The sequence below is a fragment of the Mediterranea massiliensis genome (assembly GCF_900128475.1).
Classification (GTDB): domain Bacteria; phylum Bacteroidota; class Bacteroidia; order Bacteroidales; family Bacteroidaceae; genus Bacteroides; species Bacteroides massiliensis_E.
Window position 1 is genome coordinate 1 of record NZ_LT635835.1, and the last position, 57,671, is coordinate 57,671.

Here is a 57,671-nt window from a genome sequence, read left to right on the forward strand (position 1 = left end):
CGAACCGGGTGCAGGAATGAACTTCACACCCCTTTCTGCCGGAAACAGCAGTCAAAAATTGAAGTTCTATATAAATATGTAATAGTGCATGGTGGGTAAAACTGCCTTGAACAAAGAAATGAAGCACCTAAACGGTGCTTATTTCCGAACCATTAGCAAAAACAGAAAGTCTATGAACAAAGATTACCTTAAAAATGATAGAACGATGATAAAAGAACTTACTTCTTTTCCCAAGCGGGCACGTACCATCGACTGGGAAGACGGCAAACTGATTTTTGATGGCGATAAGGTGATGCTCATGCCCGAGCTATCTGTGGAGGTGATGCAACAGATTGGCGCTTATCCTGCTTTGGTGGGATTTCATGTCAAGCATTACCCTTTAACGGACGAACAGATTCAACCGCTGGTAGGTGCCAAGAAAATGGTCAATGTAGGGATCGAATATGCGAAGCTTACCGACGCATGCTTTGCGGTATTTGCCACCATGCCCACTTTGGAGTATCTGCTCTTGGCAGGAAATCCTACAATTACTGGAAAGGGGTTGTCCATGATGCAGGCAAGTAAGGTGGCTCTGTTGGACTTGAGCGCCACGTCGCTGGACGATGAGGGGTTGCATCGGGCTGCTCAGCTTCCTAAGCTGAATCATTTGCATGTTCGACAAACTCAGATCACTTATGAAGGGATGCTTGGCATTGCTTTCAATAAACGCCTTTCCTTGCGTCCTGGCGACCTCTTTACCCAGGAGCAGATGGAGCTGTTCGCCTCGTTGCAACGAAACCAGGCGAAGAAGAAGCTGGAGGTGGACGCTGATGCGGTTCATCAGGCGGAACAGGTGCTGTATGCTTTCTTTGCCGCCATGACTCAATGGGAGAAATATACCGACCAGACAGATTTTGATGCGCCGGATGTGCGACCGAAGTTGCAGCAGATCTGGCAGCAGTATGTATCCGAGAAGCCACGGATGGGGTATCGGCCGCTCGCTTTGTCGCTTTCTCCAGAGGGGACGTATGCCACCTTCCGCCTGGTTGATGCCGAACAGGTTTCCCGCAACAAACTTTACATCTATGCGCAGGATGAAAGAATCAATCTCGACTATCGTTTCTGTATGAAACGTGTGGGGGAAGCATGGAAAATCGATGCAGTACAGATGCGGACAGACGGGTGGAGGCGTTGTGGATTGTAAAAAGAGGAACTTGAACGAAATTACATTCGGGAATGATATTTTCAATTTCGGATAATAAACGGTATTTTGTTCATAGACCTAACCCAATATTAGAATGGGTATAATATTTTGCTAACAAACCGGGATAACGCTTACAGCGTTCCCCGCTTAGCCATTAGTAGCGAACTGAAAACAAAATAAGAATATGGAAGAAATAATAAAGAAATATGTAGATGAATGTTTGGGCTTTGTGCAAGAGCATAGAGAATACCTTATGTATGTTTCTTCTTATGAAGAACCCATAGAGTCTGAAATGCGGGATTCACTGGATAATGCCATACTTCAAGGAAAATCAGTCAAGATATATGTTACCCAACCGGAACATACAAATTATATGGTGGACATTATTACAGAAAAAGACCATGTATGGAAAGCGATAGATAATCAAATTTCAGACGAGGATATTTCTCAATTAGAGAGTATTTTGAATATTATTCTTCCGCTTTCATATAAGACTTATCTGAAATACAAGCACTTTTATGAAATATTTTGGGATTTAGATGTTTGTCTATATCCAAAGCCTATCCATTCATGGAATAAAATCCTGATTGAAAATAACAAGGAACTGCAAGAGGAAATTCTTGATAAAGGGTATTTTGCGATAGGTCGATATTCTGATTATGGTGTGATAGCTCTTAAATTGACAGACAATGAGAATAAAGAAGGTGAAGTTGTACTCTTTGATTACGAAACACCTGAAAAGGAAGTATTAGCACCTAATTTTGTAGAATTTCTTAATCAGATATTGCAAAATCCCAAACCTGTTCTTCAAGAATTAAAAGGTTGGGAGAAAAAAATGTACAAAATGGAATGACGCTACTAACAAGGAAAGATAACCCCTGAACGGAGTTCCTTTCCAAACCATTAGATATAAAGACATGAGAATATTTGTATTATATAGTTTGCTCCTTTTCCCACTTTGCTGTGTTATAGCGAAAAACGGCTATGTGGAACAAAATCCAGCCAAGTATAGTTCTTTGATTGAACAAGATACCCTTTATATAGAAACAGAAGAAACAGAATTTGAAATTCTATATAGGCTGTGTTTTAATCAACAAGGTAAAAAGCGTGTTGTTTTTGAGTTAGAAGCGGTAGATGATAGCAGTATTGACTTCATGCAAAGCTATACAATCAATGGAGTAAGAAAGTTTGATTGCTTTGCCGTGTATGATAATGTGGCAGACGGAAACCGTTTCTTATTCTTTGACTATGAAAGTCAAATTGCTTACATAACGCCTACATGTTTTTCCGGTTTCTATCCGATATACAGTTCTGTGGACTTTTCAAAATTGGAAGTCTTATTACGAAATGACCCCTCCCATTTGAAACAGCTAAACGACACGTTAAGTATTGATAGTAAAGTGGCTTATGTACCATTTAACTGTAATAATCGAATTATAAAGGCGACTTTTGTTCCATGTTCCCAAACGGGAAAGGGCAATAAATATCTAACAACGAAAGATAGCATCTAACGATGCTCCTTTCTAACCATTAGATATAAAGACATGAGAATATTTGTATTATATAGTTTGCTCCTTTTCCCACTTTGCTGTGTTATAGCGAAAAACGGCTATGTGGAACAAAATCCAGCCAAGTATAGTTCTTTGATTGAACAAGATACCCTTTATATAGAAACAGAAGAAACAGAATTTGAAATTCTATATAGGCTGTGTTTTAATCAACAAGGTAAAAAGCGTGTTGTTTTTGAGTTAGAAGCGGTAGATGATAGCAGTATTGACTTCATGCAAAGCTATACAATCAATGGAGTAAGAAAGTTTGATTGCTTTGCCGTGTATGATAATGTGGCAGACGGAAACCGTTTCTTATTCTTTGACTATGAAAGTCAAATTGCTTACATAACGCCTACATGTTTTTCCGGTTTCTATCCGATATACAGTTCTGTGGACTTTTCAAAATTGGAAGTCTTATTACGAAATGACCCCTCCCATTTGAAACAGCTAAACGACACGTTAAGTATTGATAGTAAAGTGGCTTATGTACCATTTAACTGTAATAATCGAATTATAAAGGCGACTTTTGTTCCATGTTCCCAAACGGGAAAGGGCAATAAATATCTAACAACGAAAGATAGCATCTAACGATGCTCCTTTCTAACCATTCAAGGCAAATTAAAACAACTAATATACAGCAACTTACAAACAAATAAACAAATGTAAAAAAATAACGGTAGTGAATGANCAAATAAAAATAAGAAATATGAACTATAAAACAATGCTCGCAAAAGTTCTTGGAGAAAAAGAACTTATGGAAATGAATGTACAGACTATTAAAGACGATGAAAGCCTGTTCTATAAATTAGTGGATAAAAATTTCCTCTTAATAGTGGATTGGAGTGGAGAAGATAGACAAGGAATGTTGTATAACTTCTTCAACAACAGACTTCAATCAATGTTGGGGGTACAATTGGTTGTATCCGAAGATGAAGTTTATCAAAAATATAATCAAGAAATAGAAGAACCCAAACGAGGTGATTTCATTCCCTTTGCGTTATCCTATTTTGATAAGCAATTGGAAAAGCTTGGGGCAAGAGTTGTATTGCTTGACTTAGAAAATGACACTTATAACATATTGGTGGCTTATAAAAAAGATGCCAAAAAACTAAAGTCTATAAAATCTGATTTTTGGAAGTTATCAACTTTAGAGCAAAAGCAAGGTCGAGTGGTTATTTCCATAACCTGCCCTAATTGTAAAGATTTTGCATGTTATGACATGTTGATTGAAGAGGAAAGCAATATGGCAAATGAAAAGTGCGAAGTATGTGGAACACTCTTTTGGGATGAAAATGCAAATGAAGTTGTAGAAATGGAAAAGACTTATTATTAATGTAGTTGCTAACAAGCACCTGTGCCACTTAACAGTGGCAAGCTGCAAACCATTAGCGAAAATTTCAGAAAGATGAGATACAGAAAAGAAACAATAAGTCATTTCGCACGAAACAATCTGATGCGAGAAGGGGGAAAATACAAGTATTATTTTTTTGACTACCTGTATTATCGGTTATATGTGGTTTATCGAAAACATAATGAAGCTGCACGTCTCAGTGCCTGCCTCTTATTGGGCATGGTTTCTATGATAATATTTTTCTTTTTCAGTATCTTCTTTAACAAAGTACTGACAGATGATTGGTTTTCATTAGAGAACTTCACTCCCATTCAGATACAAAGTATATTTGTGGGTGCAGGTATGTTGTGCTTTATCGCATTCTTTTTGCGATATACTCGCAAAAGGACAGCCGCTATACTTTTGAAATACAAAGGTAACATGTGGAACAAGATAATCCCAGCATGGATGATATATTGTTCTCCTCTATTGGTGTTCTTGGTAGGAATAGGTATATGCAAATTGATTTATAACTAAATATGATAAAAAATTTCAAGTAATATTTCGCTAACAACGCAGGATAACGGCAAGCCGTTCCCTGCTAACCATTATAAACAGTAATGCAAAATATGGAACAGAAAATATACCATATCAGTATCTTTTTACTCTTTTGGTTTTGTGGAGTAGCCTATCCACAAAATCACAAAGCGGATATTTTGCAGCAAGACCTTTCTGGCTTGTTTGACAATTCAAGCATGATTGGCATATTAGGAGAAGATTGTAGCCGAATTGACATTCATATTACCGATGCTCGGAAAATGGATAGTAGAGAATATGAGATAATGGGTATCAGTCGTACCCGATTGTCCGTAATATGTCCGTTTAAGGGAAAGGTTTGTATAGATAGCATTTCTTCCTGTTCTCAAATAATAAAAAGTGAATATACGGAAGTGGACGGTTTCATATACGGGCATTACTCGTTTGAGGAATACGGAGATAAACGATATTGCGGTACATTCTCCGGTTCTTTCAAACAAGGGTATCGGATGAGAGGACAACAAATAGAGAAAGGACTAAATGAAATATCAGAACTGAAATTGAACTTATCTGAATATCGGGGTAAGTGGAAATCCGCAAAGGGGCTGACAAAAGTCTGTTCCTGGGCAGATGAAATCATACCAGATACTCCAGCAAACTTCTGCCTGTTTAATGATGCAGGAGAATGGGTTGTATCACCGAAATATCGTAAGAATGGTTGGGAAAATCTATATAATGCCTATCACAATGAGAATCTGACAACGGACGAGATACAAAAGGCTCGTGAAGTGGAAGAACAGGAATGGTGGGTAAATAAAAGCCAATCATGCAAAGTAAATTGAGTTTATAACAAAGCGTGATAACGCTTACAGCGTTTCCCGCTTAGCCATTATGAACAATTAAAAAACAAGATATGGAAGCAAATGATTTTATAAAACATTGTCACACATTATTACAAACAATTTCCACACAAATGGATATTAACAAGTTGCATGGCGAGCAAAATATTATGATACTTCATAATTTGCAGCTTGAAGGTTTCATGGATTTGTCTGTCCGGGAGAATGGCATAATGTTTTCATTTGGAGCCGATGATAAGTATGTTTATTTAATTAAGAATACTGATAAACATTTATTTGATCCTCCTGTTTACTATAATGACGGGGATCTTTTTCTTGAAGAATCTTCTAATTTTCTACTTATAGAATTAGCCTTATGGATTTCAACAAAATCTAAAAATACATACTCAATACGGAAATTTAACTATTTGAAGATACGTGATTATTTCCCTATTTGGATTAGAGGTACATATTGTTTATATACATTAAGGATAAATACAAGTCTGTCATCCTTTTTTATTCGACAAGGAGATAAGAAAATAACATTTGTTGCGCCAAGCCCAGAAGTGTTAGATAATATCTTACAATCTGTTGATTGCAAAAAAGAATCTTCTGAGCAAAAATCAACCTCCAATAAGATTTTTGAGGTTGATTTGTCAGGAAAAAAATTGAATGTAGAACTTGCATACTCTCCAGATAGTCCACAGACAGAAATAGATAAATGGCTATCTATTCTTAAACCTGAAGAATTGGATAAAATGAAAATTCGACTAAGTAAGAAACTAACAAAAGATGTGTTTTCTCAAACAGATAATGTTTCCAAACATGATCTTGTGGAACAAACCAACTTACTTTGTGGGGATTTGTCTATTGATAAAATCATTGTTGACAAAGGATATATTACAATCATTTTCTTGGCTCCAAATGTTTTACCTGATTATGTTATTAACTGTCAGTTAAACAAGAGGCTATCTATAATTGATTATTATCTGGAATAATGTGTGATAAGTAAAGTTCATAACAAGGTCGAGATAACAGCTAAACGCTGTTCCTCACCAAACCATTATAAGCAATAATACACCGAATCATGAACGAACAATTACAAGAATATTTTAGCTGTGCTGATTGGCTCCTAATACCTGCATACGTCAGAAAAGATGTTGCAGATATATTAGGACTAACCCTTTTGTCTGAAAATGAGCAGTGGGATAACAACCCTATACTTTGTACTACTTATAAAAATGCAGACAATTATTTTGATGACCTTTTACCGAGAGTGGATAAGATATTGATTTCGTCATTAATTAACGGATATTATATCATTGAAGGAAAATGTTTGCGATATATTTACGAAACATTGTGTAAAAGACTTTCGGCAAAATGCGGTGTCTATTACTTCTCGATAGATTTATGGGAATATCGTTGCGCCTATGGCTATTATGATGAAAGCCAAGAAAAGCGTTTCTATTGTGCCGAATTAGATGCTACAGGAAATCTACAAGAAGAAGACAGAGGGTGTGTATTGAGTTGTGAAAATGATGCAGAAAGTCATATCCCAATGGTAAATATTGAAGATGAGCAAGTTCCTGATTCTTGTTTTTTACCTTTAGGTATAATGTTCAATTTAGGGATAACGGATGTGGATATTCAGCAAGCTCTTAGTAAACTATGCAGCGTTTACATGCTGAATGGCACAGATTCTAAAATAATAAAGAATATAATAACAGAACAATGTAGCTTATAACAAGGTCGAGCCAACAGCTTAACGCTGTTCCTCACCAAACCATTAGTCGCAATTAATTAAAAACAAAAGAATATGAGCAAGAAGAATATTACTTATTTCGGTGAAGTAGATAATAAGGAAGAGGACTATTTTGAAGGTCATGTAATGATTTGTAACAAGGATGCCGAATTGGATTTGGACTTCTGCAATTATGAAGGCAACCCCAAGGATTGGTCGGCAGAACTGGAAGGCTATCTTTCCAACCTTCTTAAATACAAGACAGAAATAGATAAATCCATATTAAAGGATTATGAAGATGGTGGCACAACGAATGAATATGTCCGTTGGCATCTTGACGAATGGGGTGATAATGTTGATGATTTATTGCCAAATGCTGATTCCACAAAAACAAGGGAAGAACAGTTTCTATCCTTGTTGCTACAGAGGGTGGAGAGAATTAGTTTTTATCCCGGCGATAATCACTATGCTGTTTGGGATTACATGATTGATAGTGAAAATTCCGATGAAATAGTCGTAGTACATACAGACAATAAAGGAAAAATATTAGATATTACTTGGGAAAGTTAAATATGCGACTAACATGCACCTGTGCCGCCTATAACGGCGGCAAGCTGCATCCCATTAGATATAAAGACATGAGAATATTTGTATTATATAGTTTGCTCCTTTTCCCACTTTGCTGTGTTATAGCGAAAAACGGCTATGTGGAACAAAATCCAGCCAAGTATAGTTCTTTGATTGAACAAGATACCCTTTATATAGAAACAGAAGAAACAGAATTTGAAATTCTATATAGGCTGTGTTTTAATCAACAAGGTAAAAAGCGTGTTGTTTTTGAGTTAGAAGCGGTAGATGATAGCAGTATTGACTTCATGCAAAGCTATACAATCAATGGAGTAAGAAAGTTTGATTGCTTTGCCGTGTATGATAATGTGGCAGACGGAAACCGTTTCTTATTCTTTGACTATGAAAGTCAAATTGCTTACATAACGCCTACATGTTTTTCCGGTTTCTATCCGATATACAGTTCTGTGGACTTTTCAAAATTGGAAGTCTTATTACGAAATGACCCCTCCCATTTGAAACAGCTAAACGACACGTTAAGTATTGATAGTAAAGTGGCTTATGTACCATTTAACTGTAATAATCGAATTATAAAGGCGACTTTTGTTCCATGTTCCCAAACGGGAAAGGGCAATAAATATCTAACAACGAAAGATAGCATCTAACGATGCTCCTTTCTAACCATTAGTTGCAATATGAAAAGAGTAATTATACTTTATGTTTTATTCTTGCTTTCACCTTATACTTTTGCACAGAACTATAAGGAAACTATTCAAACAGAGATTGATGCAATAAACAAAATGCCTTTGAGAATTGCATACCTTGTTCCTTTAGATAGTTTAGGAAAAGTAATAGAGGATGAATATATGGAATTCGATCAAATCCATTCATACAAAATCTTAGATGATGGTCAAATTAAGAATGCCAATATATTGATCACTATGTATTTCGATAGCGATAACAATATCAGGAAAGTATTTAAGCGATGGGCTGACGGGGGTGCATTGCACAGTATCGCATATTATGATTCTAATGGGCGATTGATATATGGGGTATATAATAGAGGAGATGAAACTCACGGAAAGTTGTATGCTGACACTCCGGGTTTTCATATAGAGCATTTTCCTGAAAAGAATGAATGTAATGACTGTTTTGAAGCATACCTATTCTTATCTACGAAATGTATGGAAGCTCAGTATAATATAATATTACAGAGCCCCCCGAATGCTAAAAGGACGAATTTTACGCCACAAGTTGGAGATAGTGCCATACTATGCAGCCCCTACATTTATTCTTTACCTGATGGAGAAAAAATTACCGAAGGAGAAGATGGTATAGCAGTTAGTTTTGGAATGCCTGTTGTTATAAGTAAAATAGTAAATGACTGGTGTAGAATAAATTCCATTTTTAATGCCCATATAGGTTATATACCTATTCAAGACATTGAAATCATTAAGTAAATATAGTAAGCAACTAACAAGGTCGAGATAACAGCTGAACGCTGTTCCTCACCAAACCATTATAAACAATTAGAATTGGAATAGGATGATAATCATTGTATTGCTTCTTATGCTAATTATAGCTTTCTTAGGATGCCTTGTCCGAAAGGATTTAAGACATTCCTTAATGTTTGCATTTCCGATTATCATCATTATTGGAATGTATGTATGGCTATTTACATTGTACCCAGTTCAATGGGGATTAAAAAAATTACCTTTCGTTGAACAAACACGTATAAGAGAAATATCAGCAAGTGATTACAGCAACATAAAATACAAGCACCCCAAACACGATGGTGTGATAGAATTTATAACAGATAAAAAACTTGATGACTGTGAAATTATTTTGGAAGGTGGCTGTAAAAGGAATTTAAGCTACAATGATTTTATGAATAATGACAGTCTTGCTATATTAATCTCTTATGATGTGGTTTTTGTCAAAGAAATGAACGATAAGTTTTTTTATAAAGCACTGTTCATTATGGAACAATCTAATAAAAACATACTATGTGATAGTATCTATTGCAAGGTTTTTATGATACGAATGTTTGCTCCCATTTGTGAAACAAACGAGTTTGCAATACCATACAACAAACTATTTCAAATGGAAAATAGTGTTTATAACGAGGTCGAACCAACAGCTGAACACTGTTCCTCACCAAACCATTACCGATAATAACAAAATAAATTAATTTCATTATGGGACTATTTTTAAGAATTACATATCAATCGCAAGGAGGTAGAACACCTGAAACAGCATTTAAGAATCAAAAGATTTTAGATGAAATTATAGATGGCTTAAACGATTTTGATTGGCAAGAATCAAATTCGACCAAACTAACTACTCTTGATCCTCAATATAGTCATATTGCAATTGACGCAATTCTTAGATTTTTCCTTTCTGAAAATATAGAAGGTGGCAACTTAAAATCATTTTACAGATACCTTAAAAAAGATGATAAACTTATAATAGACCAAATGCTCACAATTGACAAATATGATAACTTGTCCGAAATTGAAACAAGAAAGGCACTTTGTGATGATATATTCCTATATTTCAAAGATGTTATCTTGAAATATAAAGAACGCTTTCTTGATTTTGATGCTGTTGTTTTTATCCCATTGCTTGAAGAAAGGTTTGAGGAAATAAAAAACGGTAAAATAGTAAGTAGAAGAAAATATGAACAATGGTAATTATAGTTTATCAGAGAAGGCGAGTAAATAGCTTTATCTCATTTCTTCATCGAAATTTTATAAATCAAAATAAGTAAAAAATATCGGTAACAAAGCGTGATAACGATTGACAGCGTTCCCCGCTAAACCATTAACAATCAAATAAAGGATATAATTATGAATATAGAACTAAAACGACAAATTGATAGTTGGACAGAAGCCGATAAACACCAGAATGTAATTGATTTCTTAGAAGGAATCTCTCCAGCAAACAGGGATTTTGAAGAAATCGGATTATTGGCACGAGCTTACAATTATAATGGTGAGTATGAAAAGGCATTAGTCTTGCTTGAATCAATTCGAGAAGTTGGTGAGTCGGATACCAACTGGAATTATCGAATGGGCTATGCTCTCTATTATCTTGGCAGGAATAGGGAAGCATTGTCTTATTTTACAAAAGCCGATGAATTGACACCAGGAGATGAAGACACGATTGATTTTATTCGTCAATGCAATATAGAAGTACCATTTAAGAGTAGGGTTGACGCTTTTTGGTCATGGTTTTTGCAGAATGAAGCAGAACTTTCGAGAATGGTCGAAAAACGTAACGAATATGATGGTGATGTGGTTGTTAGATTTATTGAGCAAGGTACTGACTTGATAGCAAAAGACGTGCATTTCAATATAGGTGGCAATTATGAATTTACTTTTTCAATAGAAGGGAATGAGCACCTATTTTATCTCTATCCTTATTTAATATCCCGAATGCCGGAATCGCTGGAAAACAAATGGCATTTCTTCCCTTATAATCCAGGAATGGATACTTCTTTCGAATTCCGAATGCATGGGATTAAAGTGAATATGGAAGAAGTCTATGTATATGCCAATTATGATGACAAGCAAAATGATTTTGCTGTTTCGTTTTATGAAAAGGGTTTATGCTCTTTGCCTGAAGAACAAGGATATGGCACTTTTTGTATTATGATGGAAATAATGTTAGGCGAAGGTCTTGCTTTTAGGTATATTTCAGATGTTGAACGTGCTGATGAATTGAAAGGCGATATGTTTCCTCTTACGGCACTCCGTAGGCATATCACGCAAACATTAAAAGAACATGGCAAAGAAGTGTTTGAAAATCCAAAGGATGTTTTTGTCACCTATCAATTGGAGCCGGAAGAAAATGAAGAGTTACGGTATGATGTGGCTATCGGTACTACCTGTTTTTCTCACTTGATTTCCCAATATTACGAAAACGTCACGACTATCTTTGATAAAATCAATCGGTTTGGAGCGCAAGCTGTATTTCTTGCATTTCCATATGACAATACAAGTGCTGAACAAAGAAAATTAGTTTTAGGCTTCCGGTATGCATTGGAGGATAGGATTACGAAGGAAATTCTGAATCCGGAAGGGCTGGGACTTCTGTTGGGAGGTGCAATGGGAACCTGTTGTTGCTATATGGACTTTCTGTTGTATGACGTTAATGCCTTTTTAGAAAAGGTCGTGCCAGTATTACGCGAATATCCGCAATATTCGTTCTACCTTTCTGATTTCCGCCAGTATTGTAGGCTAACAAGATTGTCTGATTCAGAAAGTAAAGATCGCTAACAAGGTTGAGCTAACAGCTAAACGCTGTTCCGCACCAACCCATTACCAATTTTTTACGATGAAGACGAAGTTAAAATACCCGATATTCAGTTTTTCCACCAAAGGCAACATGATATACGTGTTCCGCACGGAGAAATTGTACACAACGACCAATACCGAGTTGTTAAAGAAGCGGAAAAGCTATATCGTAGTGGATGCAACGGGGACGAAATATGTTGAAACGGGGGCGCATAAAGTGAAATGGCAAGGGATATTCGGGTATTTTACCGGAATGCAGGGGCGTGTGATTTCCATTGAATACGAGTACAAGGACAACCCCGAACCGTTCCCGCTGCAAAAGCTGCAAGAACTGATAACGGAGCGATACCCCAAGACACGGTGGTTCAAGGAAGAATGCTGGGAAAGCGTGGACGAGTTCCGGCAGGCGATTTTCGCCTGCAAGACCTTTGAGGAAGTGGCGGACATACTGATGCCACGACCGCAGACAGCAGGTGAACGCATAAAAAAATGGTTTCATCCCACCCGGAAAGAACTCAAATTCAGGATAGGCTTCATCGTATTTCTCATCCTGTACCTGTTGGCGTGTTACTGGATATTTGGCTTGGAATCGTAAAAACAAGGAGGGAAAAGGATACATCATTATTTATTAAGCATGATGAAATTATTGGAGATATATTACAATATAAATTATTACTGCACTTATAAGCTGCTGTTCATCCTTTGTTGGAGGATGCTAAACCCTTTGTATTGGCTAAGCCTCTTGAAATGGGACAACCGCTACATAAAATGGTTAGTTTCGATTGGTAAAAAAACAGAAGAAGCCGGAATGGATAAAGGCATCTATCTTCCTTACAGCAGTAGGGCACTTATCACCCCATTCATCATCATCTGTTGGATATTCAGTCTTGCCTGCCTTGCCTGCACCAAAATACTAAGGGTACAATTAGTGCGTATTATTTTGGAAAACGGCATCATTTTTTATTCATTGCTCGTAGTCTTCATGATATGCGGATATTATATCAATGAAATATTCTTATTCAAGAACGACAAATACAAGAAGTATTTCATCAAGTTCGAAAAGGAGAAAAAGTATCTGCTCTATTACGGCATCTATGTCGTTTCTCTGATTGTCCAGTTGGCGACTTTTTATCTGTTGCTTAACAGCGCATGAGGCGATGGCGAGATAACGCTTGTATCAGACTGAAACATAACCCATAACGCAGGATAAGGTCGAACTGTTTCCTGCTGAATCATTGGCAACCAAAATGGAGAATATGACTGTCCGATTGAAACGACATAAAGGATTGGTAAAGACAATAGCCGTTATAGCTGCCCTTGTGCTGTCGGGGTGGCTATATCATGAGCTTCATCCGACCATTATCTTCCATACTCCACAAGAGAGCAAGTATTTGGGAAAAATAGTTTGTACGGCAGATGGGGATTTGGAGAAACTGTATATCGAAAATCATACTGTCCGCTACAGGTTGCCCTACCTTTGGAGTTGGAAAGAGGAGGACGAGGTGGCTGTTTTCATAGATAACTACGGCGATGTCATCCGCAAAGAGGATTTGGACTTTTGGAAGTTGGATATTTATTTAGATGAAGATAATTGCTACCAGAGCCACAGCAAGACGGAATACTGTTGGGGCTTATGGCATGTCCTACAATCAAAGACTGATAAATAAGTTGATATGTATGCTAAACCCAAGTTGCCCATGAAAAAGCGAACAATACTTATCCTGACCATCCTCGCAGCAGGGTTGCTGATGTGGAAATGGTTGGCTTGCGGGTACAATCCTGACAAACCGACGGAGTTTTATCCGATTCTCACAAGACTGAACGATGGCATGAAACACGAAGCCTTTGTAGTAAGCAATGCACCCTGCGACACTTCCGAATTGCGCAAGATAGTGGAGAAATACGACATTGAAACATTGCCGCTGGACACTTTGGAGAAATACGAATCCATATCCCGAACCTATTACAAAGAAACAAAGTATATGACGAAGAATTTCAAGGAGGGAGAGGAATACGACCCGGAGTTCTCCACTTGGGACAACATCCAAGATTTCAGGAACCACATTGACGACATCCTAATGGAAACGCACCACTATTCGGTGGACACGAACCAGAAATACCACACGGTTTGGGTACATTGGGATTGGGACTACAAGAAAGGCAACAAATATGTGAACCGCATCAAAGAACTTTTCCAGGATTGGAATTCTTTTGTCTGCGCCAAAAAGAAGCTGTACGGTATTGAATGACATGAAAATACTTGTCCCTGTCATATTGAATATAATCTGCTGTGCGGCATATTGCGTATGCCTCAATCAAATCAATGTATGCAAACCGATTGCGCACATGGACGTTTCGATAGGCATCCTCTTCCGGTTCAGCATTGCCGTTCTGTTCTTGACTTTGCTGGCGGGCATGTTCATCCTACGGCTTACCCGAAGAAAATTCCTGATAGCACTCCCGGTGATAATGCCTGTGTTGCTATGGAGCAATCATCTGGATATATTCCCTCATAGGGCATTCGTCTATATGGGATTGTCTATTGTAATTTATGGAATCTACCTATTCATTTGCGGGTATTTAACCAATCGGTATGGATAATTCATAAAATAATCCGGCCGTATGGTCAGTCTCTCCATTATTTTCCGTAATTTTAGACGGTGGATTAGGATTGCCAACTTGAAATACAAATTCAATGAGAAAAGCCAATGTCATAAAGTTCACGATATACTTCTTGCTTTTCGCTGTTATTCTATACTTTGAATATTATGCGATAGAAATGCAAGGGGGAGAATGGATTGCCCATGACGACCGCAGACCTTTGGTAAGCATGATGGCACTAATTGGCATTTGTCCCATTTATATATTGTATGATATAGCGATACGCAATACGTTGTGTCGGTTGTCCGCTCTTCTGCTGCAAGCTGTTTTTAACCTTTGGAGCCTATTATGGTTTAGCGCACTGCCGACACTTGGCACCTACGAAGCGGAATATGAACGCACAGGGGTACTGCCGGAGAATATGATACCGTCTGATGAAAACAACTTCTACTTTTGTTGGATTGTTGGCGCAATCATCATGACTTATCTTACGGTGGTAATGATTATTTCTTATGCTATGAAACTGTATGCCGGTAGCAAACGACTTAATCACCCCAATAGTGATTAGTTGCCGCCGGATATTATAAATTGGAACGAATGATTCATTGGCAAAAGATAGCAAGGACGATATGGGCGTTATGCTGCCTGTTGATGCTATGGGCAGGCATCAGTGATTACTTGCAGTTCACGAGGCATCCGGAACTCTATCCCATAGGCGAAGGCTTCGGATGGATTTACGAATCCTCCTGCAATTACATCGTTTCCTGTTGGATAATCGTCTGTTGGGCAGTTGTCGGTATAGGCATATCTGCTTTATATCGGATGAGATATAATACGGTCTGCCTTTGGGCACACATCATCCTGACCGCCCTGACGATAATATATCGTTTTTTTCCATAATGTAAAGCAAGCATGAAAGCAATCAGACTGATAAAATTCTTCTTCGATGCAATGTATTATCAATTCTTCATATTCAACCGGGACAAATTTCGGTTGGAAAACCCGCATGAAAGAACTGTGATGCTATTTTGCGGACTATTATTTTTACCTGCAATAGTGTTGATTTATCCATTGGTCAAAGATAACTTCGATTATGATTTGCCGTTTATTTTCTTCATCCTAATCTATTGCATCATGTATCATTTCATGAGCAGGCATTACATCAAAAAGAAAAGGGGAATTGAAATAATGCGGGAAAAGCCATTGCTGTTTGGCAGTCAAAGGTTCTCCTGCATCATGTCCTGGGTGATTTATCCTCTTTGGGTCATATTGCTTTATTTCATCATAACGCATCGCCATTGGCTGAGAATTGTATAACAGAGAATTCAGTAGTTGGCAGCAGAAGGACAGCATCTTACAATGCTCCTTTCAAAGTATTGCAGGGAATCGGATTTCGGGAAATACGAAAGGAATTGTGCAGTTGAAAGATTTAAGCCGCATGTTGAGAAGGCATCAACGGTACGGAGGGTATCGGTAGATTTCAATGCTGAATATCAGGCGATTTACACAAAGAGGCTTCATTTCCTTTGCTCTTTACTGAAGGTCTGAAAGCAGATTTCCGGTAAAAACCATATCCGTAAATCATCCTTCTTATAAGTTTTAACACAATAAAACAGACCGGTCGGTTTGTTTTTGCAATCCTTTTGCTATATTTGCGCATATGAATTTAGTTTCGGCAACATGGATAAGATTCAGAAACAAAGAGGAAGCATCCTTCTGTACATGGAAGAAAAACATGATGCGTATTACATCCGGATAGAGCATCCGGGAATGGCCTGCTGTGTGTTCCGGGCAGGTCGGTCAGAATGTGTCGAATACCGGAAGACCCGAAAGCGAAGTACCGGCACTATTCCGATTGCAGGAGGAATCGTATGTGCGAACGGATATATCAAAATGCCTTTTATGATGGCTGCTGTCAAGAACAGCTACATCGAGGCTCTGGCATGAAAATCAAATTTTCGTAAAATCACGCCGGAAGATACAGAAATACTTCGTATGCGGAGGTGCTTCAACCCAATGGCGTTTCTACAAACAATATATATATATGAATAATACAACAAAAGTAAGAATAGTCTATGAATGCAGCATCATTGGCATTGTTCTGCTGACATTCTTAAAAAGCATGTTCCCATACATGGATGCATGGTGGTATGTAGCCCTTATCGCTTCACTTACAGGACTATGGTTCTCGTTGTCTTACCTGAAACGACATAATTACAGATGGGGGTTCAGCTACATAGAGAATCACTTGTACATTGACCTGTTATTGAAAGTACAGAAATGGTTTCAGAACGCTACAATCACGGCCCTGCTGATACCTATATTCTTGACAGACCTCCTGTATAATCATTTTTGTTTTGTAGCATATATATTGCTTGTTGGCATGTTCTTAGGCGTGAAACTGGCTGTTTATACGGTAGAGTATGCCATATACAAAAGCAAGTTCATCGGCTGCAAGGAAAGGTAGCCCCAACCGGTGTTCTTTTTCAAACCATAAAACTCATTCTCAAATAACACTTAAAACAAGAACAATGAATCATATCAAGAAGCTGGCAATTGCTTTATTGGGAAGAAAAAGAGAATATGCGATAAAAGGCTTGGGAGTTTTTCATTCCAAAGTTTGCGATTGGTGGCCGAACGAGCGATGCGGCTGGTGGTGTACATTACAGTTGCCATCATATTCGGCTGAAACAGTGATTTGGCTGGATGGAGACACTTCGGCTCCATTACCCCGGCAGATATTGGATTTACAGGTGTTGCTGGAAAACTGGAAATCAGTGAATGAGCGAGTGGGAAGCCGCTTGCCTGATGAAAGCCGGTTGGCACATAAGGAAGAAATATATGCCTCGTGGCAAAACAGATTCTATCCTGAAGAAATCAAATTATCCGAGAAATACAACAATAGCTGGGAAATCACCTTCACCACATATGATTTGGATTATAGCTTCAGCTTTATATGGAAAAATAATACAATACAGAATTTAATTTTAGATCATTAAATCAACAAAATGTGGCAGGCAGCATGGCTACTTAATAAAAGTCATTTATAAATTCCAATAAACTTTCTGATATGACACAGTTTGCAAATACCCCAGGCATACCTAAAGAAGATGCGGACAAGCTGTTCGCTGCTGGAGTTTCATTCCTAAGCAACAAGGCTTTTTCTTCCGCCTATGTGTGCTTTGACCGTATTCCGGCCAAGGATTTTAAGCTACTGTACAACAAAGCCCTCTGCTGTTTCATGGTGGAATGGTACGATGAGTGCCACAGGCTGCTTTGTGAAGCCGAACGCCTTGTGCCCATGAATGTCGGCCACGGCACGGAAAGACTTCCTGAAGCCTTCCTCCGTTACCTCCATGACGAGGAGTCACCGTTCTGCCCCATGCCGCAAGGCACTCCCGAGCCGCTGGCATACACACGGATCTTGCGCCTGAAGGCGGAAGCCGCTTGCAAACAGCATCTGTACGGAGAACTTAAGGCCATTTCCTTCCGGCTGGGCGGGAAATACAAACATATTGAAACGTTAATCAATACTTCATGCAACAATGATGACCAATAAAGAAATCTACAATCTGCACACTTCCCATGATTCGGAACCTTCCGAATTATACGAAGCATACCAGGATGTCCCGCTTGACAGCCTGGACGAAAGCCGCAAGAACAATACCCCTCTGCATACGGCCTGCCATTTTGCAGACATGACAGCCGTAGGTATCCTGCTGGACAGGGGCGCGGACCCCAATGTGAAAAACGATGACGGCGACACGCCGCTGTGCGTCATGGCGCGGCGCGGTCCCCGACCGGACGATGCCGACATTGCCGGCCTGCTCCTGTCCAAAGGGGCGAGAGTGCCCCGTTCCGGCAAAGACACGACCGCCCTCATCGAAGCCGTGCGCAACCGCAATTTCCAGATGGCCGATGCCCTTCTGACGACGGGGAACCGCATTGATTCTACAGACAGGAGCGGCAGAAACGTGCTGCACGTCATCTGCTTGTCTGCCGGACTTATTGCGGACGATATCAGGCGCACGGAAGGACGGATAGCAGATTTTTCCCAGCGGTGGTACTCGGACAAATCCAAGCAGGAAGCGTATGCCGAACTGGAAAACCTGCGGGAATCGGACAGACAGTGCTGCCACACCGCAAAGCTCATTCTGGAAAGCGGACAGATAGACCCTGAAGAAAAGGACAGCATCGGGAAAACCGCCTTTGACATAGCCGTGGAAAGCGGTGCGCGTAAAATCGGGGCATTGCTGTCGGGACAGGACCCCGAAACGGACGGTCTGGCCGCCCTCGCCGGAGGGCTGGACATCTTCCAGGCATTATGGCACAATGACATGACAGCCCTGGATGCCCTGTTGCGTTCCGGAGTAGATACCCAAAGCATCTGCGAGGATAAAAACATGACCGACTTCAAGGGCAAATCCCCGTTGGGTTGCGCCCTTGCATGGGAGAACTTCACCGCAGCGGAAATGCTGCTCAGAGGTGGTGCCGACCCGAATTTCGGGGATGCTGAAGAACGGACGGCCTTTGCCGTATGGATGAGCAACAGAGGACACGAGCACGAGGACAAGGAAGAATGTCTGCATTTCCTTCAATGCCTGACGGAATGTGGATGGGACCCGGAAAGCCCTGCCGACAAAGAGGGGAACACGGCCCTGTCCGTCGCCTGCCGCGGGGCAGGATATGATACGGGTATCTGGGCTGTACGTTATCTTGTGGAGAACGGGGCGGATGTAAATGCCGCCAACATGCAGGGACAGACCCCTGCGATGAATCTCTACGGGGGACGGTACTGGGACGGCAACATACCGCGTTTCGCGGCCATGCCGAGGTCATATCCATACGACGGGCGTTCCTGCACGGAACAGGATGCAGAGACACTTGAAATACTGCTTGAAGCCGGAGCGGACATCAACGCCAGGGACAAATGGGGCAATACCCTGCTGCATTACATCGCAGCCAGCTCGATGAGAGGCTCGAAGGAAGCCGCCGCCCTCGTGATGGACTTCGGTACCCCGGACGTGAACGCCGTGAACAATGAGGGGCTGACAGCCCTGGACATTGCGGCGAAGAAGAACGACGAATCCCTTGTGAAATTTTTATTGAAATACAGCTGAGAATCGTATGGACAACAACATGACATTTCTGAATGCCTGCCGGAACGGACAGAAAGGCATCGTGCTGATATTCCTGAAGAAAGGCGGCATCGACGTGAACAAGCGGGACGCCGAGGGCAATACGCCGCTGCATTACGCTTGTCTGAAAGGTTACAGGGACATCGTGAACCTGCTGCTTGACAGCGAGGCGGATGCGACCATCGCCAACAACCTGTCGGAAACACCCTTGCACGCCGCTTCCCGGAGCGGGAACAAGGAGATAATCGGGAAACTGTTACAATACGGAGCGGACATTGATGCAACGGACAGCGATGGCCGTACCCCGTTGATCCGTCTGCTTGACAACAGGCGTACAGACGCCGCCCTGTTCCTGATAGAACAGGGAGCGGACACGGAAATAGCCGACAACACGGGGCACAAGGCGATAGACTACGCCACTGCACAAGGATTGCGTACAGTGGTGGAACGTCTGTCCGTAGAAAGCACGACCGATACACATGGCAACACACCGCTTCATCAGGCGGCTTTCAACGGCCAGTCGGAAATCGTCCGCTCGCTACTTTCTGCATACCCCGACATGATAGATACGGCGAACGACGTAGGGGAAACCCCGTTAATCATCGCCTGCATGAAAGGAAACCTTGCCGTTGCCAGGCTTCTGATCGGTGCCGGAGCTGATGTAAACAAGGCCCAATTGGACGGAAACAGCTCGCTACATTTTGCCGCATGGTCCGGGAACAAGTTTATCGGCAACGACCTGATAGCAGCCCACGCACAGGCAGATGCGCAGAACGGGAACGGGGAAACGCCCCTAATCCTTGCCGCCAGAGAAGGGAACAACGAATTTGTCTCACTCCTTGTGGAGCATGGGGCGAACGTGAACCTTGCGGACAATCTCCAGCATACGGCATTGTATTATGCCAGTGAGCGGGGTTACAACGAAATAACGGAAATCCTGCTGACGGCAGGAGCCGAAGGATAGAGTATCACATTTTTAATAATCAAGATGATATGACAAAAGAAAAAGCAAATCCTCAAAGTCCGGAGGAAATGGCAAAGGCGGCACAGGAAGCCGCAGTAAAGGCGGCAATGGAACAGGCACAGTCCATGTTCGGGAATATCCCGGGATTCCAGATGCCCGGCGGCATGGAGGAACAACTCATGGCACAGATGGGCGCGGGAATGCCCGACATGGCAGCAGCACAGGCACAGCAGGAAGCTATGCTGAAAGCGGCGGGCATAGACCCGGAGACGGTGGCGCAGGCAGGCCGTCAGAACATGGCATACGCCCAGCAGATGATGCAGGGAATGATGGACGGCACACTCGGAGAGGAACTGTCCTCATCCGATGCAATGGCACAGATGATGGACGCCTTCGGTAGTGATGGGTGGACCATTAACAAAGCCGACGACGGCAAACTGGATACGGCACAGCTCCGGCTGCTGGCTTTCGGTGCGCCCATGTTAGTGTATAATGACGAGAATGTGGATTCGATTGACTGTCCTGAGGAAGATGTCGAAAGCATCAGGAGCACGATTGAGAGCTGGTGGAATGTGACTGACCGCGAGAGTACACTGGAGATTGTGAAGTGGCTGCTTGAAGAAGGGCATCATGCCGAGGCCGACGAAGCCCTTGAAAAAGTCCGGAAACGGGGAATCGAAAACATATCACAGGAAGAGCGAGACGACGAGGAAAGCAAGATAGGAGATGTCTGCCTGATAGCGGAGAGCATGGAAGAAAACGGATGGTGTCCCGGAGGGAAGATGCCGGGCAGCGTCATCGCATGGGATCTGGTGCGTCTGGTAAACCTCGGACGCTGGGCATACCTTTGCGGCTATGTGAACGAGGGTGAAATGTGGCAAATCATGCAGGCGGCGGCAGATACGGCACTTGAGCATTTCTCTTCATGGGAGGAATACGGAATGAGTTTCGTCATGGGCAGGGGCGTATGGCACGGTGACCCGGATGACAGTGAAACGGCATACGAGATAGTAAGCCTGCTGCTGGAGGATGACGAATCACCCTGGAAAAAATCAAATTTCAATATAGGATAAAAAAACAGAGAAAAATGAAACTGGAAGAAGAAAAAATTATGGATGAGGGAAAACATTTTCCCAGCCATTTCGGAGAGGTCTATGATGCCATGCCGGAGAAATTCGAGAAACGAAAAGACAAAGTAAAACCGATGATTTACTGGGGACTGACGGCAGTATGTGTGCTGCTTGTCATTTTTCCCGGGTGGCTGCCATTCATCCCCTCATGGCTGGTACGGACAGCCGGTGTTATCGGGGCGGTTTTCTGTGTCCTTACCGCGTTGGCCGCAGGCCTTAAAATCTATAACCGTACAAGTGGCGGCGAGGTGAAGCGTTACAAGACCAAGAAGTTCATCAGCAGCATGACAGACAAGGACGACATAGTAGCAGCCTTCAACCGCCATGATTTCGAGTACCTGTGCGATTTACCCAGCGGCAACGACCAACCGGTGCAGTTGCAAGTGGAAAAGGATGAAAAAGGGCGTGAGCTTTATTGCATCCTGGTTACATATACCAAGGGGTACAAGATTGTAGGGCTTGCAGACCCCGTTATCCTCACCGGGGTGGAATACGAGAAGAACGAGGCATTTATCCGGCACATGTGCGATAACGACGCCGACTGACAACCGGCAAGGTTCAAGGACCGATAATCTTTGATGTTGGGACACAGGAAACGGATTTACTGTGTCCCAACCTGTTCAGTACAAACTCATATCCACCAAACATAACCTGGAATATATTATAAAATGGAGTGCTAATATGGTATTCAACAACGATATATGACAAAAAGAACAAGTAAAACAAAATACTGCTTCATCAGAAGCCGAATGTTCGTCTGCCTGTTATTGCTATCTGCATTTTTGCCGGTAGCCCATACGCATGCTTCGGAGACTGCAGACTCCGTATATTTTCATGCGGAGCTTGATACGGTTGGCGGTCTCCGTGTCGGGCGGGTACTGCGGCTGACGTATGCACTGGTTAATTCCCGATTCGACACGGCTTCCTACCCAGTGTTCAATGACAGCATTAAAGTGTTGAACGGTCCGAAGCCGCATAAGAGAGAGAGCTGTTCCATTATAAACGGTGTGAAAAGCAATAGCTATGAAACAGGTTTCTATTATCTTGTACAGTTCAAAAACAGTGGGGAAGCCAGAATCCCTGTCGCATCCGTGACGGCCGATGGCAAGACATATACCACGCCGGAATACCGGGTGTCCGTACATCCTACCGAAGTGGACATGAGCAAGTTGGAATGTCATCTGGAGGTGGAGCAACTGAAGAGCGATTACGTCAAGTACCGTGCAATACTGACTTGCAACGCCCGTCCCGACCAGAATCCCCCCTTGTTGACCATTAACGGGAAAACGGTACCGCCAAACAGCAACTCATATTCGAGTTCCAAGAACAAGGAGGAATACACTTACACTTATTACTTTACCAGCGAGGGTTATGATGTGTCCTGCGAGGAACTGACCTTTGGCGGGGTTCCTTATTCCATCAAACCCAGGGAGAGCAAGCTGGACGAAGCGGATTATATTGTTGCAATCCTGATTATAGGTGCATTGTTCGAACTGATATGGTGGCTTGCCTACCGGATTCGCTACCGTGAGGAAAAGAATGCTCCCCTTGCCGCCTTTGTATTGGAAAAGAAGACGCTTCCCCTGATTATCAGCTGGGCGTACACCCACTACGGCGCATCGCATATGTTGATGCTTTATGCCGCAATGTTTATTTCCATAAGCGGAGTGATGCATTATTCGAGCAATATTGATATAGAGGGTCTTTTATGGCTCGGTATCATTCCCGGACTGCTTGCCTTTATACTTTACCGGCACCAACGGCGCAAGCTGGATTTCCAGAGCATACCGACCTCATTGGACAAACAGGCGATTTATGACCAGATATACAAGTTGTCGGTAACTTATGACTGGGACGTGGACCATTACGGCGAGGACTGCATCGTGGCTCATACCAATCCTTCCCTTTGGGGTATGACATGGGGAGAACAGATTTTTGTCGTGTTCGACAAAGGTCAGGTATGGGTCAATAGCGTAAACGACCTGAACAAGCGTACCTCGATATGTTCTTTCGGACATAACAAACGGAATATTCGAAGAATAAGGGAGGCACTTGCCGGTGCTGCCGGGCAAGAAGGGCATCTTTTTGCCGGGGGTGAATGCACATCCGGGCAATCTGCTAATTGGGGTAAGGTCAGGTATAATCAGGAAAAAACCATATCAACTGTCCATACTGTTGATGCAGATGATACAGAGAGAAAGAATAACCCTGCAGGCTCTGAGGAATATAACTTTCCTGTCGATAAGGAGACAAATGGAAAGGATAACAAAGATCTGTCATTCTGGTCACTAATAACTCCAAGAAAAGGAAATATCGCAACCCCCTTACTTATTTATATAAATGTGGCATTGTTTATAGTGATGTCTATATGTGGGGTAAGCCTTATAGAACCGACAGGCATTTCTTTGATGAAATGGGGTGCAGATTTTGGCCCGCTCACACTTACCGGTGATTGGTGGAGAACCGTGACCTGCAATTTTATCCATATCGGGATAATCCATTTGCTGATGAATATGTATGCTCTATTATACATCGGGATATTCTTGGAACAGATTATCGGAAGCAGAAAGTTGATGACCGCCTATCTCCTGACCGGATTATTCTCGGCATTGGCAAGCCTTACTGCTCATCCCGAAACGATAAGCGCAGGGGCTTCCGGTTCTATTTTCGGACTTTACGGCATCTTCCTTTCTTACCTGATCTTCAATCACAAGATAGAAAAACACCAGCGAAAATCTCTTTTGTTTAGCATAGGTTTCTTTGTAATCTACAATCTTTTGCTTGGAACTAAGGAAGAAGGAATAGATAATGCGGCACATATAGGAGGCCTTGTCTCAGGAGTCATATTGGGTATAACTTATCTTTTGGCAGACAAGTATAGCTCTAAAAGGGCCTCACGATATATCGCATATATTGCTGAAATGACATTTCTGATAATGTTCGCATTCCTTTTTACGGGACAGACAAAATCCGTACCTTCGGATTTTAGGGAAATAAGGAACATGTGGGAATACGGTACATTAGAGAAATACGCACAGGAAAGTGAATCTGAAGGCAGAATACAGGAAAGTGGAACAGATCATACTAATTATATACCCAACCAAGGGGATAATCCTGCAACATTTAGCGGCAGCGATGAAAGCATAGGAGACGGCAGGAGAGAGTATGTGAATAAAGCATGCGGACTGAGGTGTACATATCCCACAGGATGGAATGCTGTAGTAAAATCAGATGACAACTGTGTTTTACAGCTTATGGGCAATGCCGGTAATACCATTGTCTTCAACTACAAAAAGTTCTCTTCGACCGAGGAAATCGACAATGCACGCAATCTGTTGTTGAAATCTATGAGCGGGACCGCTCCCGAAAGTGTAAATATCAACGGAATACCGTTTGAACGGATTTCGGGCAGAAGGGAATATCCATTGGAAAGAGGTGGCAGCATGAACTTTAATCAGAGTATAATTTTTTATCTGAATAAAAAGGCGTTGGACGGTTTCATTATCGTTTCAATGACAGCGACCGAGACCCATGAATCCGAAGCCCATGATATAATCGGTTCTGTCAGAATATTACCATCCAACTCACAATGAAAATAAAAGAATACGCTACCGATGAGCTTTTGATGATGGCCAACAATGTAACCGGAGAATATACGGACAAGGAAGTGAGACAGGCCAAGCTGGAACTGTACAGACGCGGTGTAAACTACAAGTTGATAGCCGACATCATGGAAGAAAAGGAGGAAACCTTCATGAGAAGACTGGATGCCGCAGCCCGTGCTGAGCAGGAACGCCTTGACAAGGAGAGAGAGAAGAACAGGAACGTGAGTTACCGGTGGTGGGAACTGATACCGATGTTCCTGTTCGCCCCATTTTATATGTTCGGAGAAATGAGGTATTTTGTAGGCTCTATTATTTTACTGCCTGTCCACCTGCTAAGCCGGACTCCCGTTGACTTCAGTTATATGTTCAGGGAACTGCGAAGGCTGAAGGAGGAAAAGTGTGACCTGAAATTCAAACAGCGGCTTACTGTCTTGATTGCCGGAGATCTGTTTTATCTATCGGTATGCTGGTATAACTTTTTGAGATTCTGTTTCTAACGGGAATGAAGTACGATATATTTTTGGAAACATACATAATTGCATCTATGAAGGCAACATTCAAAAAATTATCCTGTGCCTGTCGGCTATCCTGTTCCTGCCGGCATTGCACGCCCCAACAAGGGCATATATTTCCAAGGAAACAGGCTCTGTTTGCCAGTACCCTGCGGACTGGAAGCATTGCACGGCAAATGAATATCCGGAAATGCGGGATAAAGGCCTGCTGGTTTCTGTGAAATCATTAACATACAAGTTGATTTTATATAGCAATGAAAAAAACAACGAATTTACCCAAGTTTAATAGCCAGGACGGGCGCTGTTACTGGATGAAGCCCGAGGTACAGGAGGAATTGCAGCCGCTCTTTGACCAGTGCATCCAGGATGCTATTGACGGGAGAATCATGCGGCTTGATTCTCTCTGGCCGCCGGTAGTGGTCAGCAGTCAAGGTGCGCCCTTTGAGGTGTGGCAACTGCTTAGGGCGTGGACCGAAATACAGCGGGCCGAGACCCTGGATGCGGAACAGGCCATCGCCTTCAGCGAAAACCTGCGCCGCCAGAGCCGGTGGGGTGAAATTGACCACCATCTACTTGATATGCTCAAACGGGAGCTGCAGGAAAAGTATTTTGTTGCAACAGACAATGAAGATGATCGCTTCTGGAATCGGGAGTATTCCCTGAAACCAGGTATCCATGCAGAGCAAGTTCCGGAGCCGCTGCTGCGCTTTGCCTGCTATGTGGCGGTAAACTATAAGGTATATGGCATGAGCTTCCAGTATTTGGACACCAATTACCTGTTGGGATTGGTCGGGAAAGTCCGACCGGATATAGTGGAAAAGCTGAAGGAAAACGGAACCGGCAGGTTGCCGTTCAACCTGCAAAAGAGAAAAACAGTGCACTTCACCGCATCGGCCAACGATGCCTTTGCCGTCATCCGTATTACTGCCAGGGATAATACGGAGGAATGCTGTCATGAAGTGCTGAACTACCTGTGTGAGCTTCTGGAGCAGGATGATTTTCCCCGCAGCTATGCTGTGGAGTTCAAAGGACCGGAAAAGAAGTATCTGCCCATTACAGGACTGCCCCAAAAGGGAGTAAACCAACTTTTTGCCTGTGCCGTGCAATACCCCAGCCTCCACCACTTGATGGAACGGTACGCCCGGCTTGCCATGCGGCAATATGAACAATACACCAATCTCAGCGATGAGCTGTGTGCCCTTCCCGGCAGTTTTGCCGTGTTTGCCTTGGGAATGCTGGGGCAAGAGTGGCGGCAGTTGGTGTGGGATTATCTTGACCTCTGCGATGATGAGCACTCCCGCTTACAGGAAAAATTCCTCCGGGAGTATGTGAAACAGTTCGGCTTTACCGCCGATACAGTCCCCGTTTTTGTCCGGGGGGTGCTGTCCATGCAGGACATGAAATATTCCAAGGACTATGCCGCATGGATGGCAAACGCCGAAAGCCTGGGTGCTCTGCTGGAGACAAAATCCCGTCTGTCTGAAATCGTCCCAAGCGGTTTTTCCTCCGACGAGGATGATGACGAGGATGATACCCCCAGTCAGGAAACAGAAGCCAGCCCGGAAGAAGTGCTGCAATACGCATGGGAAACAGTTTGCTATGTAATATGGGGCAAAAACAGCGCCAAGGGTGGTCAGAAAGTGGTGGACGCAGCTCCGGAGGAACTGAAAGAGATGTATCGACAAGTTTTCATTAACATAAAAAAAGAGAGAATACAGAGAAAATGATAAAAGAAACCATAGAGAAACTGAAAGGCATTATCGCCCAAAGTGACACGGGGCACCTGCCGCTGTCCTGCCGTATCGAACTGATGAAACAGGTCGGCGATGTACTCACCGTGCAGAAAATCATGTGCGAATGCTGCAAGAAAGCCTGTTCTGTCACGGGGCGACAGATTATGGACAATGTACATCTGCTTTCCCACATAAACGAGCATCTTTACAGAAAGCCGGACTCGGTGGAAGACATCGAGAAGGAGTCGGGCGAACTGTGGCTTCATGTGCAGAACAATCCTGACGAGGCGACCACAACCGTGAGCTGGGCCATCGCCAGCCTCGGGTATTTTGTCTGCGGTGATGCGGCCTCCATGCTGAACCCGGAAGATTACGAAGGAGAGGATGATGACAGTTTTGACCCTGAGAGCATGGACATCGATTTCATAGTGTCGCTGGTCTGCTCCGGTGGAAGTCCCTTTTCCGATAACTGGAAAGGTGACGTGGAAAAACGTAGGGAGTATTGGAACTGGTACCTGGACATGACTCTCGCCATGTATGAAAACCCGCAGCAGGAGGTCATACCCTTCCATGCAGTCAACGACCGTAACACACTCCACATACCTGTGCCGCCCGGGTGCGACCCGGCATTGTCCGGAAAGATAGAGCGGCTGAACTCCGCCCTCGATTCATACATCCATGCTCCCACGGACAGGAAAGAAACGGAGCGGATGAAACCTTATGCGGAGGACAGCTCCCTTGTCCGTATCGTGGCCGATGTCATCCGGGGGTATTCCTGCATACCCTCCACACCGCAGGAAAAGGAGGATTACCGCATAACCGGAATCTACAACTATGATGTCATCCGGTTCTGGTACTGCGTAGCCCTGCTCGCCCAGTCCCCGGACGAATGTGCGGTTGCCTGCCTGTCGGGACTTGCCCGTACCCTCATGGAGCAGGGACCGGGAGAACTTGGCATATTGTACCGCATCCTGCTTCTGCTGCCGGAGCGGGAACACCTGCACGGGCTGACAGACGAGCTTGCTAACTACTACCGGAAAATCATCCCAGACCTTGAAGCGGCGAAATGGCTTGCAGAGGCAGGCATCCCGTACCCAGACACTTTCGAGTGGTCCGTATCGTTCCGTTTCACTTCCAACGGGGAAACGGTCCTCCTGTCGGGGAACGAAACGGAAAGGAAAGCGTGGTTCACGCTGAGTGTCGAACTGTTCGGCCCTCAGGCTTTATACGGCGACTACACGAGGTTCACGAGCTACCACATCCATGTACGCAACGGGGACAACTCCGTTCACGGGCATTGGAATGAAAAGGACGGCTATCTCCTGCGTGATAACGAATACCTGATAAAAGATGAACACTACACTCCCAGACAGCTTGTCATACTGATGCACAAACTTTCGGGGGTAGGTATCCGTTTTTCAAAGGTCCCTGCCGACGTGTATGCTTCCAGGGGAATATCCGGCAAAGCCGTGAAGGAATGGATAAGGGAGATGATGGAGGCATACGAGCATGACTGCATGGAGGAGGTACGGGATCAGGCCCTTGACATACGCAAGGACGAGGGGGATGTTGGCGACACACTCAACGAGATAAGGAAAAAATGGGGAGAAGAGATACCGGTATTGAAAGAGGACCGTTTCGATGAAATCGAGATGCAGTATTCCTGCTTCTCGCACGAGATGGGCATTACTGCCCTGGGACAGGAGCTTACCTCATACGGGTACGCACTATATGACCTGAACGGGGATGACATATATCTTCTGGCATTGGTTCCGCAGGCGAAAATGCAGGCCTTTGAGGAGAAATGTTGCAAGTACGGGCAGTATTGCAAACTGCTGAAACAACCCCGTTATGATTTCGGAATGAAGGCAAAAACCATAAAGCTGCGCAAGCAGATGCCCCGTGAAAGGATGGCATGGCCTGATGACGGGAACAGATATATCACAAGAGGTTTTGCGGGTTATTTCGCTTATGGGGAATGGCGACAGGCGGATGTTGAGAAATGGCAGGGTACATTCGTTGCGGATCTACGTGTCACACCGCTTCAGCCGGTGAAGATGAAGACGAAAAAAATCCACCATTTCATATACTCGGAAGAACTGGATTTCTATGCGGCATTGTACCCGATCTCTTTGGGAGAAATGGTCATAGGAGGCAAGAATCCGTTGGAGGCGGAAAAATGGCCGCGCATGTGCAATATGGCCGTTGACGAAAAGTATGAGTTCCGGTGGTGCGGGCGTTATCTGTGTCTGGGCGATGTCCATAGCGCCATCATACACACCATGACACCACGGGGTGTGAAACATGTAAGCCGGCTCATACTGCCTGATAACCTGATGTATGCCCCCAGTTTCGGTACAGACGGCAAAGGAACGCTGTATATCATTCCGGGAGAGTTTTGCAATTCTCCGGTTATCCGTTATGACGGCAACGGGAAATATTACGGAATGCCGTTCAAAATGTCCGGACATGACAGATTCGATGAAGGCTGTATTCCTGTGCCGGACACATCCCGCCTCCTTCTGTTGGGAAGCTACACGGCAAGAAGCTGCAGCGGGATATGGATAGAACCGGGTCTGCTCGACCTGGACATGGCGACACAGAATTGCCGCATCGCCCCGCTCCGCATAGGGGACGGCTCTTTCCGTTTGCGTGTGTTCTACAAGGAGTGGGTGCTGGTGGAGAGCCAATCGAACGGCAACCGAACCGACTATGCCCGTCTCTGGAACCGGAAGACGGACGAAGTGCTACGCCTCCGTCCCGGCGTATTGGGCAACGAATCCTTCAAATCCATCCATGCGATGCCTGACGGAACTGTCATCGTGAATACCCTTAATAAAGGAGATGCATTGTACCGGGCGGAAGATTTCTGGAATTTCCTGCGCACGTCAAGCCGAGCGAAGAAACTGGGATACTGGCTCAACTATCCGAAGCCTTACCCGGACAGGGAATACGAGCTGCCTCCCTTGTCGGAAGACGTGACCCTGATGTTTGCACCTCCGTTCGTTGAATCTCAGCCAACCATTTCTCCTGTTGCAAAGCCGCAACCGACAAGAAGCGTCAAAACAGGACCTGCAGAAGCCTCCGAGACACAAGCCACAGACGGAGTAGAAATTGCAGAGGGACGGTTGAAAATAAACGGCCGGCAGATATCCATGCCTTTATCCTACACGGTTATGGTGCAGATTTTTGGCAAGGAGAGAATTGTGATCACCCATAAGACTATGCAGGATGACAGAGGCAGGACCATACAATACGACAGACGGAGTTTCCTCGTGTGGGACGATGCCGGAGTGACTGCTGTCCGGAACGAAGAGAATGCCTATAATATTTCGGCCATTTATTTACAGGTAAAAGAAAACAAGGAGCCGGTATCAGCCATTCCCGCACCAACCGGAATATACGGCAGTGAAATCATAGTGGATGGCATCAAGTGGGACAGGACATCCGACATGACTGTATGCAGCGGAGAATTGGAAATAGCGTCATCTGCATCCGGCGGCTATATGGAAATCACATTCGCAGGCAGCCGTGACAGGAGAGACACATGGCAGCACTACCGTGACATCATGGCTGAAAATATGCAGGCCGCACTCGTGGAAAGAGACCGTGTAAGGCTGATGGCAAGAAACCATCCTGCGGGCAAGCCCTCGGACGACCAACCGGATAGCGCCACTTCACTGGCTCAATCCTGCGAATCATTCCTTACCTATTCAGTCAATGCCCTCCATGCCGGTTATTCTATGGGCAGAAGCGTGCGTTATCTGAAAACCAACCTGCTCCCGCTTCTGACAGAGGCAGCGGAAAAGTGCAGCGAATACGGTTCCGTCAGGTTTTCAGATCTGCTGTCCGTATATTCCGGATGCGTGCTTCTCGGCTATGAAAAGGTAAATATGAAGCGGTTTTGCGAAAAGCTGGTTAAAAACGGTATCCGTGATTTCGTGTTCGATACCCTCACACGGTGTCTCGTCCCCGAATGGGACCTCACGGAAGACACGGTGTTTCCGAAAATAAAGGAGTGGATTGTTTCCCGGCATGGAAACACAATCGCGCCGGAAGCAGTGACTGCATTAAAAGAATTATCCAGCATATCCGGAAATGTCCTGATTTTAGATGCGATAATGAAAAGCATCCAAAATTAATAATCCGTAAAGGAGAATGCCGGAAATCAGGCAAAAACGGCTCTGAACCTGTAACATGAATAAGCCCCGAAGGTCTTTGCCTGACCTCCGGGGTTATCCTTTTCCCCTATGTCTTTATTTGTACCATCTGAGCGACATTGCCGTCTGTTCGCAGAAACGGGCATATTCCTCCTTGTCCGTCCCGCTTTCGATGCGGCGGTCAATTAGCTCTCCCAGTTCATCGAAACAGACTTCATCACTGATGCACTCCACCCCCGTACCGTCCCGAAGATACACCTCGTAATAGTCCGAGCCGTTCAGACATATAAGCACATCGCCCTGAAATAGTCTTCCGTTCACATGGAATTTCAGACCCGGCAAATCCTTGAATATGGCAGGCGTGAATTGTCCGATACCCCAAGACATGAGGATTTCCATGCGGGTCGTTGCTATCAGTTGTTCTCTAACGGTCTGTGCGACCTGTACCACATATTTTTTGTCCATCATCTTGATTTTTGATTGATTTATACTCTTTTCATTCGAACCAATCCGGGTTGCTTTCCTTCAAGACTTCAATCAGTTCCTTGTCCGGCAGAAGAAGATTCTGCGGTTCTGTAAAGTAGAATACCTCGTCGTATAGGTCTTCCGCTTCCTTACTGGCAAAACCTTCGTTCACATCCTCGAAACTGCCCGGCTGCAAGGCGTCAAGCAGTTCGGTTGAACCAATCAACAATTCTTCTCCGTCAATTGAATCGACGATACGGCAGATGTATGTCTTGCCGTCAAATTCCAATTCTTTTGTTCTCATATTCGATTTATTTTAATGGTATATACTTTCCGTGTTCATTGAGATATTCCATGATGCACTTCGCCTCTTCATGCGATGCCCTGTTGCGGTCATCGTAACGGCGGCTGTCGTCTGCCATGACCTTGATGCACTCCCGGATAAGCCGGTAAAGGCTCTGCTGATTTGTCGGGTGCATGCCCGGGATAGCCGCAGCGAATTTTCTGGGGTCGAAACTGTAGCTGTTCACCGCCATCTCCCACTCCTTTGCGAGTCTATACTCTTTCGATTCCTGAATATTTCTGTCCATAGTTTTGATTTTTAATAATTCTCATTACATATCCCATCAAGTTCCTTGACTATGCTTGATACACTTTCTCCTGTCAATCCTTCAATGTCATGCAGCAAATCCAACAGAAAGCGATATGCCTTGTCTCCAGCTTCTGTAAATTCTCCTGTACTGTCGAATGCGTCACCGACACATCCAAGCTCTTGTAACAATTCTTCCAATGTTTTCATCTTTTTGAATTTAAGTTTTTTCTTTTCCCTCTGTTCGGCATCCTGCAACCGGAGCCGCTTCGGGTTTTACGGTGCAGGGAGAGGCCGCCGGATAAGCCATTCCCGATGTTTTTTCCTGCCAATTACTCTTGCCCCGGCAAGGAAGAATTTGCAGGAAATGCACTTCAAAACGGAGGGGACAGGCGCGGCAGCCTACATTCGCACCGTAGAAAACCTGCGGCGGTGACGGCATGGAGGCGGAAACATGGGAAGCCCCCAAACGGTATAAAGGGAATGAGCCTTGTGAGGCAAGGCTTTGGAAAAGGTCGGCAGGCGGTTAGAAAGGGATAGCAGCGGCATGGTGCCGCCGTCGCACCTTGTGGCTTTCACTAAAAAAGGCATGACCGACGCACCACATAACACAACAGTATGCAGGACGGATTTCTCCGCCCTGCTTCTGAACTGAATTATGGAAAGGTCAAGCCGCTACATCTTCGGCTTGTGGCGTTTCATCGGGTTGCGGTTCTTCCTGCTGCTCCGCTTCCTGCCTGGCCTTGTCCTGCACCATGAGGACTGCTTTCTTTTCCTCGATGCGCTGGTGGCGTTTCTCATAGACTTCATCATAACCCTTTCGGATTTCGGCAAGCGTTTCGGGCATGTGCTTCTCCGCAAATCGGAGCAAGAGGGTGGCTGCGGCATCGCTGGCCGGTGCGTCTTGGAACTCGGAAATCAAGAAGTCCCTGCGGATAACGGCTTTCGCCTTGCCATTCAGGTTTTCAATGATGCGCAACTTGTCCTTGTCGGAAAGGTAGTACACATTCTCGTCCTCAATGCCTACGGCTGCGTAATGCTCCCTGCGGAGATATGAAAGGAGGAAGTAATAAATCATCTTGTCCTCGTCAGCTCCGAACTTGGTTTCGGCGGTGTCCACCTCTAATATCCGCTTCTTGGTGTCCGCAACCGTCTTTTCAAGGGCGATTTCCTTATTGCGCTTGTCCTGCTTTTCCAGTTTCTCAAGCGGAGTAAGTTCTTTCTCCTTTGTCGATAACGTGCCGTTTGCCGTATTCGTTGCGGAGTTCTCCACATAACCGAGAAAGAGGTCTTTGTTACCGATAAGAACATAGAGCGATATTTCCCCCTCTTCACTTCGTCGTAATATGTCCTCGCATTCAGCCTTGTAATCTTCCTGCTCCTGCTCGAAGTCCCTTTGGGCTTCTTCGTATTCTTCCGTGGTCTCGTAATCTGCCGCTTCGGGTGCTTCGGGCAGTTCGGGATAGTCCTCATGGCGGCATGATAATCTCTCCACCTCGTAGCCAAGTTCCTCAAGCCGCTTGACAGTCGTGTCGTTGCAGGTGTAAAAGATAGAATAAGCAAGCGAAGCGGTAGGATGGTCTGCCAACATCTGCATGGCCTTTTCCACAAGATAGGCTGCATTCATGTCCTCAAGGCATTTCCTGTTGGCACACTTTCCGCAACTGCCCTCACAGAACAACATCATGTTGTTGGTGTTGTGCGGGCAGGACTTGCAGAGGGTCTTGTCAAAGGAATAGCGGTCAAGGTCAGTCGTATAATCACTTTCTATGCGTTTCGCCACATCTACGGCTTTCATGCCACGCCAACTGCCGTATATGACTCCCTCTTTCAGATGCCTGTCGTACACCTCACTCTGTATGTCCTCACCATATCGGCAGATTTCACTTGCCACACTGATTGTGATTTCGTCCGTTTCCAAAAGGGCTGCGATTTCGGGAATCAAAGTCGTGAATTTGAGCCGTGTGCGAATATAGTCTTCCGACTTGCCGAACTGAACAGCCAATGAATGCACATCGTGCCGTCCGCTCTCTATCAGTTTCTGATAGGCGTTTGCTTCCTCTATGGGTGTAACGTCCTTGCGCTGCAGGTTCTCCGTGACCGCCATTTCCTCGGCTACCTCGTCCGACACTTCGTATATGACTGCCGGAACGGTTTCCAGTCCTGCCATGAGCGATGCACGGTATCTGCGTTCGCCAAAGACAACCTCGAAGCGGTTTTCATCAATGGGGCGTACACCTATGGGCTGCAAGACACCCTGTTGCCGTATGCTCTCGGCAAGTTCGGCAAGGCTCGCCTCGTCAAAGGTCTTGCGAGGGTTGTAGTTACTCGGCTGAATGTCTGCCAATGCTACCGATGCGATGTTCTTCTCTACTGACTTCATGTCTGTTGCTTCCATAATTCAAAAAATTTAATTTGTTAATAACTTGTTTTTTTATTTTCCCTCTTGTCGGTTCTTTTCTGCCGAACCGCCTTTGGGGTTTTATGGATGCAGGTTCCGGCCGTCGGAACAGCTTCATAAGGCGGCTTTTCTTGCCAAATTACTCTTTCACGGAAAGGAAGAATTTTGCAAGAAATGCACTTCAAGCCGACGGATCAAGCGCGACTGCCGACCTTTGCATCTGATAAAACCAATGGCCGGTGACAGCAGGAATGACCAGGAGAGGATAAAGGCCCGGCCGTATAGAAAAGGGAAACGGGTTTGCCGGAGATAGAAACGGTGTGGATGAACGCTATAAATGGGTATAAAAGAATGTGATATTTGACAAATACAAAAGGTAAATTTTCCACAAATCGTATAAAAGGATTGGCGGAACAGGTAGCATATCGGGCAACTCCGATATGCCACCTGAAGAAAATCACAGCGGCGACAGTTCCGCTGCGAATACTTCCGCCTCCGAATAGTCCGAGGCTATCAAAATGATACTGTCCTCTTCGATTTCCTCCGGGACATCCACCACCTGATACACACCGTCCGACAAACCGCCGTCCGGGTCATGCCAGAAAACCTTGCTTCCAGCCTTTATAAAATCGTAATTACTCATATCTCTATCATTTCGGGTCGTTCTTATTTCTGTCTGTGGTGTAAACTGAAACCGGCATACACCATACCGGCAGCGGGTCGATTTCCCTGACTGCCGGATACGGCATATACCATAGTCCAGTCCATACCGTCACCGGTGATGCCTTTGTCAGAACGGCAGGTCGTCCTTGTCGTCCTGCGGCATATCGGCAGGGGGTACGGGTGTGTTGTCCGTTGTGGCCGCCATGTTGTCCGGGCTGCCAGCCGAGCTGTCCTTCTTGCCTGTATTGATGAATGCGATGCTCTCCGCCGTAATGGAAAGCTGAATCTGGCTCTCCCCGTTTTTGTCCGTCCACAGGGAAGATGACAGTGTGCCTTCAACAAGCACCAGGCGTCCTTTGGTGAGGTATTCGGCCAGCCGGATGTGGTTCTCCTTGCTGCTTCTTACCTTTACCCATGTGGTGATGTTCTGTCCCTTTGCATAATCGTCAACGGCTATGTTCATAGCCATGAATGAGCCGTGGGCTCCTGCAATTACCTGGCAGTCTTTGCCAATGCGTCCGATAGTGTGTACATGTAACATAATAAAAAATGTTTTGTGGCAAGGTGGTTGGTCCTGCCGTTACCTTTCTTTTATTTTCCCTCTTCTCGGTTCCTTTCTGTCTGAACCGCTGTCGGGATTTTATGCTGCAACCAAAGGCTGTCGGCAAAGCCGCACACGTCGTTTTTTCTTGCCAATTACTCTTGGCAGCCCCGGCTGTCAAGGAAGAATTTGCAAGAAATGCACTTCAAAACGTAAGGGACAGGCGCGACGGCCTATATTTGCAGCGGTAAAACCAGACCGGTGACTGCCAGAAAGCATCCGGAGAAAGCATAAAGTCGCACCGATTATAACTGTACGGACGGCCCTGCCGGGGATAAAAGCAGAGGGAAAGGATGATATAACGGGAGAAACGGCTTGGGCGGGTAGAGAATAGTGGTCTGCCGGGCAAACAGAAAGGGGACTCTTTCCGCCTTGAGATCTGCCGGAATATATGGAGGCCGGCGCAAAGCGGGATGTGTCACCGTTTGCCCATGACACTGACGGCCCGGAAAGAAAAGATACGGATTAAAGGCGGAATGTGCCAGAGCAAGATCCGGCAGGAAGCCTTGCATAGCGGAATACCGTGTTGTTTCGACATCTGTCGAAGCTCCGGCATGGAGCGGCAAGAATCGGACTGGCGGTGCTCCGGCACAGCCTTCCGTACCTTGGATTGAAGAGCGGACAGCGGCACAGACCTCCTACCTTGCTTCATGGGCGGGAAAAGCCGGGTAGAAAAGGGATGAAATGCCGGGACGGTATGCCATAAAAAGGGAATTGCCGGCAATGAAGGCAGCCCAATATGACTGCCTTCCCCTGCCTGTCAGCCGACGAAGTTGAAATGCCTGTCGCAAAATTCTTTCTGACGCATGAAGCGCTCGCTCCGGTAGAAGTCCACTTCGGGATACATGCAATGGCCGGAAGCGGCGTATCTGCCAGTCGGTACACCTAACTCATAAAGCACGAGCCAGTCCAGCACCGCTTCTCCGTTGTTGTTCGTGTCGATGAACTGGCAGCCGGCATTACGCTCCACGCCCGGAAGATTGACGGTTATGACTGCCTCCGGCTCGAAACCGTTGCTGTCTTCTTTATATTCAAGCAATTCCAGACAGATTGGGCTGCCCAGTCCGTGCTGGTAGTAGGTAACAAACGGGAAGACCCATTTTTCATCCTTACGCAGAAGTTTTAACGTCAAACCGTCAACGACCACTTTTTTCTCACTGTTTTTTTCCATACTTCAAATTTTTAATTTCGTTTTTTTATTTTCCCTGCGTTCGGTCCTTAAAGACCTTCGCCGGATTTATTTTTCCGCACCACGAAAGTGATAACGGCAACCGGACAAATCTGGCGACAGAAATACGCTTCTCCCCGAGAAGGAAGATTTCCGTCGGCCACCGCAGGCTTGCAGGATTTGTAGGGAACAGCCGTAATCCGTTACTTTCGCGGAACAATAAGCCGGGAAGGAAGGACTGGCTGCGAAGACAAAGATAAGGAAAGATATAAAAGGATGGACAGGCAGGTATAAGGGGGAAGGGTAAAAAAGGGAAAGAGGATAAAAAGGGAGGATGCCGGCCTATAAAGGCAGGGCGGGCCGCACAGGGCATACCATACAGAAAAACCTGCCCGGCCATCACGACCGGACAGGGAGTAAAGGTTAAAATATGAATTACGGTCAGGCAGCTTTGTCGATGTCCTCCTGTGCCGGATGCGGTTTCTGTTCCGCTTCCTTGAGGGCTTCGTCTATCCGCCGCTGCAAGTCCCTGCATTCCTGCCGGAGCCTTGCCAGTTCGTCCGACTTGCTCCACTTGCGGCTGACGATTTCCTGCAAGGTGGGAAGCTCGCTTTGCAGTTTTTCGATTTTCTTGCTCTGATTGTCGATGATGCCCGGCAGTTTGTCTAATGTGGTTTTGGGATATTGCGCCGACTCGACAAACCCCAGCGGCAACGCACCCGACACGCCGCAACGGTATTTCAATCCGCTTCTGCCCTCGACATAGAACGTGTTGCGGTCGAATGTCCCGGAAAAGTCGTATTCGCTGCGTACCAGCAGGTTCATCCCCATATAGCTGCCAATGGTGGCGTATGCCTCGCTGCGGTATGTTCTCGCCATGCGGTGCAGTTCACGCCCGGTTTCTTCTGCCGTGGCTTGTGGCAGGTTCAACAGCAGGGTCGTCCGCTCTCCGGTGTAAGCCGTGATGTATTTCCTATCGGCATTGACCTGGGCGATGAACCGTTCCGCCTTTTCGATGTCCTGCCTGTTGGCGGAAATCTTGTGCTCGGCACGGATGCGCTCTTTCTTGAAAATCGCCTGTTCCTTTTCCAACTGCATAATCCTGTTGTCGAGTTTCGCCTTGTTCAACAGGTCGGTATTTCCGGAAAGGATGGCCACGAACTCTGCGAAGTTCATGCCGTTGTCCTCGTCCATGCTGTCCTCGTCAATGCGGCGCACGGCAATCGTGCCGTTGTTAATCTGATTGATGAACATCTGTTTGTTACGCAAGAGGTTGAACTTGTAGGCATCCAACGTCTTCTCCGTGCCGTAGATGACTATATCCACCACATTGCCGCCCCAGAGTTTGACGGTGTTTCCCTTGCGCACCGCCCTGCCGTTGCGCTGCTCCATGTCCGCAGGTCTCCAGGGAATCTCAAGATGATGCACCGCCACCGCCCGCTGCTGGGCGTTCACCCCTGTACCAAGCATGGTGGTCGAGCCGAACAGCACACGCACCCTGCCGCTGTTCATGTCGGCAAAGAGCTTCTTTCTCGCCCTCTCGGTCTGTGCGCACTGGATAAACTGTATCTCGTCCGCCGGAATGCCGAGCCGTACCAGCTTGTCCTTGATGTCGGAATAGATGTTCCACTCATTCGGCTTGTAGGTGGAAAGGTCGCTGAATATGAACTGCGTACCCCGGTTGGCATTGGAGCGCACATAATAGTCATAGACCGTCCTTGCGCAGATGGAAGCCTTGTTTTCCGTATCGTCATGGAACTTGTCTCCGAGCAATCTCATGTCGAGAGCCATCTTGCGTGCCACGTTGGTAGCGATGAGCATCTTCGCCTTGCCGATGTTGTCCGGTTCGGGAATATCGAGACCGAGGTCTTCCCACTCTCCGCTATGCGCAAAGGAAACCAATCGTCCAATCATTTCTTCCTGTTCGATGGTCGGCGCATGGGAAAGGAAACGCACGTTCTTCTCCGGCACATCGAGGTTAATCATGTCGGCGGTGCGGTAGTCGGTAATCTCACGCAGGAACATCGCCAGTTCCGGCACTTTGATATAGGTGCGGAAACGCTCTTTACGCTTTATCGTCCCGGTCACGTTCAGTTCATAGTCGGCTGTCTTCTTCGTGAATATCGCCGCCCACGCATCAAAGCAACTGATGGACTGCCGTCTCAACTCACGAGGGCGCAGGTACTTGAACATCACATACAGCTCGGTAAGCGCATTGACCACCACCGTGCCGGAAAGGAATGTCGCCCCCAAATCCCGGCCTGTGCGGTGCTGAATGTCACGGATGGCAAACAACATGTTCATTGCCCTTTGTGAACCTCGTGTGTTGCCGATGCCCGCTACCCTTGTGTGGCGTGTCTGGAACATCAGGTTCTTTATAACCTGGCATTCGTCCACAAAAATATGGTCTATGCCCATCGAATGAAAGTCCACCGTATCGTCTTTCCGGGCTTTGATTTTCTCCTGCAATTCGGCGAGTTTCGCTTTCAGATTCTCCTGCCGCTTCTCCAGTCCTTTCTGCATCTGCCTGCTGCGGTAGCGCATGGTGGAGTTCTCCAATACCTCAAGGCTGCGCTCCACATCGGCAAGTTCTTCGGAGAAAATCTCCATCATGGTTATTTCCGACTGCGGTATCTTTGCGAACTGGTCGTGTGTCAGGATGATGCAGTCCCAGTTATTGTTTTTGATTTTAGCAAACACCTCTTTCCGGTTGGCAGGCGTGAAGTCCTCCTTGCCCGGATAGAGTAGTTTGGCAGACGGATAAGCCTTGCGGAACGTGTCGGCTATCTCGTGCACGTTGGCTTTCAATCCGACAATAAGCGGCTTCCTAATTAGTCCGAGACGCTTCATTTCGTAAGCCGCCACGCACATTATCATCGTCTTGCCCGTGCCCACCTCGTGCCAGCAGATACCGCCGCCATTCTGCTTAATCATCCAGATAGCATCTTTCTGCGAGGGATAAAGCTCCTTGTAGGCGAAGTGCTCGAATGAAAGCCCCGGAAAGGTCTGCGCCGAACCGTCATAGTGCGGCCTTACAAAACAGTTGAAACGCTCGTTATAGACCCTTACCAGTTCGTCCCGGACTTCCAACGGCTGCCTGTCGAGCCATTCGTTGAACCGCTCCCTAATCTCCTGTATCTTGGTGGCGGCTTCCTGTATGGCTTCCTCGTCCGGCACACGCACCTTATCGCCGTTGCGTTCAATCTCTTTCGTTATCTCCGGCACGGTATCGTGCAAGGCATGGACGAACAGGTCTTCACCGTTGTAATTCCGCACGGAATAGGTGTTGTACGCCGCCGGAGAATAGCCTTTCAGCCTTACAAGGTAGGTGTCGTTCACATCGAAATACATCACCTCGGCTTCCACGCCGAACAGCTCCGCCGCAAAATCGGCGTATATCTTCGTGTCAATCCACCGCTCGCCCATGTTGATGTCAAGCTCCTCGTAAGGTATCGTTTCGGGTATGGCTTCCTCCAACGCCCTCACGGATGCCTCCGTCCATTCCTTTTCGGTGTTGCATAAAGAGGGAATATATGAAGCCATTTCCTTGTGCTTGGCTACGACATTCCCGGCAAGAAACTTTCCTTTATGCTCCCAACATCCGGCAACGGGATTGTAGAAAATCTCCCCTTTGAGAGCTTCCATGACCTCTTCCCAATCCGTGCCTGTGGACTGCATAATGTAGCCCATATCCACCCTGCCGTAGAAATTGAGGCTGCTTGCCAATGCCTCGAACGGTGCCAGTCTTACACCTGTGTCTATCTTTTTGAAAGTCACAGGCTCACGCATGATGTCTGACTTGAAGATGTTGTCGCCGACCTGCATTTCAATGGTATAGACCTCCATGCCCAGACTGTCCTGCATGATGAAATCCCTGTTGTCGTTCTCGTGGAAATATCCCCACTTGGTGACAAAGGCATCATACAGGGTGTTCAGCCTTTCACGCAAAGCCGCCTGTTCCTTTTCTTGCTCCCTCTCTTTCGTTGAAAGTTCGAAATACGCCTCACGGAGCGGCAAGTAGTCCGCCGTCCTCTCCACATTGACCTTGCCCTCGTCCAACGGCACGAAATCCACCGCCGTTTCCTCGTAGTGGCTTGACCTGCGGAACCGGAGCGTTCCTACCTGTCCCTCGAACAGCACTATCGCCCCCTCTTTCATCCATCCGGGCATATCCCCGGTGTATGCCCTCCTGCCTTTGTCCGGCACGGCGGCAACCGCCCCACCGAAAAGCGACATCTGTACAGGCGCATCGTCCTGTCCGATGAAAAGGCTCTTGTGGAAATATCTGTCAAAGTCATATTTAACCAAAGCGGAAAGGTATTGTGCCATTGCCGTATCAGAGCCGAGCCAGTGATGTTTGCGTACATATTTGCCGTATTGGTTCTTCACGATGCGGCTGTCTGTTGTCAGCACGGTTTTCGGCATGGAAAACAGTTTGTTGGCATATTCCGTCATCGCACCGTCCGCATTTACATTTTCCTTTGTAACTTGCAGGAAATATTTCTCCCGGAGCGAGAGGGATGCCTTGTGCGTGTGCTTCTGGAATATGAGCAGGTCGCTGCCCACCTCGATACCGCTCGTCTGCATGAAAAGCGTGTCGGGAAGCCTTACCGCACTGATAAGGTCGGCATGGCTGACAAGGTATTCTCTCACGAATTTGTTGCCCGGCGTGTCGGCTACGCCCCTTGAAGTGACGAAAGCCAGCAGTCCGCCCTCGTTAAGCAGTTCCATCGCCTTGACGAAAAAGTAGTTGTGTATGGTCTTGGTGGCCTGTTCGTAAATACCGCCTTTCTTCCAAAATTCCGTATCGAACACACGGAAATTGCCGAATGGAATGTTGGATGCAATGACATCGAATTTCCGATGCTCCAGCTCCTGCCTGTCTATTGCTTCAAACCCTCCTGTCACGGTGGTTGCTTCATCATGCAAAAGAGAAAGCACAAGCCCGGTAATTATGTCCTTTTCAATGGCGTAGCTGTGTGTGCCGTCCATAGCCACAGGCAGGAAACCTCCGATGCCTGCGCTCGGTTCGAGGAAGCTGCGCATCTGCAGTCCGTTCTCCCTGAATGTGGTGTGTATCTGACCTGCGACGGCTTCAATGAGGAAATCCGGCGTATAGAACGCAGTCAGCACGGAAGCCTTTATACTGTTCATCAGCAGGTCGTAATCCCCCTCGCTCCCTCCTGCAAGAGTTCTCAAAACCTCCTGCAAGCGGTTTGTCTGCTCCGCCAGTTCTTCGGGCATGGGGATTTGCGTTCCGATAGTCAGCACTTCCTTGACACCTCCAAAGCCCGAATACTGCGCCAATACCTGTTTCTCTTCCTGTGTGGCTTTCCTGCGTTGTTTGTGGACAGTCACCGCTGTTTCTATGGCGGCCACATTTGCCGCCAGTGATTTCAATCTGTTGTAACTCATAGCTTAACCTTTTATTTTTCTTCCCTCTGTTCGGCCTGTTTGCGGCCGCCGGGAATTATTTTTCTGCTCCGAAAAGTTGGCAGGAACACCCGGCCAAGGCTGGACGGGAAAATACGCTCGACAGCGGAGAGGAAGATTTTCCCGGCTCACCCCTGCGGCGGCTTGCCGGCATTGGCAAAGGCTGGGACTGTCGGTTACTTTTGCAGCAAAATAGTTCCCCAGGAGGTCGCACGGCTGAATGGGGCGGAAACGCCGGAATAGAAAAGGGAGGATGCCCGGCAGGTAGAAAAGGGAATGGAAAAGTATAAAGGCCATTGCCGTCGGCAGACCGGAAAGATAAAAAGCCGTACCGGGCCATTCTGCCCGACACGGCTTAGCTTTGTTCCGACGGATTAGTCGATGTCGTACCCAATCATGAACTTGTCATTGATAAGCAAATAGTAATAACCGTTTCCACAATCCCGGTATTCCTTGCTGAAGCCAGCCTTCATGCCTCCCTCACCATCCGGTTCGCACCAAAGCGTACCGTCATAACCGCAAAAATCAAAACGACTGGTAGAGAAAGTTTTGCCATCTTTCAATGCCTTTCTGAAAAGGGCCATGCTCGTGCTGCCGCAATACTTTTCAATTCTTGCCAGACTGATGCACATTCCGTCAATTACTGTTCCTGTCGTAATATGGTTCTCATACAGGGACTTTTCCGGGTCGGCTGCGGCAATTTTCCGGAGCCAGTTGTTGGTATGTGTGGCAAGGCGAGCGAGCCGCTGGTATTTAAGGAGTAGTTTCCTGTTCCTATCCTTTTCATTATCCTGTGAGGGGGCGTAGATTTTTTCGATGTTGTCCCAGTCTGTAAAGATGTAGCCACGCTTGCGCTTTCCCTTGGCAATGATACCGATGGCATTTTCACCACCCCGGTTGATAAACAATTTCCTACGCTCCCCGTAAATCCTGATATACAAAAACGATGGGTTCTGTTCGTTACGGAGATAGGCTTCTGCCGGATGAATATTAGTCAATTCCATATTTATAAAGTTATTTGTTTATGATTTAATGGTCATTCGTTATTAAAAACATGGGTCAGAATTTGGGGATGTAGCCAGACTTCAATAGTTCTCCATCCCTGTAAAGTTCGATACGTCCGGGTTTGAAGCCCATCTCACCGAGTGCTATATACCGGATATAGTCCCGGTATTCCTTGCCCGAAAAGTTCTTCCCGCACAGATTGTTGAAAATCATAGGGATTGCGTGTTCGCTGCAACTTGACAGCACCACGCTGCCGTTCTGTCTGATTTCTTCCGTCATAATCTTTCAATTTTAATGTTCAACATCAGTTTGTTTCTTTCCCTCTGTTCGCCCTCTGTGCGACTTCGGGATTATTTTTCTGCCCCGGAGGGCGGCAAGGAGCAACCGGACAAGGCTGGACGGGAAAATACGCTCGACAACGGAGAGGAAGATTTTCCCGGAACACCTCCGGCGGTCTGCCGGCATTGGAGGGGTTGTGACGGACGGGTATCTTTGCAGCAAAATAACTCCCTGAAGGTCGCAGGGCTGAATGGCGGTAACACGGGGTAAAAGAGTATGATTAGGCAAGAAGCTTTCACAAAAAAATTATTCTAACCTAAAAAGTCGTCATTAATGACGCTTTTTCCGATTAGGATTTTGCCATACGATTGAAAACAGTTATTTTTGTAATCGAAAAATCCGTCATAAACTGACATAAAATTCGATTAGCATGGCACATATAGAAAGGAATAAATATTTGGATGAACTTGTTTCCCTGCGACATAACGGTATGATCAAGGTCATAACGGGTATGCGCAGATGCGGCAAGTCCTATCTTCTTTTTGAGATATTCGCTTCATGGCTTGAAAATGAGGGCATTGCTTCAGACCATATCATAAAAGTGGATCTGGAAGACTATAAGAATCGGGAAATGAGAAATCCCGATAATCTGTACGCATACATGGAAAGCCGCATTGCGGATGACGCCATGTATTATCTCCTGCTTGACGAGGTACAGATGCTTGATAAGTTTGAGGATGTCCTGAATGGCTTTTTAAGGATGCGGAATGTAGATGTGTATGTAACAGGCAGTAATGCAAAGTTTCTCTCCAAGGATATAGCCACAGAGTTCAGGGGGCGTGGTTTTGAAGTGAAAATGTACCCTTTGAGTTTCGGTGAATACATGTCTGTTTATCCAGGCAGTATCCAGGCCGGCTTCAATGAATATATGCTATATGGCGGTCTTCCGCAGATATTGTCATATAATACGGAAGAACAGAAAGCGAAATTCCTGAAATCCTTGTTCGACGAGACCTATATCAAAGACATCAAAGACCGCTATGAGATACGCAAGGACGATGATCTGGAGGAACTTATCAACATCATGGCTTCCGGTATCGGAGCACTGACAAACCCGAACAAACTGGCGAACACTTTCCGGAGCGAGAAGAAGTCAAGCATCTCTTATGATACGGTCAAAGAATATATCGATTACCTGATCGATTCGTTTCTGGTTGAAAAGTCCACCCGCTATGACATCAAAGGAAAGCGATATATCAACTCCCAATACAAATATTACTTCATGGATTTGGGATTGCGCAACGCCCGCATCAATTTCCGTCAATCAGAAAGGAGTCATCTGATGGAGAATATGGTTTACAATGAATTGCGGATACGTGGGTTCAATGTGGATGTAGGTACCGTTCCGATTGTTGTGACTGATGAAAACGGCAGGCAGCAGCGTTCCAGCCTTGAAGTCGATTTCGTTTGCAACTTGGGAAGCAGGCGGTACTACATACAGTCGGCTTACCGAATGGAGTCTGATGAGAAGATAAAACAGGAACGGGCATCCCTACTGAAAGTGGACGATTCGTTCAAGAAAATTATTGTCATCGGTGAAGAAAGTCCTGTAACAAGAGATGAAGTAGGTATTACAACCATCAGTATTTATGATTTCCTGCTGAAGGACAATTCACTTGAATTGTAATGGAACCGAGGCTGCTCTTCCTGATACTGGTCGGCATAGCGATAGGCTTGTCCTGTCTGGCCGGGTACTGGCGGAAGAAAGCCGGGGAAGCCGCTTTTGCCGCTGCCCTGCTCGCCGATAAAGCCGAGGACCGTGACCGCCACTGCCGTCTGGCTGTGATGGCCGGGCACAGGGATGCCTGCCGTATGTTCTGCTTCGCCCATCCCGATTTTTACGAGGACAGGCATCCGCTCAAGCCTTTCCGTTTCCGTGGCATAAGCGTGACGTTCTACGGCCATTATTATCCGTCACGCTACAAAAGGCTGCTTGACGAAGAACAGCGTGGGTTCTGCCGTACTCTCTATGCCTTCAAAGAGGGAGAGAACCACGGCATCGACTTCTTCAAGGCTTGTATGGCCGCCCTGCCGGTGGACACCGCTTCCTGTCATGTCATGTTCATGCCATGCAGCAACTGGATAAAATACGGCCAGCGGTTCAAGCGGCTCGACTGGTACATCACGACCCACCGGAAGGAACTCACCTCCGGACTGTATGATGTCGATGTACACAGTGAACGCGAGAGCCTGCACGAGTGCAAGGGCAGCGAACGCATCCTTGAAAGAAACTACAATATTACAGGCGACATCAAGGGAAAAAGAATCATCATCGTGGACGATGTGTTCACGAGCGGCCAGAGCCTTACCGACTACAAGGAAGAGATAGAGCGGTGCGGCGGCGAAGTGGTGGCCGCCATCTTCTACGGAAAGACCGTTACGGTTCCGCCGCTGTTCCTGATAAAGGCCCATGTATGGGGCGGACATATCGTCCGCGCCATCACGCACGAGCCATAGGTCTTATGACATTTCTGCCAATGCCGCCAGGCATTTCTCCCGTGTGGTTTTGATGTAATTGAAAATCTTAGCCGGATTCACACTCTTCCCGTTGCGCCTGCAAGTGATGTGCAGATGCTCGCCGGTGCTGCGTCCCGTGTTTCCCGTAATGCCGACCGCATCCCTCGGACGGACAACAGCCCCTTTGCCGACCAGTATCCGCGAGAGATGGCAGTAGCTGACGGTGAACTCACCGTGCCGCAACACCACATATTTTCCCGAAGCCCTGTCCTGTCCGACCTTGATCACCGTGCCCTCCATCATGGCCAGCACCTTGTCACCCCGCGCGTGCAGGTCTATGCCGTTGTGGAACTTCCTCTTTCCGGTAAATGGGTCCGTCCGGTACCCGTATGGCGAATTGACCTTCATCTTACGGAGCGGATAGCACACGCTCAGATAGCGTTGCACCCATTTCTCCTTTCCGGCTTCGCCTGACGATGCCGGTGCGCTTTTTTCCTCAGACAGGCATCCTTCCATAAAAGCCTTTCCCTGCCGGTTCCCCATATCGTCGTCTTTCAGCGATACAGATTCCGATACACCTGTCGTCCTACCGGGCATGACCGTATTGAACTGTGCAAAAAGCGGTGTCGTGGTCATAATGACACCAGCAGCCAGCATCATCCATTTTTTTGTTTTCATGCCGCAAAGGTAACAAGGCGTATCCACCCTGTGCAAATATCCTAATCCATTTCTTATATGAATATGATTATTTAACTGTTTAGAATATGATTTTTAAGCCGAAATCATATTCTAATCATAAAAATAGTATATTTCAACTACTTATTATTCCATATATTTGCCTGTCACAATAAATTCAATCTATCTTTGCAAAGTATGATTTAGAATTTGATTTTATAATATGAAGCAAGTACGATTTGATTTGACGGAACTGCCGTTTGGAACACTGTCCAAATTCGGGCTTACACAAGAAATGATAGAGGATCTCCCCATGTATGTCCTTGAGGACATTTGCCAAGGAAAGCATTCGCCTGTGCTTCCTGTCCGGGTGACCGGTGAGAACGGTGAGACTTTTGAAAGTCGCACACGCATCGCCTTTATCCGCAGGGACGACGGTCAGGCGGACGTGGTATTCTATCCGGTGCTGAAATCCTCCCCGCTGGAGAAATACAGCGAGGCGCAACAGAAACAGCTACTCGACGGCAAGGCTGTCATCGTTGACGTGGAGACCTCCGACGGACGCCACAGCAAGGCATTCGTGCAGATAGACCCGGAGACGAAGCAGGTGCTTTCCGTGCCTACCCCCATCATCGGGCGCAATCTGCAGGTGGCCGCAGAGGAACTTCACCTCGGCACGGCAGAGGTCAACAGCCTGCAACACGGAGAACCGCTGACCATTGTCGTTGATGACGAGCCTGTCACCGTGGGCATCGACCTCAATACAAGGACGGGTATCCGCTTCTGCCACGGCGATGGAGAGAAATGGCGCGAGCAGACCAGACGGGAATGGGATAAATACACCTTCGGCTGCTACGGGTGCTGGGTCATGGACGATGACGGCAACCTCAATTATGTCTCCGAAGACGACTATACTGAAGAAATGTGGAACGAACAGAAGAAAAGCGCCGAGCGCAACCGTGCCGCAGCCCTTCACAAATAACCCTTATAACCGTCACGACCATGCACAAAGAACAGTATTATCCGGAGGACATCCTTATAGAGAAGCTGGAGAGCGGCGAATACGGCTGGCTCGATTTTGTCAATCACCACTCGGCCGAATGGCAGGAGGAGTATCTTCTTTACTGCAAGGAAAACGACTTCTTAGTCGGAGACCCGTCGGCGGAAGAGTTTGTCCATTTCAAGGACAGGGAACTTGAATATGCCCTCGAAAACGGAGACGCTTAATCTATCACAGACAATCCAAATCATCAGACAATGGCGATACGAAAGAATACCAACCCACGGGCGATGGATCTGCAGCCGGAGATGCGCGACATCCTGATGCGCAACGGTATGCAGGCCCATATCGTGCCTGACGGCGCAGGCTACAGCCTGGTCGTGCAGGGGCATGACTCGCCTTTGCTTGCCTATCCCATCACGGAGCGGCAGATGCTGGCACTGACCGACTGGGGTACGAATACGGCCAACAAGAAAGCCTACAATGTGTTTACCAGCATTGTCGGCAATGACTTTTATATGCCCAAAGATTTCGTCCACGCCCGGAACGCCAACGGCCGTGTCGCGATGGGACTTCACGGATACCGCATCGGTATCGGCGAATACGGACGCACCGGGTGGAGGGGGCTGCCACCCCCGTTCCTCGGATGGACGCCCCGCCAGCAATGGGGCTTTCACCTGCGCAGGGTCGGTGGGCAGTTGTTTTATCCCGGCCCCGTTGTCGCCGAACGCTGGGACGGACGGATGAAGCCCGGAGAGCTGCAATCCGGCGGTTACGGATTCTATTATAAAGGTGACCAAAGGGAGATTGCGGCGCAACCTGCGGATGTCTTACAGAACCTGCAAAGCGTTATCACGCCGCTTGTCACCCGGGAACGGAGCAGCGAGCCGGCCAAGCCCTACAAGGAACTGGTCAGCTCGCCCGTGTACTTCTCCAACGAGAAATGGCAGGAGTGCCTGTCCTCGCACGGCCTTATCGTGGATGCGGAGCAGCGGACGCTGACCGTGCAGTCGGAGTCGGTTTCCGCCGATTTCGTCTATGACCTGACAGCGGAAGAGACGGCGGTGCTGACCTCCAACTCCATTGAAGAACATCCGGTAGAGAAACGCATCGAGCTTCTCAATAACATCATCGCAGCGGACTACCGGGACAAGGTGACGATGGAAGCCCTGGACAGCGACCGGCGCATCAGTATCGGCCTGCATCCGGAAGTGCAGGAAGACCTGGCACGGCACCAACAGCAGGAACAAACGCTTTTTGAAGAACAACCGCAACAGGGACTTGCCGAGGAACAGATGTCCGAAGGAGCCGTGATTGACGGCAGGGATCTCTACTATCTCAACGAGAACCGGGGCTGGTATAAGGAAGGACGTCATGGGCGCGAAGTGGAAGTAAGCGAGATAGCCGTCCATCCGGCAGAGGCTGAGGGCAAGTACAGGATGACCGCCGTCATCGACGGGCAGGTCGTCAGCCACGAAATCAGCCAGAAGGACTATGACAAATTCCTGGCGGTCGATGACTACCACCGCATGAAGCTCTTTTCGAAGATATTCAGCGAAGTGGACATGAAGATGCGCCCCGAAGCCCGGAAAGACCTCGGTGTGAAGATATTCGCCGCCCTGACAGCCGGAGCCGTCGTCACGACCGGTGTCGTACACGGGATAAAGCACAGTCATCATGCGCCGGAGTTCTACGGCGAACGGTTCGGCGGTCCGCCCAGACCTTATTTCAAACCGGGTGTGGACACGCCAAGGGATGTGGCGATACGCAATTTCGAGGCCGAGATGAACCGGGAGATAAGTGACTTGCGTATGGGGAGGTAGGCCTATGAACGGAAACGAATTGACATACGATGACTTTCTGCGGCGCTTGACCATACAGGACGTGCTCATTGACGCGGGCTACCGGCTGAACAGGCGGGACGGCCTGCGTTATCCGTCATACGTCCGGACAGACAGCGACGGCAGGCGTGTGCGCGGTGACAAATTCATCGTCACGGCCAACGGCCAGTGCTGTTTCCAGCCGCCCCAGCAAAAGTTGTACAACATCATCTCCTTCATCAAGGAACATCCGCAGTTCTTTGCTGAATACCGGGCGGGCATATCCGGCGACAGGCTGGTGAACCTCGTTTGCAACCGCCTGCTGAACCAGCCCATCCCCGAGAGGGAGACACGCATCATACAGCCCAGACGGGACATCAGGCCCTTCAATATAGACGACTACGACATCCACAAGTTTAACCCCCAGGACAAAGAGACACAGAAGAAATTCTACTTTTTCTTCAAACATAGGGGCATAGACCTGTACACCCAATATGCCTTTCATAGAGATTTCTGTCTGGCCACGCGGAAAAGGCCGGACGGGTCGTCCTATACCAACCTTGCATTCCCGCTCCGCCTGCCCAAAGAGCCGGAAAAGGTCGTGGGATTCGAGGAACGGGGCCGGGCAAGGATGGACGGCAGCGGCAGCTACAAAGGCAAGGCCGAAGGAAGCAATTCGAGTGCGGGTCTGTGGATTGGCAGTCCTGCCGGGACAGCCCTGGGTGATGCCACCCACATTTACTGGTTCGAGAGCGGCTATGATGCCATGTCCTACTACCAGCTATACCAGAAAGAGAACAAGGATTTGAGAAAAGCCGTGTTCGTCTCCACCGGTGGAACTCCTACCGTGGAGCAGATGCGTGGGGTAATCTCCCGTACCCGTTCCGCCCGGCAGCATATCTGTTTCGACACCGATGCGGCAGGCCGGGAATTTACCGACAATCTCAAGAAAGAGATTCACCGGATAGTCAAGTCTGGCATCGAGTCCACGCCGGAGCGAAAAGCCTATCTCGAAACCATACCTGCCGGAGGCGGTATTGACGGAGGCAATGCCGACCTGTTGCCTGACACCCTGCGGTCATGTTACGGGAAATACGAAGCCGCATGGGAAGAGGTCATGTCCATGCGCTCAAGCGGGCTGTGCCATCCGGATGACATAAAGGAACAGGAAAGCCTGATGAACAGACAATACAGGGATTTCCGGAATGGGCTGCGGGATTTTCTCGGTCTGGACGAAAAGGATGACACCCGGTTCGTGCGGGAAGAGCCGAAAGCTCCCTGCAAGGACTGGAACGACGAGCTGCTGGCAGGCATAAGACAGGAAACATCCGCCCGAGAGAACCGTCCCAGAGAAGAAGATACGGAACAGGAACGAAAAACAGGCTTCCACCGATGAGAACGACACCATCCATATCACAGCCGGAAAGTCTCGTATTGAGACCACACAAGATGCAGTTCGTCATCGACGAGCTGCCGTCCCTTGCCGTGTGCTGTGCCGGTGGCATCTACGGCGGCATGGAAGGCGTGCCATACCCGGTTGCCGGGGTTGCTGTCTTCTTTTTCCTGTCGCTTGTCCTGCTGTACCGCTTCATCTACCTGTGCAGGATACACTACCACATCGGCATCGAGCAGCTTGTCTGTGAACAGGGTGTGTTCGTCCGAAAGGTGGACTATATGGAATTGTACCGTATCGTGGACTTCCAGGAACATCAGAGCCTGATGCAGCAGCTCTGCGGACTGAAGACGGTGCGCATTTTCTCTACGGACCGGAACACGCCCCGGCTCGACCTTACAGGCATGAGACGGAAGGACGACATCGTTCCGCTCATCCGGGGACGGGTGGAATACAACAAACGAAAAAAGGGAATATATGAAATCACGAACCATTAGCATCATCCTTGCCGCCGTGCTCGCATTCCTGCTGCCGCAGCTTGCGCAGGCGCAGATAGCGGCCTCCAACCCGTTGGAATGGGTGGCTCTTGCCGAAGGGAACGAGCTGATAAACGGCCAGATTGACAAACAGATAAAGGGACAAACCCAGACGGCGGTACTGCAGAACAGCATTGCTGCGGAGTTCAACCGGATACATCAATGGGAGAAAGAATACAACAACTACCTTAAGACGGCCAGCGGCTTCGCTTCGTCACTGAAAGCCTGCACACACCTGTACAACGACGGCGTGAGGATATTCCTCACCCTCGGCAAACTGGGCAAGGCCATCAAAAACAACCCGCAGGGCATCATCGCCAGCATGAGCATGAACAACCTCTATATCGAGACGGCCACGGAACTGGTCTCCGTGTTCACGCTGCTGAACGATGCCGTGGCGAAAGGAGGCACGGAAAACATGCTGACAGGCGCAGAACGCAGCAAGACCTTGTGGGCATTGAACGACAAACTGTCGGCTTTCAGCCGGAAACTGCACCTGCTCTACCTGAGCATACGGTACTATACGCTGAACGACGTATGGAACAATGTGACAGCCGGGATGTTGGACCGTGATAATGGAGAGGTGGCACGGCTGGCCATGACCCGATGGCGCAGGGCAGCCGCACTCGCACATTAAAAAGGATGAAAAGATGAAGAAGCTGACGATGACATTGACCTGTATTCTACTGCTGTGTGCCGCTTCTCCGAAAGTCCGGGCACAGAACGACCCGGTACTGGCAGGCATGATCCTGCTCTATACCGACAAGGCGCAGAAAGAACTGAAAAGCCAGGAAAAGGTGATGCTACTGCAGACTACCGGTCACATTTGGACAAAGGAGGAGATAGAGGGTACCACCGACTTGCAGCGGGAGTTCAACAATTATCTGGACTCGTTCCGCTCGATTGTCTGCTATGCTGCCCAGACCTACGGCTTCTACCATGAGATAAGCCGGCTGACGGACAATTTAGGCGACTTCTCGCAGCAGCTTGCGAGACATCCGTCCAACGCCCTTGCCGTCGCCCTCTCGTCACGCCGGAACAAAATATACCGGGAACTGATACTCGGCAGCGTGGAAATCGTGAACGACATCCGTACCGCCTGCCTGTCGGACAACAAGATGACGGAGAAAGAACGGATGGAAGTTGTGTTCGGCATCCGTCCGAAACTCAAATTGATGAACAAGAAACTGCAACGCCTGACCATAGCGGTGAAATACACCACGATGGGCGACATCTGGATAGAGATTGACGGCGGTTCGCTTCCCGTTGCGGACAAGCGCGACATCGTGGAAGCCGCCCGACGCAGATGGAAGCAGAACGGAAGGAAAGTAAGACCTTAAATATATAGAACAGATATGGGATTCTGGGACGCATTATTGAAAGCAGGCGGCAAGGCCGCCAAGAACATGGGCAAGGCCGCCGCAGCCACAGGGAGGAGTGCGGGACAAGCCGTGTTGCATCCCTCGCAGACCCTGCGCGGAGCGGGTCAGGCGATGAAGACCGCCGCCATAGGCAGTGCGGCCGGTTATGTGGCGTGGGAAAAGCTGACCACGGACAAAAGCGTGGCGAGGATTGTGGGCGATACCGTCATCGGCGAATCGGCCACGAATGCCCTTGCCGGTACGACGGAGGATATACAAGAACTGAAAGGAAAGGCCGGAGAAGCAGCCGAGGCGGTGGGCGGTGCGGCGGCAAGCATCAGCTCCAGCCTGAATGGAGTGTCGAACTTCATAGGCCAGGCCACCGGAGGCGGACTTGGGAACATGATCGGCGGTTTTTTCAGCAACCTCGGACGCGGTAACGTGTCCGGGCTGAGCATAGCGGGACTTATCGCCGCCGCATTCCTGGTCTTCGGGCGCACCGGCTGGCTCGGCAAGATAGCCGGGCTGTTTCTGGGCATGATGCTCATCGGCAACAATGCCGGGCTTGTCCGCACGGAAGTTCCGGAGAGCGCACAGAGAAATTCCGCACAGGGCCTTTCCACAGAAGAGGGACAGGCGCAAGGCGGAGGCATGAGAAGATAGGACATCAAACAAATAAGAAAATGAAATATACCGAAGAAATGATACTGCATTCCGACAGCGGCTACTGCATGCCGTTCGCAGAACCTGACGGCAGGGATGTGAGCCTGTCGCTCGGCTACGGCGAGCAGAACCATCCGGAGAGCGGCGAGAAGTTTTTCCACCACGGCATCGACTTCGACGTGCGGCGTTACCTGCTGTCCGCCGTGGCCAGCGGTGTCGTGTCGGGTGTAGGCAACGACCCCACACACGGCATCTGCCAGACCATCCGCTACGGACAATATGAAGTGACATACGGACACCTGTCCAATGTGTTCGCCCAATTCGGCAGGCAAGTGAAAGCCGGGCAGACGGTAGCGATGAGCGGCGACCTGTTGCATGTCGGGGTCAAGTTCAAAGGCGAGGAAATGGATCCGCTGGAGTTCCTCGCCATGCTGTACGGCAACATCAAGGCCATGCAGGAAGCGGGCGGCGACAGTGCTGACGGCTTCTACGATGGCGCACCGGAAACCGACTATGAACGGGACAGGGAGGAAATAGAACGGCTGATGTTCCGTTTCCTGCCGCTCTACATGGATGACCTTCGGCTGGGAAGATACACGGTGCCGGAACATACGGAGCAATCGCTTCGCAACATCTTCACGACCGGTGCGATGAAAGCATATTTTTATGAGCGGATGCCGAGCATGGCAAACCCGCTCGGTCTGGGACAGAAAGCGTTGCCTCTGGTGTGCAAGGTACAGAACCTGCTGATAGCGGACTTCCTGAACTACCTCGCCCTGCGGCATGAGGTGTACCTTTCGACAATGGGCGGCGGGAACTTAAAAAAAAACTTCGTGCCGAAGCAGTAGCCTCCAGCGGCATCATCGACCCGCTGGCGGAACTGGACATCGACATCCAGAGTTTCGACATACCGAGGGCGGTCACCGTCTATCCCGACCGTGCCGGCATCCGGTGGTGGACCAAAGCCTGGTTCAACAACCGGGAGGAAGGCGAGGCATCGGTGGAAATCGAGCGGACACAGGCCGTGGACTTCATCCACGACCGCATCGGAAAGGACGCATGGCTCGAAGCGTTCTTCCCCAAGCAGATGGAGGTGTACCGCAACGCCATCGAACAGACAAAGGAACAGTTACTGAAACAGGTGAACTTGATATGATATGACAACATAATGGAAGGAATAAAACATAGCAGACAGTTTGCGGAGACGGAATCCCTTATGGACAACTATTTCGTCTGCCACATAGTTCCCGTCATGAAACAGACGCAGGCGTACCTGAACGAGAAACAGGGCGAGGAGATGAAGGAATACTCCACCTCCATCGGCGGCATACTCAGCATGATGGCGACGGCGGGTCAGCCGCTCGGCGACCCTTACCAGACCCTCAAGGTCACGGGAGAATGGAACTCGAAAACCACCGAGGACTACATCGCGATGTGCCGGGAGAAAATCGTCTCGTCCGACGAGATGCAGCATGACCTTGCCTGTATCGCCGGACAATGGCGTCATGCCGTCGTGCAGGAAATCGGCAGGGAGCGGTACGACGAACTGTCGAAGGAACTGGGCTGTGACCTTGCCTATGCCTATGTGGACTACCGCGTGGAGCAGATGATGATAGACAAGCTGGTCAAGGAACGGATGCCCAAATCGTCCGCAGAATACATCATCCGCAAGGCGGCGGAGTCGAGCCTGCTGGGACTGCCGCAGGTGTTGGGTCGATCGCCGCTTGCCGAAGAGATAGAAGCCCGAGGAGAGGCAGCCTACCGTCCGGGCAAGGTAGAGAAAGGTGCAGCCTGGGCATTGGGGGTTTCTGTGGACACTCTCATGCTGGGCGGCGCTGGGTCGTGGACGACATTCGCCAAGTTCATTGGAGCGGATGCCGCCGTTTCCGCCGTTGCCGGACATCTCGATAAGGACAAGCCGGAAGGCCCTACGGTGGAAACGTGCATCAGCAAGGGCGTGTTCGGCATTGACGGCAATGTTTTCACCACGTTCCGGAAGGAAGCCGCAGCCATTTCTCCCCAAGAAAACGTCACCCTTGCCGCTGCAAACAATGTGCTGCGCAAGAAAATACCTGTATGCGAATTTGACTTCACGAAATGGATGCAAGTGGGAAACACACAGTGGTGGCCCGATTTCGGGGCAACAGAACATGACCGGAAGGAAAAATACAAGGATGTTCCGTTGATTGTAGCTCCCGGCCAGGAAGAAGCCTACCTGCGGGATCTGGAAAGGCAGAAAGCGGAGGACAAGAACGGGCAGGCTGTAGTGCAAGAGGAGCAGAGGGAAGAAAACAGGACAGAATCACAAACCCAAATTCACGGCGACGAAGAAACTGCGACTGTCGGGCAGGAGAATCCATCTGCATCAGCCATCCAAAGCAACGAAAACGGCTGGAACGGGCTGTTACGGTCAGTGGGACTGGACGGGCTGGGTGAAATCACCGGCAACCTCGGTTACATCATGGCCATGCTTCCGGACATCCTGTTGGGAGCATTCACGGGAAAGACACAATCCTTGCGACTGAAAGACAACCTGCTGCCGATGGCAAGCATCGTGGCGGGCCTGTTTGTCCGTAATCCGCTGTTGAAGATGCTCCTTATCGGCCTGGGCGGGGCAAACCTGCTGAACAAAGCCGGACATGAGGCATTGGAACGCAAGCAGTCGGAAGGGCTGACCGCCGGAAACAGGGAAACCGAATACAAGCGTTATCCTGACGAGCCGCTCAATCCCCGCATCGTCAATCCGGTGCTACAAGGCTGTACGCTGGTGGCCACGATAGACCATGTGCCGTGCACCGTCCAGCTCAGTCCGGTGGTGGCCGATGCCTACAGGAAAGGTGCCCTGCCGCTGAACACGCTGGCCAACGCCGTGCTTGCCCAAAGTGACCGGATGAATCAGATGGCTTCCCAGAATTACGACAACAACCGTCCTGAAACCATCGTTCGGACGCGGGGCATCCAATAACCGACCATTAAAACAGCATACGGAGTATGAAAGAAAAATCACCCATAGAGAAAAATGCAGAGAGGAAGCAGATAGACTTGCTTTCCGAAGCCTTGAACGGAGCCTCGAACGCAAACGGGTATTGGCTGAACGCATCCGGCAAAGGCTATCCCAAGTTCCATCCGCGCGGCGTGTCCGTCAGTCCGTTCAATGCCCTTTTCATGGCTTTGCACTCGGACAAGAACGGCTGCGGGTCAAATCTTTTCATTC

55 protein-coding genes and 1 pseudogene (1 of these 56 running past the window's edge) are annotated in these 57,671 nt (G+C 47.5%); 44 read left to right on the forward strand and 12 right to left on the reverse strand.

Annotated elements, in window-relative coordinates; all coding sequences use genetic code 11:
• Window positions 1-172: 172 nt before the first annotated feature.
• The 30 genes from BQ7483_RS02145 to BQ7483_RS02315 all read left to right on the forward strand — a co-directional run bounded on the left by BQ7483_RS02145 (window position 173) and on the right by BQ7483_RS02315 (window position 31,870).
• A complete protein-coding gene (locus BQ7483_RS02145) occupies window positions 173-1,183 on the forward strand; it encodes an NTF2 fold immunity protein (protein WP_235847289.1) in 1,011 nt (336 codons plus the stop codon).
• Window positions 1,184-1,367: 184 nt separating this feature from the next.
• Window positions 1,368-2,036, forward strand: coding sequence for an SMI1/KNR4 family protein (locus tag BQ7483_RS02150; protein ID WP_013619074.1), 669 nt, complete (start codon window positions 1,368-1,370; stop codon window positions 2,034-2,036).
• 64 nt (window positions 2,037-2,100) lie between these two features.
• Window positions 2,101-2,694, forward strand: a complete 594-nt coding sequence (locus BQ7483_RS02155; protein WP_072544684.1) for a hypothetical protein — start codon at window positions 2,101-2,103, stop codon at window positions 2,692-2,694.
• Window positions 2,695-2,727: 33 nt separating this feature from the next.
• Window positions 2,728-3,321: a hypothetical protein gene (locus BQ7483_RS02160; RefSeq protein WP_072544684.1), complete on the forward strand. Its 594-nt coding sequence runs from the start codon at window positions 2,728-2,730 to the stop codon at window positions 3,319-3,321.
• Between the two features lie 118 nt (window positions 3,322-3,439).
• Window positions 3,440-4,066: a DUF6630 family protein gene (locus BQ7483_RS02165; RefSeq protein ID WP_013616527.1), complete on the forward strand. Its 627-nt coding sequence runs from the start codon at window positions 3,440-3,442 to the stop codon at window positions 4,064-4,066.
• A gap of 626 nt (window positions 4,067-4,692) precedes the next feature.
• Complete coding sequence (locus tag BQ7483_RS02175; RefSeq protein ID WP_072544947.1) at window positions 4,693-5,442, forward strand: hypothetical protein; 750 nt, start codon at window positions 4,693-4,695, stop codon at window positions 5,440-5,442.
• Window positions 5,443-5,513: 71 nt separating this feature from the next.
• Window positions 5,514-6,437 carry a hypothetical protein gene (locus BQ7483_RS02180; RefSeq protein WP_072544685.1) on the forward strand — a complete coding sequence of 308 codons (924 nt, stop codon included), beginning with the start codon at window positions 5,514-5,516 and terminating at the stop codon, window positions 6,435-6,437.
• 89 nt (window positions 6,438-6,526) lie between these two features.
• Window positions 6,527-7,183 (forward strand): hypothetical protein, encoded by a 657-nt coding sequence (locus tag BQ7483_RS02185; RefSeq protein WP_072544686.1) that lies wholly within the window; start codon window positions 6,527-6,529, stop codon window positions 7,181-7,183.
• Between the two features lie 72 nt (window positions 7,184-7,255).
• Window positions 7,256-7,750: a DUF2004 domain-containing protein gene (locus tag BQ7483_RS02190; protein ID WP_013619113.1), complete on the forward strand. Its 495-nt coding sequence runs from the start codon at window positions 7,256-7,258 to the stop codon at window positions 7,748-7,750.
• A gap of 68 nt (window positions 7,751-7,818) precedes the next feature.
• Window positions 7,819-8,412 carry a hypothetical protein gene (locus tag BQ7483_RS02195; protein WP_072544684.1) on the forward strand — a complete coding sequence of 198 codons (594 nt, stop codon included), beginning with the start codon at window positions 7,819-7,821 and terminating at the stop codon, window positions 8,410-8,412.
• A gap of 30 nt (window positions 8,413-8,442) precedes the next feature.
• A complete protein-coding gene (locus BQ7483_RS02200; protein ID WP_072544687.1) occupies window positions 8,443-9,207 on the forward strand; it encodes a hypothetical protein in 765 nt (254 codons plus the stop codon).
• Between the two features lie 85 nt (window positions 9,208-9,292).
• Entirely contained in the window at window positions 9,293-9,922 is a 630-nt protein-coding gene (locus tag BQ7483_RS02205) for a hypothetical protein (RefSeq protein ID WP_072544688.1), read from the forward strand.
• 23 nt (window positions 9,923-9,945) lie between these two features.
• The gene (locus BQ7483_RS02210; protein WP_018711319.1) at window positions 9,946-10,440 is read left to right on the forward strand and encodes a hypothetical protein; all 495 of its coding nucleotides are present in this window, start codon (window positions 9,946-9,948) and stop codon (window positions 10,438-10,440) included.
• A gap of 156 nt (window positions 10,441-10,596) precedes the next feature.
• Window positions 10,597-12,027 carry a tetratricopeptide repeat protein gene (locus BQ7483_RS02215; protein WP_072544689.1) on the forward strand — a complete coding sequence of 477 codons (1,431 nt, stop codon included), beginning with the start codon at window positions 10,597-10,599 and terminating at the stop codon, window positions 12,025-12,027.
• 58 nt (window positions 12,028-12,085) lie between these two features.
• Window positions 12,086-12,640 carry a hypothetical protein gene (locus BQ7483_RS02220; RefSeq protein WP_072544690.1) on the forward strand — a complete coding sequence of 185 codons (555 nt, stop codon included), beginning with the start codon at window positions 12,086-12,088 and terminating at the stop codon, window positions 12,638-12,640.
• Between the two features lie 39 nt (window positions 12,641-12,679).
• Window positions 12,680-13,198, forward strand: coding sequence for a hypothetical protein (locus tag BQ7483_RS02225; RefSeq protein ID WP_072544691.1), 519 nt, complete (start codon window positions 12,680-12,682; stop codon window positions 13,196-13,198).
• A 94-nt stretch (window positions 13,199-13,292) separates the two neighbouring features.
• Complete coding sequence (locus BQ7483_RS02230; protein WP_235847290.1) at window positions 13,293-13,712, forward strand: hypothetical protein; 420 nt, start codon at window positions 13,293-13,295, stop codon at window positions 13,710-13,712.
• A gap of 30 nt (window positions 13,713-13,742) precedes the next feature.
• Complete coding sequence (locus tag BQ7483_RS02235) at window positions 13,743-14,294, forward strand: hypothetical protein (protein ID WP_072544949.1); 552 nt, start codon at window positions 13,743-13,745, stop codon at window positions 14,292-14,294.
• 446 nt (window positions 14,295-14,740) lie between these two features.
• Window positions 14,741-15,214: a hypothetical protein gene (locus tag BQ7483_RS02245; RefSeq protein ID WP_013616507.1), complete on the forward strand. Its 474-nt coding sequence runs from the start codon at window positions 14,741-14,743 to the stop codon at window positions 15,212-15,214.
• A gap of 1,476 nt (window positions 15,215-16,690) precedes the next feature.
• Window positions 16,691-17,113 (forward strand): hypothetical protein, encoded by a 423-nt coding sequence (locus BQ7483_RS02265; RefSeq protein WP_013616505.1) that lies wholly within the window; start codon window positions 16,691-16,693, stop codon window positions 17,111-17,113.
• A gap of 64 nt (window positions 17,114-17,177) precedes the next feature.
• Complete coding sequence (locus BQ7483_RS02270) at window positions 17,178-17,645, forward strand: hypothetical protein (RefSeq protein ID WP_013616504.1); 468 nt, start codon at window positions 17,178-17,180, stop codon at window positions 17,643-17,645.
• 71 nt (window positions 17,646-17,716) lie between these two features.
• Complete coding sequence (locus BQ7483_RS02275) at window positions 17,717-18,205, forward strand: hypothetical protein (protein WP_013616503.1); 489 nt, start codon at window positions 17,717-17,719, stop codon at window positions 18,203-18,205.
• Complete coding sequence (locus BQ7483_RS02280) at window positions 18,192-19,766, forward strand: ankyrin repeat domain-containing protein (protein WP_083535624.1); 1,575 nt, start codon at window positions 18,192-18,194, stop codon at window positions 19,764-19,766. The genes BQ7483_RS02275 and BQ7483_RS02280 overlap by 14 nt, the downstream gene beginning before the upstream one ends.
• 7 nt (window positions 19,767-19,773) lie before the next feature.
• Complete coding sequence (locus BQ7483_RS02285; RefSeq protein ID WP_072544695.1) at window positions 19,774-20,748, forward strand: ankyrin repeat domain-containing protein; 975 nt, start codon at window positions 19,774-19,776, stop codon at window positions 20,746-20,748.
• A 29-nt stretch (window positions 20,749-20,777) separates the two neighbouring features.
• A complete protein-coding gene (locus tag BQ7483_RS02290; protein ID WP_072544696.1) occupies window positions 20,778-21,821 on the forward strand; it encodes a DUF1266 domain-containing protein in 1,044 nt (347 codons plus the stop codon).
• Between the two features lie 14 nt (window positions 21,822-21,835).
• Entirely contained in the window at window positions 21,836-22,423 is a 588-nt protein-coding gene (locus tag BQ7483_RS02295; RefSeq protein ID WP_083535625.1) for a hypothetical protein, read from the forward strand.
• Window positions 22,424-22,579: 156 nt separating this feature from the next.
• The gene (locus tag BQ7483_RS02300) at window positions 22,580-25,471 is read left to right on the forward strand and encodes a rhomboid family intramembrane serine protease (protein ID WP_083535626.1); all 2,892 of its coding nucleotides are present in this window, start codon (window positions 22,580-22,582) and stop codon (window positions 25,469-25,471) included.
• Window positions 25,468-25,980 carry a transcription initiation factor IID gene (locus BQ7483_RS02305; protein ID WP_072544698.1) on the forward strand — a complete coding sequence of 171 codons (513 nt, stop codon included), beginning with the start codon at window positions 25,468-25,470 and terminating at the stop codon, window positions 25,978-25,980. Before BQ7483_RS02300 ends, BQ7483_RS02305 begins: the two co-directional genes overlap by 4 nt.
• A gap of 269 nt (window positions 25,981-26,249) precedes the next feature.
• Complete coding sequence (locus tag BQ7483_RS02310) at window positions 26,250-27,722, forward strand: DUF6138 family protein (protein WP_072544699.1); 1,473 nt, start codon at window positions 26,250-26,252, stop codon at window positions 27,720-27,722.
• The gene (locus BQ7483_RS02315; protein ID WP_072544700.1) at window positions 27,719-31,870 is read left to right on the forward strand and encodes an Imm5 family immunity protein; all 4,152 of its coding nucleotides are present in this window, start codon (window positions 27,719-27,721) and stop codon (window positions 31,868-31,870) included. The genes BQ7483_RS02310 and BQ7483_RS02315 overlap by 4 nt, the downstream gene beginning before the upstream one ends.
• Window positions 31,871-31,984: 114 nt before the next feature.
• Here BQ7483_RS02315 and BQ7483_RS02320 read toward each other — a convergent pair whose 3' ends face one another.
• From BQ7483_RS02320 to BQ7483_RS02385, 11 genes and pseudogenes are all read right to left on the reverse strand, one after another.
• The gene (locus BQ7483_RS02320) at window positions 31,985-32,353 is read right to left on the reverse strand and encodes a hypothetical protein (protein WP_013616493.1); all 369 of its coding nucleotides are present in this window, start codon (window positions 32,351-32,353) and stop codon (window positions 31,985-31,987) included.
• Between the two features lie 31 nt (window positions 32,354-32,384).
• Window positions 32,385-32,657, reverse strand: a complete 273-nt coding sequence (locus tag BQ7483_RS02325; protein ID WP_013616492.1) for a hypothetical protein — start codon at window positions 32,655-32,657, stop codon at window positions 32,385-32,387.
• Between the two features lie 7 nt (window positions 32,658-32,664).
• Entirely contained in the window at window positions 32,665-32,943 is a 279-nt protein-coding gene (locus BQ7483_RS02330) for a hypothetical protein (RefSeq protein WP_072544701.1), read from the reverse strand.
• Window positions 32,944-32,954: 11 nt separating this feature from the next.
• A complete protein-coding gene (locus BQ7483_RS02335; RefSeq protein ID WP_072544953.1) occupies window positions 32,955-33,152 on the reverse strand; it encodes a hypothetical protein in 198 nt (65 codons plus the stop codon).
• Between the two features lie 457 nt (window positions 33,153-33,609).
• A complete protein-coding gene (locus tag BQ7483_RS02340) occupies window positions 33,610-35,340 on the reverse strand; it encodes a ParB/RepB/Spo0J family partition protein (RefSeq protein WP_072544702.1) in 1,731 nt (576 codons plus the stop codon).
• Between the two features lie 463 nt (window positions 35,341-35,803).
• Window positions 35,804-35,986: pseudogene (locus BQ7483_RS02350) on the reverse strand (hypothetical protein); the annotation flags it as partial.
• A 147-nt stretch (window positions 35,987-36,133) separates the two neighbouring features.
• Complete coding sequence (locus BQ7483_RS02355) at window positions 36,134-36,547, reverse strand: single-stranded DNA-binding protein (RefSeq protein WP_072544704.1); 414 nt, start codon at window positions 36,545-36,547, stop codon at window positions 36,134-36,136.
• Between the two features lie 820 nt (window positions 36,548-37,367).
• Window positions 37,368-37,778 carry a DUF4313 domain-containing protein gene (locus tag BQ7483_RS02365; protein WP_013616486.1) on the reverse strand — a complete coding sequence of 137 codons (411 nt, stop codon included), beginning with the start codon at window positions 37,776-37,778 and terminating at the stop codon, window positions 37,368-37,370.
• A gap of 438 nt (window positions 37,779-38,216) precedes the next feature.
• The gene (locus BQ7483_RS02375; protein WP_072544705.1) at window positions 38,217-43,190 is read right to left on the reverse strand and encodes an N-6 DNA methylase; all 4,974 of its coding nucleotides are present in this window, start codon (window positions 43,188-43,190) and stop codon (window positions 38,217-38,219) included.
• 392 nt (window positions 43,191-43,582) lie between these two features.
• Window positions 43,583-44,212, reverse strand: a complete 630-nt coding sequence (locus BQ7483_RS02380) for a hypothetical protein (RefSeq protein ID WP_072544706.1) — start codon at window positions 44,210-44,212, stop codon at window positions 43,583-43,585.
• Window positions 44,213-44,267: 55 nt separating this feature from the next.
• Window positions 44,268-44,492, reverse strand: a complete 225-nt coding sequence (locus BQ7483_RS02385; protein WP_072544707.1) for a DUF7688 family protein — start codon at window positions 44,490-44,492, stop codon at window positions 44,268-44,270.
• 430 nt (window positions 44,493-44,922) lie between these two features.
• Here BQ7483_RS02385 and BQ7483_RS02395 point away from each other — a divergent pair, with 430 nt between their 5' ends.
• Both BQ7483_RS02395 and BQ7483_RS02400 read left to right on the forward strand, forming a co-directional pair.
• The gene (locus tag BQ7483_RS02395; RefSeq protein WP_072544708.1) at window positions 44,923-46,179 is read left to right on the forward strand and encodes an ATP-binding protein; all 1,257 of its coding nucleotides are present in this window, start codon (window positions 44,923-44,925) and stop codon (window positions 46,177-46,179) included.
• Complete coding sequence (locus BQ7483_RS02400) at window positions 46,179-47,009, forward strand: phosphoribosyltransferase family protein (RefSeq protein ID WP_013616480.1); 831 nt, start codon at window positions 46,179-46,181, stop codon at window positions 47,007-47,009. The genes BQ7483_RS02395 and BQ7483_RS02400 overlap by 1 nt, the downstream gene beginning before the upstream one ends.
• 3 nt (window positions 47,010-47,012) lie before the next feature.
• Here BQ7483_RS02400 and BQ7483_RS02405 read toward each other — a convergent pair whose 3' ends face one another.
• Window positions 47,013-47,687 (reverse strand): M23 family metallopeptidase, encoded by a 675-nt coding sequence (locus tag BQ7483_RS02405; protein WP_052306014.1) that lies wholly within the window; start codon window positions 47,685-47,687, stop codon window positions 47,013-47,015.
• A gap of 220 nt (window positions 47,688-47,907) precedes the next feature.
• On the opposite strand from BQ7483_RS02405, the gene BQ7483_RS02410 reads away from it, so the two are divergent.
• The 12 genes in view from BQ7483_RS02410 to BQ7483_RS02465 are tightly spaced (at most 30 nt apart) and all read left to right on the forward strand, a layout consistent with a single transcriptional unit that may run on beyond the window.
• On the forward strand, window positions 47,908-48,666 hold the full coding sequence (locus BQ7483_RS02410; protein WP_013616478.1) for a DUF4099 domain-containing protein: 759 nt from the start codon (window positions 47,908-47,910) through the stop codon (window positions 48,664-48,666).
• A gap of 20 nt (window positions 48,667-48,686) precedes the next feature.
• A complete protein-coding gene (locus tag BQ7483_RS02415; RefSeq protein ID WP_072544709.1) occupies window positions 48,687-48,911 on the forward strand; it encodes a hypothetical protein in 225 nt (74 codons plus the stop codon).
• Between the two features lie 30 nt (window positions 48,912-48,941).
• Window positions 48,942-50,507 (forward strand): hypothetical protein, encoded by a 1,566-nt coding sequence (locus BQ7483_RS02420; RefSeq protein WP_072544710.1) that lies wholly within the window; start codon window positions 48,942-48,944, stop codon window positions 50,505-50,507.
• A 4-nt stretch (window positions 50,508-50,511) separates the two neighbouring features.
• On the forward strand, window positions 50,512-51,900 hold the full coding sequence (locus tag BQ7483_RS02425) for a toprim domain-containing protein (RefSeq protein ID WP_072544711.1): 1,389 nt from the start codon (window positions 50,512-50,514) through the stop codon (window positions 51,898-51,900).
• Window positions 51,897-52,394 carry a PH domain-containing protein gene (locus tag BQ7483_RS02430; protein WP_072544712.1) on the forward strand — a complete coding sequence of 166 codons (498 nt, stop codon included), beginning with the start codon at window positions 51,897-51,899 and terminating at the stop codon, window positions 52,392-52,394. Before BQ7483_RS02425 ends, BQ7483_RS02430 begins: the two co-directional genes overlap by 4 nt.
• Window positions 52,375-53,070, forward strand: coding sequence for a hypothetical protein (locus tag BQ7483_RS02435; RefSeq protein ID WP_072544713.1), 696 nt, complete (start codon window positions 52,375-52,377; stop codon window positions 53,068-53,070). Before BQ7483_RS02430 ends, BQ7483_RS02435 begins: the two co-directional genes overlap by 20 nt.
• Before the next feature lie 13 nt (window positions 53,071-53,083).
• A complete protein-coding gene (locus BQ7483_RS02440; RefSeq protein WP_072544714.1) occupies window positions 53,084-53,773 on the forward strand; it encodes a hypothetical protein in 690 nt (229 codons plus the stop codon).
• Window positions 53,774-53,788: 15 nt separating this feature from the next.
• Entirely contained in the window at window positions 53,789-54,457 is a 669-nt protein-coding gene (locus BQ7483_RS02445; protein ID WP_072544715.1) for a hypothetical protein, read from the forward strand.
• Window positions 54,458-54,477: 20 nt separating this feature from the next.
• Entirely contained in the window at window positions 54,478-55,305 is an 828-nt protein-coding gene (locus tag BQ7483_RS02450; RefSeq protein ID WP_072544716.1) for a M23 family metallopeptidase, read from the forward strand.
• A gap of 23 nt (window positions 55,306-55,328) precedes the next feature.
• Window positions 55,329-55,613 (forward strand): hypothetical protein, encoded by a 285-nt coding sequence (locus BQ7483_RS02455; RefSeq protein WP_013616469.1) that lies wholly within the window; start codon window positions 55,329-55,331, stop codon window positions 55,611-55,613.
• 12 nt (window positions 55,614-55,625) lie between these two features.
• On the forward strand, window positions 55,626-57,422 hold the full coding sequence (locus tag BQ7483_RS02460) for a hypothetical protein (protein WP_072544717.1): 1,797 nt from the start codon (window positions 55,626-55,628) through the stop codon (window positions 57,420-57,422).
• Between the two features lie 26 nt (window positions 57,423-57,448).
• On the forward strand, window positions 57,449-57,671 hold the 5' end (the start) of the coding sequence (locus BQ7483_RS02465; RefSeq protein ID WP_072544718.1) for a zincin-like metallopeptidase domain-containing protein. The gene runs 1,733 nt beyond the window's last position; only the first 223 of its 1,956 coding nucleotides appear in the window; the start codon lies at window positions 57,449-57,451; its stop codon lies beyond the right edge, outside the window.

Excerpts from the sequence above, each read along its gene's own strand:
- BQ7483_RS02295 (WP_083535625.1), top strand. The coding sequence starts at position 21,836 with ATGAAACTGGAAGAAGAAAAAATTATGGATGAGGGAAAACATTTTCCC.
- BQ7483_RS02440 (WP_072544714.1), top strand. The coding sequence starts at position 53,084 with ATGAAGAAGCTGACGATGACATTGACCTGTATTCTACTGCTGTGTGCC.
- BQ7483_RS02145 (WP_235847289.1), top strand. The coding sequence starts at position 173 with ATGAACAAAGATTACCTTAAAAATGATAGAACGATGATAAAAGAACTT.
- BQ7483_RS02355 (WP_072544704.1), bottom strand. The coding sequence starts at position 36,547 with ATGTTACATGTACACACTATCGGACGCATTGGCAAAGACTGCCAGGTA.
- BQ7483_RS02205 (WP_072544688.1), top strand. The coding sequence starts at position 9,293 with ATGATAATCATTGTATTGCTTCTTATGCTAATTATAGCTTTCTTAGGA.
- BQ7483_RS02395 (WP_072544708.1), top strand. The coding sequence starts at position 44,923 with ATGGCACATATAGAAAGGAATAAATATTTGGATGAACTTGTTTCCCTG.
- BQ7483_RS02230 (WP_235847290.1), top strand. The coding sequence starts at position 13,293 with ATGGAGAATATGACTGTCCGATTGAAACGACATAAAGGATTGGTAAAG.
- BQ7483_RS02185 (WP_072544686.1), top strand. The coding sequence starts at position 6,527 with ATGAACGAACAATTACAAGAATATTTTAGCTGTGCTGATTGGCTCCTA.
- BQ7483_RS02180 (WP_072544685.1), top strand. The coding sequence starts at position 5,514 with ATGGAAGCAAATGATTTTATAAAACATTGTCACACATTATTACAAACA.
- BQ7483_RS02195 (WP_072544684.1), top strand. The coding sequence starts at position 7,819 with ATGAGAATATTTGTATTATATAGTTTGCTCCTTTTCCCACTTTGCTGT.
- BQ7483_RS02280 (WP_083535624.1), top strand. The coding sequence starts at position 18,192 with ATGATGACCAATAAAGAAATCTACAATCTGCACACTTCCCATGATTCG.
- BQ7483_RS02375 (WP_072544705.1), bottom strand. The coding sequence starts at position 43,190 with ATGAGTTACAACAGATTGAAATCACTGGCGGCAAATGTGGCCGCCATA.
- BQ7483_RS02330 (WP_072544701.1), bottom strand. The coding sequence starts at position 32,943 with ATGGACAGAAATATTCAGGAATCGAAAGAGTATAGACTCGCAAAGGAG.
- BQ7483_RS02275 (WP_013616503.1), top strand. The coding sequence starts at position 17,717 with ATGACACAGTTTGCAAATACCCCAGGCATACCTAAAGAAGATGCGGAC.
- BQ7483_RS02400 (WP_013616480.1), top strand. The coding sequence starts at position 46,179 with ATGGAACCGAGGCTGCTCTTCCTGATACTGGTCGGCATAGCGATAGGC.
- BQ7483_RS02300 (WP_083535626.1), top strand. The coding sequence starts at position 22,580 with ATGACAAAAAGAACAAGTAAAACAAAATACTGCTTCATCAGAAGCCGA.
- BQ7483_RS02410 (WP_013616478.1), top strand. The coding sequence starts at position 47,908 with ATGAAGCAAGTACGATTTGATTTGACGGAACTGCCGTTTGGAACACTG.
- BQ7483_RS02225 (WP_072544691.1), top strand. The coding sequence starts at position 12,680 with ATGATGAAATTATTGGAGATATATTACAATATAAATTATTACTGCACT.
- BQ7483_RS02415 (WP_072544709.1), top strand. The coding sequence starts at position 48,687 with ATGCACAAAGAACAGTATTATCCGGAGGACATCCTTATAGAGAAGCTG.
- BQ7483_RS02320 (WP_013616493.1), bottom strand. The coding sequence starts at position 32,353 with ATGGACAAAAAATATGTGGTACAGGTCGCACAGACCGTTAGAGAACAA.
- BQ7483_RS02245 (WP_013616507.1), top strand. The coding sequence starts at position 14,741 with ATGAGAAAAGCCAATGTCATAAAGTTCACGATATACTTCTTGCTTTTC.
- BQ7483_RS02335 (WP_072544953.1), bottom strand. The coding sequence starts at position 33,152 with ATGAAAACATTGGAAGAATTGTTACAAGAGCTTGGATGTGTCGGTGAC.
- BQ7483_RS02420 (WP_072544710.1), top strand. The coding sequence starts at position 48,942 with ATGGCGATACGAAAGAATACCAACCCACGGGCGATGGATCTGCAGCCG.
- BQ7483_RS02215 (WP_072544689.1), top strand. The coding sequence starts at position 10,597 with ATGAATATAGAACTAAAACGACAAATTGATAGTTGGACAGAAGCCGAT.
- BQ7483_RS02220 (WP_072544690.1), top strand. The coding sequence starts at position 12,086 with ATGAAGACGAAGTTAAAATACCCGATATTCAGTTTTTCCACCAAAGGC.
- BQ7483_RS02325 (WP_013616492.1), bottom strand. The coding sequence starts at position 32,657 with ATGAGAACAAAAGAATTGGAATTTGACGGCAAGACATACATCTGCCGT.
- BQ7483_RS02200 (WP_072544687.1), top strand. The coding sequence starts at position 8,443 with ATGAAAAGAGTAATTATACTTTATGTTTTATTCTTGCTTTCACCTTAT.
- BQ7483_RS02165 (WP_013616527.1), top strand. The coding sequence starts at position 3,440 with ATGAACTATAAAACAATGCTCGCAAAAGTTCTTGGAGAAAAAGAACTT.
- BQ7483_RS02315 (WP_072544700.1), top strand. The coding sequence starts at position 27,719 with ATGATAAAAGAAACCATAGAGAAACTGAAAGGCATTATCGCCCAAAGT.
- BQ7483_RS02435 (WP_072544713.1), top strand. The coding sequence starts at position 52,375 with ATGAAATCACGAACCATTAGCATCATCCTTGCCGCCGTGCTCGCATTC.
- BQ7483_RS02365 (WP_013616486.1), bottom strand. The coding sequence starts at position 37,778 with ATGGAAAAAAACAGTGAGAAAAAAGTGGTCGTTGACGGTTTGACGTTA.
- BQ7483_RS02305 (WP_072544698.1), top strand. The coding sequence starts at position 25,468 with ATGAAAATAAAAGAATACGCTACCGATGAGCTTTTGATGATGGCCAAC.
- BQ7483_RS02160 (WP_072544684.1), top strand. The coding sequence starts at position 2,728 with ATGAGAATATTTGTATTATATAGTTTGCTCCTTTTCCCACTTTGCTGT.
- BQ7483_RS02175 (WP_072544947.1), top strand. The coding sequence starts at position 4,693 with ATGGAACAGAAAATATACCATATCAGTATCTTTTTACTCTTTTGGTTT.
- BQ7483_RS02460 (WP_072544717.1), top strand. The coding sequence starts at position 55,626 with ATGGAAGGAATAAAACATAGCAGACAGTTTGCGGAGACGGAATCCCTT.
- BQ7483_RS02405 (WP_052306014.1), bottom strand. The coding sequence starts at position 47,687 with ATGAAAACAAAAAAATGGATGATGCTGGCTGCTGGTGTCATTATGACC.
- BQ7483_RS02210 (WP_018711319.1), top strand. The coding sequence starts at position 9,946 with ATGGGACTATTTTTAAGAATTACATATCAATCGCAAGGAGGTAGAACA.
- BQ7483_RS02155 (WP_072544684.1), top strand. The coding sequence starts at position 2,101 with ATGAGAATATTTGTATTATATAGTTTGCTCCTTTTCCCACTTTGCTGT.
- BQ7483_RS02445 (WP_072544715.1), top strand. The coding sequence starts at position 53,789 with ATGGGATTCTGGGACGCATTATTGAAAGCAGGCGGCAAGGCCGCCAAG.
- BQ7483_RS02380 (WP_072544706.1), bottom strand. The coding sequence starts at position 44,212 with ATGGAATTGACTAATATTCATCCGGCAGAAGCCTATCTCCGTAACGAA.
- BQ7483_RS02425 (WP_072544711.1), top strand. The coding sequence starts at position 50,512 with ATGAACGGAAACGAATTGACATACGATGACTTTCTGCGGCGCTTGACC.
- BQ7483_RS02340 (WP_072544702.1), bottom strand. The coding sequence starts at position 35,340 with ATGGAAGCAACAGACATGAAGTCAGTAGAGAAGAACATCGCATCGGTA.
- BQ7483_RS02285 (WP_072544695.1), top strand. The coding sequence starts at position 19,774 with ATGGACAACAACATGACATTTCTGAATGCCTGCCGGAACGGACAGAAA.
- BQ7483_RS02385 (WP_072544707.1), bottom strand. The coding sequence starts at position 44,492 with ATGACGGAAGAAATCAGACAGAACGGCAGCGTGGTGCTGTCAAGTTGC.
- BQ7483_RS02450 (WP_072544716.1), top strand. The coding sequence starts at position 54,478 with ATGAAATATACCGAAGAAATGATACTGCATTCCGACAGCGGCTACTGC.
- BQ7483_RS02235 (WP_072544949.1), top strand. The coding sequence starts at position 13,743 with ATGAAAAAGCGAACAATACTTATCCTGACCATCCTCGCAGCAGGGTTG.
- BQ7483_RS02290 (WP_072544696.1), top strand. The coding sequence starts at position 20,778 with ATGACAAAAGAAAAAGCAAATCCTCAAAGTCCGGAGGAAATGGCAAAG.
- BQ7483_RS02150 (WP_013619074.1), top strand. The coding sequence starts at position 1,368 with ATGGAAGAAATAATAAAGAAATATGTAGATGAATGTTTGGGCTTTGTG.
- BQ7483_RS02310 (WP_072544699.1), top strand. The coding sequence starts at position 26,250 with ATGAAAAAAACAACGAATTTACCCAAGTTTAATAGCCAGGACGGGCGC.
- BQ7483_RS02270 (WP_013616504.1), top strand. The coding sequence starts at position 17,178 with ATGAATCATATCAAGAAGCTGGCAATTGCTTTATTGGGAAGAAAAAGA.
- BQ7483_RS02430 (WP_072544712.1), top strand. The coding sequence starts at position 51,897 with ATGAGAACGACACCATCCATATCACAGCCGGAAAGTCTCGTATTGAGA.
- BQ7483_RS02190 (WP_013619113.1), top strand. The coding sequence starts at position 7,256 with ATGAGCAAGAAGAATATTACTTATTTCGGTGAAGTAGATAATAAGGAA.
- BQ7483_RS02265 (WP_013616505.1), top strand. The coding sequence starts at position 16,691 with ATGAATAATACAACAAAAGTAAGAATAGTCTATGAATGCAGCATCATT.